General features: G+C 42.9%; 38 protein-coding genes. 21 read left to right on the top strand and 17 right to left on the bottom strand.

Translation table 11 applies throughout. From position 1 onward, the window contains the following. Positions 1-90: 90 nt before the first annotated feature. Positions 91-381 carry a hypothetical protein gene (locus OSCI_RS12615; RefSeq protein ID WP_148288842.1) on the bottom strand — a complete coding sequence of 97 codons (291 nt, stop codon included), beginning with the start codon at positions 379-381 and terminating at the stop codon, positions 91-93. Positions 382-806: 425 nt separating this feature from the next. Between OSCI_RS12615 and OSCI_RS12610 the strand changes: the two genes are divergently transcribed. From OSCI_RS12610 to cas6, 3 genes are read left to right on the top strand one after another with little or no spacing between them, the layout of a single operon-like run. Beyond that, positions 807-2,666, top strand: a complete 1,860-nt coding sequence (locus OSCI_RS12610; RefSeq protein ID WP_007355345.1) for an AAA-like domain-containing protein — start codon at positions 807-809, stop codon at positions 2,664-2,666. A 27-nt stretch (positions 2,667-2,693) separates the two neighbouring features. Beyond that, positions 2,694-3,866: an AAA-like domain-containing protein gene (locus OSCI_RS12605; RefSeq protein WP_007355344.1), complete on the top strand. Its 1,173-nt coding sequence runs from the start codon at positions 2,694-2,696 to the stop codon at positions 3,864-3,866. A gap of 20 nt (positions 3,867-3,886) precedes the next feature. Beyond that, on the top strand, positions 3,887-4,780 hold the full coding sequence (gene cas6 / locus OSCI_RS12600) for a CRISPR-associated endoribonuclease Cas6 (protein ID WP_007355343.1): 894 nt from the start codon (positions 3,887-3,889) through the stop codon (positions 4,778-4,780). On the opposite strand, the gene OSCI_RS12595 is transcribed toward cas6, so the two are convergent. From OSCI_RS12595 to OSCI_RS12585, 3 genes are all read right to left on the bottom strand, one after another. Then, a complete protein-coding gene (locus tag OSCI_RS12595) occupies positions 4,761-5,408 on the bottom strand; it encodes an SH3 domain-containing protein (protein WP_007355342.1) in 648 nt (215 codons plus the stop codon). The genes cas6 and OSCI_RS12595 overlap by 20 nt on opposite strands. A gap of 82 nt (positions 5,409-5,490) precedes the next feature. Continuing rightward, a complete protein-coding gene (locus OSCI_RS12590) occupies positions 5,491-6,351 on the bottom strand; it encodes a DUF4351 domain-containing protein (protein ID WP_007355341.1) in 861 nt (286 codons plus the stop codon). Between the two features lie 99 nt (positions 6,352-6,450). Beyond that, positions 6,451-6,777 carry a hypothetical protein gene (locus OSCI_RS12585; RefSeq protein ID WP_007355340.1) on the bottom strand — a complete coding sequence of 109 codons (327 nt, stop codon included), beginning with the start codon at positions 6,775-6,777 and terminating at the stop codon, positions 6,451-6,453. A 348-nt stretch (positions 6,778-7,125) separates the two neighbouring features. On the opposite strand from OSCI_RS12585, the gene OSCI_RS12580 reads away from it, so the two are divergent. The 4 genes from OSCI_RS12580 to OSCI_RS12565 all read left to right on the top strand — a co-directional run bounded on the left by OSCI_RS12580 (position 7,126) and on the right by OSCI_RS12565 (position 13,896). Then, positions 7,126-8,262: a hybrid sensor histidine kinase/response regulator gene (locus OSCI_RS12580; RefSeq protein WP_007355339.1), complete on the top strand. Its 1,137-nt coding sequence runs from the start codon at positions 7,126-7,128 to the stop codon at positions 8,260-8,262. Positions 8,263-8,566: 304 nt separating this feature from the next. Further along, positions 8,567-11,953, top strand: coding sequence for a PAS domain S-box protein (locus tag OSCI_RS12575; RefSeq protein ID WP_234708745.1), 3,387 nt, complete (start codon positions 8,567-8,569; stop codon positions 11,951-11,953). A 33-nt stretch (positions 11,954-11,986) separates the two neighbouring features. Beyond that, positions 11,987-12,700 (top strand): response regulator, encoded by a 714-nt coding sequence (locus tag OSCI_RS12570; RefSeq protein ID WP_007355337.1) that lies wholly within the window; start codon positions 11,987-11,989, stop codon positions 12,698-12,700. 107 nt (positions 12,701-12,807) lie between these two features. Further along, a complete protein-coding gene (locus OSCI_RS12565; protein ID WP_007355336.1) occupies positions 12,808-13,896 on the top strand; it encodes a hybrid sensor histidine kinase/response regulator in 1,089 nt (362 codons plus the stop codon). Between the two features lie 144 nt (positions 13,897-14,040). On the opposite strand, the gene OSCI_RS12560 is transcribed toward OSCI_RS12565, so the two are convergent. Beyond that, on the bottom strand, positions 14,041-15,228 hold the full coding sequence (locus tag OSCI_RS12560; protein ID WP_007355335.1) for a hypothetical protein: 1,188 nt from the start codon (positions 15,226-15,228) through the stop codon (positions 14,041-14,043). Between the two features lie 10 nt (positions 15,229-15,238). Then, positions 15,239-15,958: a hypothetical protein gene (locus tag OSCI_RS12555; protein ID WP_007355334.1), complete on the bottom strand. Its 720-nt coding sequence runs from the start codon at positions 15,956-15,958 to the stop codon at positions 15,239-15,241. 317 nt (positions 15,959-16,275) lie between these two features. On the opposite strand from OSCI_RS12555, the gene OSCI_RS12550 reads away from it, so the two are divergent. Then, on the top strand, positions 16,276-16,572 hold the full coding sequence (locus tag OSCI_RS12550; protein WP_007355332.1) for a DUF2103 domain-containing protein: 297 nt from the start codon (positions 16,276-16,278) through the stop codon (positions 16,570-16,572). A gap of 103 nt (positions 16,573-16,675) precedes the next feature. On the opposite strand, the gene OSCI_RS12545 is transcribed toward OSCI_RS12550, so the two are convergent. The 6 genes from OSCI_RS12545 to OSCI_RS12520 form a co-directional block, all read right to left on the bottom strand. After that, positions 16,676-17,305, bottom strand: a complete 630-nt coding sequence (locus OSCI_RS12545) for a HEAT repeat domain-containing protein (protein WP_007355331.1) — start codon at positions 17,303-17,305, stop codon at positions 16,676-16,678. 152 nt (positions 17,306-17,457) lie between these two features. Then, a complete protein-coding gene (locus tag OSCI_RS12540; protein ID WP_007355330.1) occupies positions 17,458-18,288 on the bottom strand; it encodes a HEAT repeat domain-containing protein in 831 nt (276 codons plus the stop codon). A 189-nt stretch (positions 18,289-18,477) separates the two neighbouring features. Beyond that, positions 18,478-18,732 (bottom strand): phycobilisome linker polypeptide, encoded by a 255-nt coding sequence (locus OSCI_RS12535; protein WP_007355329.1) that lies wholly within the window; start codon positions 18,730-18,732, stop codon positions 18,478-18,480. Between the two features lie 83 nt (positions 18,733-18,815). Next, a complete protein-coding gene (locus OSCI_RS12530; protein WP_007355328.1) occupies positions 18,816-19,685 on the bottom strand; it encodes a phycobilisome linker polypeptide in 870 nt (289 codons plus the stop codon). A gap of 460 nt (positions 19,686-20,145) precedes the next feature. Then, a complete protein-coding gene (cpcA, locus tag OSCI_RS12525) occupies positions 20,146-20,634 on the bottom strand; it encodes a phycocyanin subunit alpha (RefSeq protein WP_007355327.1) in 489 nt (162 codons plus the stop codon). Positions 20,635-20,736: 102 nt separating this feature from the next. Continuing rightward, positions 20,737-21,258 (bottom strand): phycocyanin subunit beta, encoded by a 522-nt coding sequence (locus OSCI_RS12520; RefSeq protein WP_007355326.1) that lies wholly within the window; start codon positions 21,256-21,258, stop codon positions 20,737-20,739. A gap of 1,641 nt (positions 21,259-22,899) precedes the next feature. On the opposite strand from OSCI_RS12520, the gene OSCI_RS12515 reads away from it, so the two are divergent. From OSCI_RS12515 to OSCI_RS12490, 6 genes are all read left to right on the top strand, one after another. Beyond that, the gene (locus OSCI_RS12515) at positions 22,900-25,722 is read left to right on the top strand and encodes a cation-translocating P-type ATPase (RefSeq protein ID WP_173401169.1); all 2,823 of its coding nucleotides are present in this window, start codon (positions 22,900-22,902) and stop codon (positions 25,720-25,722) included. A 169-nt stretch (positions 25,723-25,891) separates the two neighbouring features. Beyond that, positions 25,892-27,079 (top strand): DNA replication/repair protein RecF, encoded by a 1,188-nt coding sequence (recF, locus tag OSCI_RS12510; RefSeq protein ID WP_007355323.1) that lies wholly within the window; start codon positions 25,892-25,894, stop codon positions 27,077-27,079. Between the two features lie 552 nt (positions 27,080-27,631). Further along, complete coding sequence (gene psb27, locus OSCI_RS12505; RefSeq protein WP_007355321.1) at positions 27,632-28,030, top strand: photosystem II protein Psb27; 399 nt, start codon at positions 27,632-27,634, stop codon at positions 28,028-28,030. Between the two features lie 225 nt (positions 28,031-28,255). Next, a complete protein-coding gene (locus tag OSCI_RS12500) occupies positions 28,256-29,872 on the top strand; it encodes a hypothetical protein (protein WP_007355320.1) in 1,617 nt (538 codons plus the stop codon). A gap of 310 nt (positions 29,873-30,182) precedes the next feature. Further along, on the top strand, positions 30,183-31,031 hold the full coding sequence (locus OSCI_RS12495) for a DUF2382 domain-containing protein (RefSeq protein WP_007355319.1): 849 nt from the start codon (positions 30,183-30,185) through the stop codon (positions 31,029-31,031). Between the two features lie 141 nt (positions 31,032-31,172). Beyond that, entirely contained in the window at positions 31,173-31,757 is a 585-nt protein-coding gene (locus OSCI_RS12490) for a DUF2382 domain-containing protein (RefSeq protein WP_007355318.1), read from the top strand. A 538-nt stretch (positions 31,758-32,295) separates the two neighbouring features. On the opposite strand, the gene OSCI_RS12485 is transcribed toward OSCI_RS12490, so the two are convergent. After that, positions 32,296-32,964: a 2OG-Fe dioxygenase family protein gene (locus OSCI_RS12485; protein WP_007355317.1), complete on the bottom strand. Its 669-nt coding sequence runs from the start codon at positions 32,962-32,964 to the stop codon at positions 32,296-32,298. Between the two features lie 134 nt (positions 32,965-33,098). After that, positions 33,099-33,863 (bottom strand): HpcH/HpaI aldolase family protein, encoded by a 765-nt coding sequence (locus OSCI_RS12480; protein ID WP_007355316.1) that lies wholly within the window; start codon positions 33,861-33,863, stop codon positions 33,099-33,101. A gap of 369 nt (positions 33,864-34,232) precedes the next feature. Between OSCI_RS12480 and OSCI_RS12475 the strand changes: the two genes are divergently transcribed. Then, the gene (locus tag OSCI_RS12475) at positions 34,233-35,249 is read left to right on the top strand and encodes a glycosyltransferase family 2 protein (protein WP_007355315.1); all 1,017 of its coding nucleotides are present in this window, start codon (positions 34,233-34,235) and stop codon (positions 35,247-35,249) included. Here the strand turns inward: OSCI_RS12475 and OSCI_RS29925 are convergent. Then, positions 35,240-35,485, bottom strand: coding sequence for a hypothetical protein (locus tag OSCI_RS29925; protein WP_148288843.1), 246 nt, complete (start codon positions 35,483-35,485; stop codon positions 35,240-35,242). The two genes, OSCI_RS12475 and OSCI_RS29925, sit on opposite strands and share 10 nt — an antisense overlap. Positions 35,486-35,703: 218 nt before the next feature. On the opposite strand from OSCI_RS29925, the gene OSCI_RS12470 reads away from it, so the two are divergent. Continuing rightward, a complete protein-coding gene (locus OSCI_RS12470) occupies positions 35,704-37,299 on the top strand; it encodes a B12-binding domain-containing radical SAM protein (RefSeq protein ID WP_007355314.1) in 1,596 nt (531 codons plus the stop codon). 371 nt (positions 37,300-37,670) lie between these two features. Here OSCI_RS12470 and OSCI_RS12465 read toward each other — a convergent pair whose 3' ends face one another. Beyond that, positions 37,671-37,772, bottom strand: a complete 102-nt coding sequence (locus OSCI_RS12465) for a cytochrome b6-f complex subunit PetL (RefSeq protein ID WP_019487116.1) — start codon at positions 37,770-37,772, stop codon at positions 37,671-37,673. A 91-nt stretch (positions 37,773-37,863) separates the two neighbouring features. Between OSCI_RS12465 and aroB the strand changes: the two genes are divergently transcribed. Then, positions 37,864-38,958: a 3-dehydroquinate synthase gene (gene aroB / locus OSCI_RS12460; protein ID WP_007355312.1), complete on the top strand. Its 1,095-nt coding sequence runs from the start codon at positions 37,864-37,866 to the stop codon at positions 38,956-38,958. A gap of 218 nt (positions 38,959-39,176) precedes the next feature. Here aroB and OSCI_RS12455 read toward each other — a convergent pair whose 3' ends face one another. Beyond that, positions 39,177-39,761 carry a Uma2 family endonuclease gene (locus OSCI_RS12455; protein WP_007355311.1) on the bottom strand — a complete coding sequence of 195 codons (585 nt, stop codon included), beginning with the start codon at positions 39,759-39,761 and terminating at the stop codon, positions 39,177-39,179. Positions 39,762-40,204: 443 nt separating this feature from the next. On the opposite strand from OSCI_RS12455, the gene OSCI_RS12445 reads away from it, so the two are divergent. The 4 genes from OSCI_RS12445 (at position 40,205) to OSCI_RS12430 (ending at position 44,129) form a co-directional block, all read left to right on the top strand. After that, positions 40,205-41,452 (top strand): alpha/beta hydrolase, encoded by a 1,248-nt coding sequence (locus tag OSCI_RS12445; protein WP_007355309.1) that lies wholly within the window; start codon positions 40,205-40,207, stop codon positions 41,450-41,452. 100 nt (positions 41,453-41,552) lie between these two features. Further along, positions 41,553-42,371 carry a signal peptide peptidase SppA gene (gene sppA, locus OSCI_RS12440; RefSeq protein ID WP_007355308.1) on the top strand — a complete coding sequence of 273 codons (819 nt, stop codon included), beginning with the start codon at positions 41,553-41,555 and terminating at the stop codon, positions 42,369-42,371. Positions 42,372-42,446: 75 nt separating this feature from the next. Beyond that, positions 42,447-42,851, top strand: a complete 405-nt coding sequence (gene aroH, locus OSCI_RS12435; RefSeq protein ID WP_007355307.1) for a chorismate mutase — start codon at positions 42,447-42,449, stop codon at positions 42,849-42,851. A 114-nt stretch (positions 42,852-42,965) separates the two neighbouring features. Beyond that, positions 42,966-44,129 (top strand): serpin family protein, encoded by a 1,164-nt coding sequence (locus tag OSCI_RS12430; RefSeq protein ID WP_157135560.1) that lies wholly within the window; start codon positions 42,966-42,968, stop codon positions 44,127-44,129. Positions 44,130-44,283: the final 154 nt, after the last annotated feature.

Raw genomic sequence — 44,283 nt, 5'->3', positions numbered from 1 at the left:
GATTAGCAATTAGCAATTAGCGATTAGCAATTAGCAATTAGCAATTAGCAATTACCAATTAGCAATTAGCAATTACCAATTACCAATTACCTATCTACTTCCACCCGCAGACTCATCTTTTGGTGGATTATCTTGTCTCTGGGCGTAAATATTTCCTGATTTTTCAATTAATCTTGAATCTCGTTGCTTTGATATAATGTCATTACGAGGAACCGATTTAAGAACTGTCGAAGCTTCAGCGACTAAGGGGTGCGCGATGACTACCCTGGCTGAAGGCATCGCAATTGCTAATGCTGCGGTTCCGGTCAAAAATAGAGAATGCACTCTGGAAAAACTTAGCTTCATCTCCATCACCAAGAGAAAGCGGTCTATGTTTTTCAATATTTCACGGCAATCGAGCTCAATGTTTGTCTGTGTAGTTAAAACTCACAAGGTAAGAGGAAAAGATAGCTGCATACACATCTGTGAATCTGCCTACACAAAGACACTACTTTTTTACTTAGGGGGCTAGCTTAAGAGTAAATGGCTAATGGCTAATGGCTAATTGGTAATTGGTAATTGGGATACACAGATTTTACAGATTCCTCTGATTTCACAGACTAAACGATCGTGACTCTAACTAATCCGTGTAATCCGTGTAATCGGTAAAATCCGCGATCGTAACTGGTAATTGGGAGGAAAGTTAAATGATTAATAAGTGAAATTAGTTGCTTTATTGCTGATTTATGGTTGTATTTAACCGTACAAAATTCCCTATAAAACTAAAATATTTAGCAATACACTAGCATTAACTATAGGAAGCAAAGATGAATCAATTAGAGTTCACGAAAGCATTTACAGCTTTGACACCAAGACAGCAAGAAGTGTTGTTAAAAGTTTTAGCTGGTGAAAAAGATGCAGATATTGCTGCTTCGTTACATATCACCAAAGAAACTGTGAGAAAACATATTGAAAATATTTGCGAAGCCTTTGGTTTGAGATATCAACAAGATCATGGCTTATCGCACCGCCCTAATTTAATTGCTCTATTTGCTAAATACAGACCGGAATTATTTAGCCGTTATCCTCAAAATAGCAGAAATAATACTCAAGTTTTGCTCAGCTACTACCGTAGTTTTGAACTAGATTTAGGTTTAATATCGCAGTTAGATGCGGCATTAAAAGCTAATGGGTGTAGAGTCTTTCAAGCTGGCAGTAATCTGCGAATGGCAAAAAACGGCCCACAGCAAATTTACGCAGAATTGAATCAAAGTGATTATTTATTGCTACTTTTATCGCCGCTTTCAGCTTGCAGCGAGATGGTGACAGAAGAGGTAAGGACTGCCAAAACTCTGCAAGGTTCGCGGGAGGGCAAACCTGTAATTATTCCGATTCGGATTAATTGCCCTTTTAGTTTACTAAACCATGATTTACGTGGCTATCTTCAGGGAATTAATGATTATGAGTGGTTGAAACCTGATGATACAGCAAAAATTGTCACGAGAATATTAGAAGTGATATTAGGCAGCAAAAGGCAAGAGGAAAAAGTAGTAGATAGCGGCTTAAATTCGTCTACAAATCAAGAGAAAGGAAGAAATTTAGAAACGCCAACAGCTTTCCCGATAGTTTATGCTTTGACTCCAAATTACCCACCACAACCAATAGCAGAACCGGAGTTACCGAGAGGACAAGTCGAGTTAGCTTCTGCGTTTTATGTGGAAAGACAAGGAATTGAAGATCGTTGTTATGAGGCGATCGCGAAACCAGGTGCATTAATCCGCATCAAAGCGCCTCGCCAGATGGGAAAAACTTCTCTAATGGCGAGAATTCTTCGCCGCGCCGAGTTGCAAGACTTTGCCGTAGTCCCTTTAAGCTTTCAGTTGGCAGATAGTAAAGTTTTTACCGATTTAGAACAGTTTTTGCGGTGGTTTTGTGCAAATGCTGCTTTGCAGCTAGATTTGCCGGATCGCTTAGCTGAATATTGGAATGGGATTTTTGGTGCTAAAGTAGCTTGTAAATCTTATTTTGAAAGATATTTGCTAGCAAATATTACAACTCCTTTAGCTTTAGGTTTAGATGAAGTAGATGTAGTGTTTAGATATCCTGAATTAGCCGCTGATTTTTTGGGATTGTTGCGTGCGTGGCACGAGGAAGCTAAAAATCGGGATATTTGGAAAAAATTGCGTTTAGTTGTCGTACACTCTACAGAGGTTTACGTGCCGATGGATGTCAATCAATCGCCATTTAATGTAGGTTTACCGATTGAGTTGCCGGAATTTAAACCGGAACAAGTGAAAGAATTAGCATTGCGGCATGGGTTGGCTTGGGGTGCAAAAGAAGTTGAGCAATTAATGGCAATGGTGGGAGGACATCCTTATCTGATTAGGTTGGCTTTCTATCACATTTCCCGACAGGAAATAACTTTGTCAGAATTGTTAGCAACAGCACCGACTGATGCGGGACTTTATAGCGATCATTTGCGGCGGCATCTGTGGAATTTAGAACAGCATCCAGACTTAGCAGCCGCTATAAAAAAGGTGGCAGATAGTGCTAGTCCAGTGCAACTAGAGTCAATGCAAGGTTTTAAGTTGCATAGTATGGGATTAGTGGAGTTTCAAGGTAATCAAGTAAGGCCCCGCTGCAATTTGTACCGCAATTATTTTAAGGTGCGTTTAGGAAATGAATAATTAAAAAACTAGAGATAAAAAGTTGACATGAGATATGAAGTCAATTTAGAATATACTTATCAAGTTGGGGGCTGCTTGCCGCTAGATGCACCAACTTATATCACTAGAAAAGCCGATATTGAGTTAATGGAAAGTTTGAAAGCCGGAGAATTTTGTTATGTGTTAAATTCACGCCAAACTGGAAAGTCTTCCTTGCGAGTTAGAACGATGCAAAGGTTGCAAGCTGAAGGTTTTGCCTGTGCAGCAATTGACTTAACGGCAATTGGCAATCGCAATATTGAAGCTCACCAATGGTATGCTGGTTTAGTTTATAGTTTAGCTAATGGTTTTGATATTTTAGATCGGTTTGATGTCAGTCGCTGGTGGTGCGATCGCGAACTACTTTCTCCCGTGCAAAGGTTTAGTCAGTTTCTTGAAGAGGTGCTGTTAAAAGAGGTTGCTCAAAATTTAGTCATTTTTATTGATGAAATTGATAGCATTCTCAGCTTGAACTTCCTTCCTGACGACTTTTTTGCTGCGATCGAAGCTTGCTATAATAGACGTGCAGAGGAGGTAAAATACAGGCGACTTACTTTTACAATCTTGGGTGTGGCAAACAAGAGCGATTTGATAATTGACAAACATCGGACGGCAATTTTTAGTATTGGTAGAGCTATTCATTTAGAGGGTTTTCAGTTGCAGGAATGCCAGCCTTTAGCCGCTGGGTTAGCTGAGAAATTAGAGAATGCTGAGAATGCGATCGCAGAGATATTATCTTGGACGGCAGGACAACCATTTCTAACTCAAAAGCTATGCAAACTATTAATACAAAAACTTCTGAATAATTGTCAATCCCGAATCCTAAATTCTCCAACTGAAGTTTCTGAGTTGGTAAATTATTTAGCCATTAATCAGATCGTAGAAAACTGGCAAGGACAAGATGAGCCAGAGCATTTAAAGACAGTGCGCGATCGCGTACTCAGAAAATCAGATCGACCTAGCCACCTGCTAGAATTATATCAGCAAGTTTTGCAAAACAAACAAATTGTTGTTGATGATAGTTCTGAGCAATTAGAATTGAGACTTTCAGCATTAGTAGTCAAACGTGAAGGAAAGTTGGAGGTTGCTAACCGGATATACAAATCAGTTTTTAACATTAATTGGGTGGAAGAACAATTAGCACTTATGCGCGAGAATGCCCTTCCCATTTTTAATTCTTAATTTTTAATTATTAATTGCTTATGCCCTATAGCTTGGTTTTAAACTTATTGCCATCTTCGCCAATCCCACCCCAATTTTTGACTGGGCGGCATCTTCATGCTTTGTTCTTAAAATTAGTAAGTGCAGTAGATACTGATTTAAGTGCTTATTTGCACGATCAAGCTAATGAAAAAGCTTTCACCCTTAGCCCCTTACAAGTATCTAAAAAAGAAGGGCAAAAAATTAAGATAATAGGGGAAAATAAGAGAATCGATCCTCTAGGTTCTAGGACTTTACAGTGGGAATACAAACAAGTAATTAGCGGAAATACACCGATTTGGTGGCGTATTTCTCTTTTAGATGATAGTTTATTCGCCCGCCTGACTCAACTTTGGTTGCACCTAAATTTCGATCGCCCTTGGCATCTCGGCCCCGCAGATTTACACATTACTAGCATCTTAGCAGTACCGCAACCTGCCCAGCCTTGGGTGAATGCGATTTCCTATACACAATTATACGAGCAAGCTTCAGCAGAAGAACGGCAAATTGCTTTTAGTTTCTGCACTCCGACTAATTTCCGTCAAGGTCAATACGATACACCGATGCCAACTAGAGACACTATTTTTGGTAGCTTGCTAAATCGCTGGAATAAATATAGCAATATTCCTCTAGATCGTACTATTATCGAGCCTATTTTTCCCAGCTTTTTTGACATTCATACTGAAATGTTAGCTGATTCTCGCAGTAAATTTATTGGGTGTGTCGGCGAAGTTAGCTATCGAATTATGGGCGATGTTGAGCCGCTAAAGATTAAACAAATTAATGCCTTAGCAGATTTTGCTCTCTATAGCGGAGTGGGGAGGAAAACACCGATGGGTATGGGAATGGTACGGCGGCTGCAAGAGTTCAGTAATGCTAACGGTTACAGAATGTAAGATTACCGCGACCATCTGGATTTCCATTAGAAATCCACCCTTTCAGCGGGGATTCAATTTCAATCCAGTTAAGATTTTCCACTGTTCTAATGATTACTGGAACGTCTGTAGGTTTGACTATTTCTCCATTCCTGACTCGCCCTACTAGACGAGACTTAGTGGTAGCATCTGAATGAATTGCTAAACCATCTTGCGCTGAGGAATTGACACGGTAACAGGGGTTTTCAGCCAGAGATATTTTCATGGCTATGGCGGTGACAGTAGCTTTAAAACTGCCATTAATCCAACAGCCGTATTCTATCTCTCCTGAACCTATGGTATTAACATCGCGGCTGACTCTATACCAATAAGTCTCTAATTGTCTTTTCTCTGTATGGGGAGTATCAACCTCTCCAAAGCACTGATTTTGCAGTTCCATTCCTAACCCTAAATCCATATTAGATAGCCCAAACTCTAATCCTGCATCTTTGAGGTTTTCCCAAGGTTGCCACAAACTCCAACCTCGTTGAGAGATATTAGTAGGGCCATTTGGATTGTCTGGATTCGCTTTAACAGGTAAGGAGGAAATTATTAAGGTGGCGATAGCTGAAATCGCTAGAGTTGAGGGAAATAAATTGGGTAATTTCATGGTAATTATCTTGTCTAATCCCGTTAGACCTCAAAGGTTAACGGGATGAAAAAATTAGTAGATTGTAAGATTGAGCAATTAGTTAGTTAGTTGAGGATGATTGTATCTGTTGTACCTGTAACCAAGCGGCTAAATCTGCTACATTAGAGAAGTCAAGCAGCGCTTCTCCCAAGTTTTCTAATTGAGGGATTGCTAATCTTTGAATCTGTTCGCTTAGTTGTGGTTCTAACTCCCCAAAACGCCGTGAAATCTGGCGTTGTAGAATTGCTACTTCTCCTCGCTGCATACCTTGTTGTACACCTTGTTGTACACCTTGTTGCAGAATATCTTGATAGGTGACTGATTCTCTCATAATATCCTCTCTGAATAATTGACGAATCAATTTTTTCTCAAACCGTAGACCAGCTAGGACGAAAACACAAGCTGAGATGTTATTCCGTTGCTCTGTTTCTTCAATGATAGCAACTTGCTGAGCAACTTGCTCTAATAAAGTATTAGGGTTGTCGCTTTGAGCTAAAGCAGCCAGGGGTAAAAGTTCTGGTGTAACTAAAAGTGGAGCGGGATTTTGTTCCCACATCCGAATAATTCGATAGCGGTGTGTCGTATAATTATCTTGATATTGATTCTGCAATACTAATTCTGAATTAGTACGTTTGAGGAAAATAACTACCTGTTCAATAGGTAAGCGATATTTCCTTGTTAATATAGCTTTATATTCAAGCATCCGCAAGGGAATTGGCGGATTTGAATAGGGTACTGTTTGAAATTCTAGATGCAGAATTTGGTTATCAGTTTGTAGCAAAACAAGAGCATCTGCCTCAATCGGTTCGGGTATAATTTCGGTTTTAAGTACCCGGATATTTTCCGGTTCTGTATTTAGTAGCCAGCGGACAAATGAGGCTGGAGATTTTTCGGCGAGATATTTACAAGTGTTGTCGTACATGACTCTACAATCGATTTTTACACAACTCAATTCCAAAGATTAGGTTAGTTGTTATCTCTACTGATAACTCCGCTGGCTTTTTGATACTAGAGCAACTTTTTACTCTTCTTTTGGCTTAATTTCGCTGACAATTTCATAAATATCAGTATCAGGAACTTTAGCAAATAAATGATTCATCTGCTTCAATATTTCCTGGTAAGCTTCGCTTTGATTAGATGCCATATCTTCTACGCTATCCCAGAAAATTATGGCAAGTCCTTTGTCTGTCTCCGGCAATTGTAGTAGGTATGCTCCCTTAAAACCATGAGCATAGGTTGATACAGCCTTTTGATAAAGTTGCTTGGCTTCTTCAAACTTACCGGGTTTAAATTCTCCGATGGCGACGTAGGCAAATTGATGCCGCAGAAAATCTAGAAATTCTGACATTAGTTTTACTTTGGGTAAAGGTTGATACACAAAATAGAATTTTACCCTATAACTGTAATTTTAGTAAATGCGGCTGTAAGTATTTATTTAAAAAGAAAAATTATATTGTGAGATGGGCAAGACTCCTGTCTGTCCTGATTTAGAGGTCGGTGGGAGGCTAATTTGTCTATACTGGATCGAGATTGAACAAAGTATGCTAGTATTAGCGCCAACTGTTGAAGCATTAAGGCTAGACAATAGCATAAGTCAGGAATTAGGATTCATAATTGATATATTATCCTGAATAGCTCAGGATTCAGAATTAAAACTCTAACTCCTAAATTATTTTTGAAACTACCAATAATCAATATGGCCTTAGTTAAAATTGTAATTGTTGAAGATGAAAGAATAATTGCTCTTGACCTTAAGAGCAGTTTAAATAAATTCGGGTATGAAGTCTGTGGAATATTTTCTTCGGGAGAAAAGGCCCTAGAAAAAATTGGCGAACTCCAACCGGATTTAGTTTTAATGGATATTCTTTTGAAAGGTAAGATGGATGGCGTGCAAACGGCTGAAAAAATTAGCAGCAAATTTCAGATCCCTATAGTATTTTTAACCGCTCACACCGATGAAACTAATTTGCAGAGAGCGAAAGAAACTTATCTTTTTGGATATATTGTCAAACCTTTTGAGGAAAGAGATTTGTACACAACTGTCGAGATTGCTCTTTATCGGGCGAAAGCGGAATCTGAAATTCGGAAAGCCTTAGAAAAAGAAAAGGAACTAAACGAACTAAAATCCCGATTTGTTTCGATGGTTTCCCATGAATTTCGCACGCCGTTAGCAACGATATTATTTTCGGCTGGTTTGCTGGAAAATTATGGTCAAAAATGGTCAGAAGATAAAAAAATTACTCATTTACAACGCATTCAAACAGCAGTCAAGCAGATGACAGTACTTTTAGAAGATATCTTAATTATCGGCAAATCAGAAGCGGTGAAACAGGAATTTAAACCCGTTACTATAGATTTAAAAAAATTCTGTATTGAAATTATAGAAGAATTGCAACTGGTGGCGAATGAACATGAGATTATATTTGAGTGTAGTGCCGAGAACACTGAGGTAGAAATGGATGAAAAGCTGCTAAGGCAGATTCTCTGTAATTTACTGTCAAATGCTATCAAATATTCCGATCGAGGGAGCCGGATTCATTTCGATCTGACTTTTAGGGAGGCTGAATTTACAACTAATGATTTAGAATTAAATCCTCCTGCAAAAGTTGCTATTTTCCGCATTCAAGACGAGGGAATTGGGATTCCCCTAGAAGATAGACCGCGAATGTTTGAGACATTTTACCGTGCTAAAAATGTGGGTACAATATCAGGGACAGGATTAGGTTTAGCGATTGTTAAAAGGTCTGTAGAGTTGCACGGAGGTCAAATAGAAGTAGGCAGCGAAGTAGGAGTAGGAACAGTTGTAGCAGTTACTTTACCTGTACCAAAATAGAGGTGAGTGGGAGTTGGGGTTGAAAACAGGAGATTACTGTTTATACATCTGTAACTGAAAAACTGGAGCGGCGATCGGTTCTTGACATTGCTATAGCCTTAAGATATACTTTTAACTAAGTATAGGGATGGCTGGTTATGAAGATTATAAATTTAAAATTAAAATTAAAGATGGTGGCAACTCGCCCTGACACTAGCTGATATTATATAAACACAAATTAATTGCATATTATTGCCTGTTAGCAATTGTTAATTGTTAACGAGCAATCACAGTTAACGGTTAAAGTTAACAAATGGGGGATGTTATGGATAGGGTAGAAATGTACAGGACAATTGAAACATTGCAGCAGCGAGTAAAGTTCTTAGAAGCAGAAATTACTCAACTGCTTGACAGTAGGAAGAGGGAACTGGAACAGCAGGTACTAGAACGGACGGTATGGCAACAGCAGGTGAAGCGAGAACGGCTTTTAGCGAGTACGGCCTGGGGGATTCGCCAGTCCTTGAATCTAGAGGAAATTTTGAGCGGGGTAGTCAAGGAAGTACGCAATTTGTTGCAGTGCGATCGCGTGGTTGTTTACCAGTTTGGCTCCAGAATGGACGGTACGATCGTTGCAGAATCCGTCGCTCCCGGTTGGTCTAAAACTCTGGGCAATTATATTCCCGACACCTATTTGCAGGAAAATCAGGCTTTAAAGTACCGCTGGGGACACAAGCAAGCGATCGCAGACATTTCTCAAGCTGGGTTCAAAGATTGTCATCGGGAATTATTAGAACGCTTGCAGATTCGCGCTCAACTCAGCGTTCCCATCTCGATCGAGCGACATTTCCCACTCGCGAGTCAGGAAACTCAAAACTCTACCCCACTGCTGTGGGGTTTGCTATTTGCCAATCAATGTTCTGCGCCGCGTCTGTGGCGAGAGTCAGAATTAGAATTGCTAGACGAACTAGGAGTACAAATCGCGATCGCCATTCAGCAGAATTGCTTGTTTGGTGAGTTGCACGCTGAACTCACAAAACGCCAACAATTAGAAATTGCCCTTACTGAAAGCGAAGAAAGATTTCGCTCCATTGCTAACAGTCTCCCTGTCTTATTATGGATGTCCGATCCCACCGGGGAACGCAATTTTTTCAATCAAACTTGGTTAAACTTCACGGGGCGCACTCTTGAACAAGAAATTAATCACAGTTGGATGCGAGGGTTGCACCCAGAAGATTGCCAGAAATCTGTAGAAACTTACCTTTGTGCTTTCCACCAACGGCAAAGTTTCCAAATAGAATACCGCTTCCGACGCGCTGACGGCAAATATCGCTGGCTGTTGGATAAAGGAGCCCCCAGATTCTCCTCAGATGGCAGTTTTGCCGACTATATTGGCTCCTGTATTGACATCACCGATCGCAAATGGGCGGAGGATGGGCTATACCAAAGCGAACGCCTCTATGCAACGCTAACAGAAGTCTCGCCTGTAGGCTTCTTCCGCACGGATGTTGAGGGGAAAAATTTATATAGCAACGAGCGCAGTTGCGAAATCACTGGCCTCGAACCAGGAGAAAGCGTAGGATATGGTTGGACAAAGAACCTGCATCCAGACGATCGCGATCGCGTTTTAGCTGAATGGCATCAAGCCATTCAAACAGAGGAAATATTTAGCTCCGAATATCGGTTTCTACGCCCGGACGATACTGTAAAATGGGTATTTGGTCAAGCCGTAGCTGAGAGGGAAGACAACGGCACAGTAGTCAGTTATATTGGCACTATTACCGACATTAGCGATCGCAAACAAGCTGAAGCCAAGTTGCAAACAGCCTACCAACAATTAACTTTTCACGTCGAAAACTCCCCTTTAGCCGTCATCGAATGGGACAAACATTTTCGAGTAAAACGCTGGTCAAAGCAAGCAGAAAAAATCTTCGGTTGGCAAGAAGAAGAAGTTTTGGGGCTTCACCCTAACGAGTGGTCAATTGTATTTGTCGATGAGATCGAGAGCGTGAATGAAGTATTAAGCCGCTTGCTGACTGGGATGGAGTCTCGAAATACTAGCTACAACCGCAATTATACCAAAGAAGGTGCAGTGATCTACTGCGAATGGTACAATTCCGTACTCTTTGACAGCGCCGAAAATCTGATATCTATCCAGTCATTAGTTCAAGATGTAAGCGATCGTAAAGGTGCAGAAACAGCCCTACAACATTTAGCCGGAGAGTTAGAAATTAGAGTTCAGGAACGAACGCAGGAATTAGCTACCACCGTGAAACTTTTACAGCAAGAAATTGCCGAGCGCGAGCAAGCCCAAAAAGAATTACTTGTGGTTAAAGAGCGCTTACAATATTTGCTATCCGCTAGCCCGACAGTGATTTATAGTTGCAAGGCAGAAGGCAATTACGCCACAACTTTTATCAGTGACAACATTGCCGTTTTGTTAGGATACAAACCCACAGATTTTATAGAAGAATCTAGTTTCTGGATTAATGGCATTCACCCCGAAGACGTACCGCGTATTTTCAATGAAATGATGTCCAATTTTGGCGGCAGTAAGCACATCCTTGAATACCGCTTTTTAGACGCATTCGGAAATTATGTTTGGTTACAAAATGATTTAACACTGGTACGAGACTCAGCGGGAAATCCCTTAGAAATAGTTGGTTCAATGATCGATATTACTGCTAAAAAACTAGCAGAATCAGCACTTTTAGCAGCTAAGGAACAATTACAAGCCGTGATCGATGCCGTCCCTGGATTTGTGTCTTGGATTGGTGCAGATTTGCGGTTTCTGGGGGTGAATCGGCAATTAGCACTGATGTTTAATCTGTCTCCCGATACGTTTGTTGGCAAGGAAGTCGGATCGATCGATTGTAATTTTAACTGTACAGATTTTATTAGTGATTTTTTTACTGCTTCTGACACCTCAACCAGTCAAGAAATCACCCTCGCACTTGCCAGCGATCGGTTATTACCTCAGAGCCGTACTTATTTAGTAGTTGCTCAGAAATATAACCAGGAACAAGCTGCGATCTTTGTAGGAATTGACATCACCGAACGCAAACAAGGCGAGGAGCAAATCAAAGCTTCACTTAAGGAAAAAGAAGTATTGCTCAAAGAAATTCATCACCGCGTAAAAAACAATCTACAAATCATTTCTAGCTTGCTCAAACTTCAGTCTAAATATATCAAAGATCCAGAATCAATGGTACTCTTTCTGGATAGCTACAACCGGATCAGATCGATGGCTTTGATTCATGAAAATTTGTACAGAACCACAGACTTAGCTAGAATTGATACTGCTGAATACATCCGCAAATTGGTATCGAACTTGTCTAGCTCTTATGGCTGTTCGTCAAGACTAATAGAAGTCAAACTAGAAATTGAAAGCATTTGTTTAGATATTGATACCGCAATTCCTTGTGGTTTAATTATCAACGAACTGGTTTCAAATGCTTTTAAATATGCTTTCCCACAGGGTCAGAAGGGAAAAATATTAGTGAGTTTTAAATTAGAAAATAACACTAACTTTGTTTTAAGAGTCAGCGATAGCGGCGTTGGCTTCCCTGAAAATTTTGACTGGGAGCAAACCGAATCTCTCGGATTGCAGCTAGTTGTGAATTTAACCGAACAATTAGGCGGTAATATAGAATTAGATCGAAGTCGCGGTACAGACTTTCAGGTATACTTTGCCAAGAATACCCGTACTAAATGAGCCGATATAAATTATCAAGGAGCTAGCAACACAGTGAAAAAAATTTTAGTTGTTGAAGATGAAAAATTGATTAGGCTTAACATTTTAGAGTGTTTGGAGAATGCCAATTTTGTGGCATTTGGTGCAGAAAATGGCAGCAAAGGTATTCAATTAGCAGGAATATATCAACCAGATTTGATTATTTGTGATATTATGATGCCCGACATTGACGGCTATTCAGTTCTAACAAAAGTACGCCAAAATATTGTTACTGCTACTACTCCTTTCATTTTTTTATCAGCTAAAAGTGAAAGAGAAGATATGCGTTTGGGTATGGAACTGGGAGCAGATGATTATATTACCAAGCCTTGTACGCCTACAGAACTACTCAGCGCGATCGCAGCCAGATTAGAAAAACATAATGCCTACATTCAACAGTCTGCTAGCGAACGCGATCGCGCTAAATCTTTACAAAAAAGAGTCCAAGAACTCCAGCAAATCAGTGAAACTAGAGAAGAACTACTAAGAAGACTTTCAGAAGACTTACGAGATCCGATGTCTAATATCAATATGGCGGTGGAAATGTTGAAATTAGCCCCTTCTCAGCAAGCTCGCGATCGCTACCTCAAAATTTTGCAGCAAGAGTGCGCTCGCGAATTAACAATCCTCAATCAAATCTCCAACTGGCAAGATTTTTTAACTCCCGAAAATATCCGGCTACTGAATAGATTGAATATTTCTAATAATTCTAATCAGCATAACCCATGATGAAATCATAGTACATTTAGCAGGAATGCTAGCAAACAAACTATTGTCGATCTTCATAGTTTAAGATTTATAAAAACTATTTAAGCAAAGAGAGGAGAATAAAAATAATGCCTAAAATCTTGGTAATAGAAGATGAAGAATTAATCAGAGAAAACATTTTAGAACTGCTGGATGCTGAGGAGTTTGAAGCTCTAGGTGCAGCCAACGGAAAAATTGGTGTAGAGATGGCAGCTCAACAACAACCAGATTTGATTTTGTGCGATGTGATGATGCCAGAACTTGATGGTTATAGCGTTTTAGCTGCTTTGCGATCGCATCCACTTACAGCCACCATTCCCTTCATCTTTCTAACAGCAAGAGCTGAAAAAGCTGACACCCGCAAAGGCATGGAGTTAGGAGCAGATGATTATATTCCCAAACCTTGTACGCCAGCAGAATTGCTAGCTGCGATCGCAACTAGGCTACAAAAGCAAGCCATAATTAACAAACATTCTGAAAAAAGAATGGATGATTTACGTAGAAATATCACTCGTTCTCTGCCTCACGAACTACGAACTCCCCTAAATGGAATTCTGGGTTTTACTGAAGTTCTTATATCCGAATACGACTACCTAGAACCATCAGAAATTAGGGAAATCATACAACGAATTCACTATTCTGGAAAGCGCTTAGAGCGGCTAATAGTAAATTTTTTAATTTATACAGAGCTGGAAATATTAGCAGCTAATCCACAGCGCATCAAGACACTCCGCGACACTCTGGTGAACTCTGCTGAAGCTGTGATTGCAGAACAAGCTTGCCAACAAGCTAAACAGGCACAAAGAGAAGCTGATTTACAACTAAACCTCCAAGATTTCTCCGTACCAATGGCGGCAATATGGCTAAATAAAGCAGTAGAAGAACTTACAGGTAATGCTTTTAAATTTTCGCAGCCAGGTACGCCAGTCAGGATATCAACTGTGGTGGAGAATAATATATTTATATTATCAGCAACTAACAAGGGTCGGGGCATGACCGCCGAGCAGATTGCTCAACTAGGAGGTTATATGCAATTTGAACGTAAAATTTATGAACAGCAAGGTTCTGGTTTAGGATTGAGTATTGTTAAACATATTGCTGAATTGCATGGTGGAAAATTAAAAATAGAAAGTATTCCCAGTAAAGAAACTACAGTTTTCGTTTTTCTTCCTTTGTAGATGTAAAGTTGATTGATTATTATACAAATAAAAAGCTACACTCTAAACTGTGCTAAGTAGTCGGATATAATTAAACTCCGGGTGGGCGCTCGCCGCAAAAAACCTGTAACTCATAGAAGAAGATGGTTGCGGCGAGCGCCCACCTTACAATTTATTGCCAAGGTACTCAACCTTCCAAGATATTTGACGACCTGAACGACCTGAACGAACAAAACGAAATCCTTCGTATTCAAAGCTGACTGAGTTTTTAGTAATGAACGAAGTAGATACACCAAGCAACTGAGCAATTTGGTTAGTTGTTAATTCTGATCGTTGAGATGCTGCTTTTTTCAGAGGCTCTAGATGTTCTGGTGGACGATTAACTTCCAGTAAAGTAGATTGAAATTGACTATCTGAGGAGGATAGGGATTCACAACTGGTACTAGATGAAGCCCGAATTTTAGAGAAGGATTGAGTAAAAGATAAAGCAATTCCAAGATTGGAAACAATCAAATAGGCGATAAAACTTGGGGAGGAAAAAGCAACTCGCCCGTATCTTACGATAGGGATCTCGCGATTATTATTGAAACGTCGGTCTGGTTCACCATCACGGCGAACATATTTCCAAGTTTTCCCAATAACTGTTGCATCACTTGGAAGCGACTCTTGCTCTACATATTCCAAATCTTGCAAGGATACCTGTACTTCATTGTAAGAAATTGCACTATAAACACCATCTTGAAATACAAAAAAGCGATCGGGAAGTAGATACAGTTTAATGCTTCCTGCATCAACACCCCAAACATCAACGTTAGTTTTGAGAAGATTGGGATTTTGCTTCCCAATTTTTGCTCGCTGTCGTATGAGTGCTGAGTTAGAGCCAGCATTTCTCTTCCAATCACCGACGGCGACTTGTGATTTCAATCGCCATGAGCTTTTTGTTGCAGATAGATTGGAAAAAGACGCAATACCGTCATAAAATTTCTTCTCTGAATAGTCATCAGAAAACTCATAAAAAAGTGGCGTTGTCTTGCGTTTAACATCTGCCTTGTAGACTACATAAGTAACAACTGCTAAAATGATAGATAATGGAACGAAAACAAACAGTAGAATTAATGTGGCAATTCCACAGTAGATAGAATAGTACGGACTTTTAACTCTTTTGTTAATTTGATCAATAATTTCTGCTGCTGACCTATCTAAAATTACTTCCTCGTAATCTTCTGAATCTTCATGTGTAGAGCCATAAGCTCTTTCAGGAGCTTGATAAGTCTTCTGTTGATATGTAGTACCTTTTTTACCAACTTTAATTACAGTATCTGGAACCTGCTGCTTTTTTTTAGATGAAGTCATTGTAATATAGTTAGTCCTTATGGGTTGGAATTGATTTATTCAAATGAGTGAAGTAGTGTTGGCTTCCTAGAACAATACCTAACGACAACATTACGATGAATATGAAACCAACAATCATGAACTTGGATTTTGAAAAGTTGTCAGCTTTGCGTGACTTTTCTGTAGACTTAGGTATGAAGTTACTAGGTGATAAAACTTTGTAAAGACGACTTGAAAATAAATGCAATTCATCCTGAGAAGTTAGTTTATAAATTCTATTAGATTCTAAAATTTTTGAATTTTTAACAGCTTCGATCAATTTAGGATCGGGGGAACTTGGACGAAAATTGTCCCACTGATATTCACAGCTCTCATAGAATAATTGAAATTCCGCAACTTTGAAAAATCTAGCTTCGTCTTTGTCGGCAATTACAAGATACTCAGCTTCATTTATACGTCCTTTTTTGAATAATCGATTAATGTAATAAATCGCCTGGGCAATAACCTTTGCTGCAACCTCTATATCGCCAAGTTTGACTGAATACTTGAATTCAAATAGAACCTTATTGACCACTAAATCATGTCTTTCCTGAGTCTTAACTGGTAGAGAAAACTCTCTGATATAAGCAGCCTTAACTTCTTCTTCATTGGTTGCACTCTGTAGAGCCTCAATAAAACTAAACTCCTGAGCTTCTGACCAGAGCTTTCCTTGTTGATTTGTTCGCTTTGCTTGCTCTTCCCACGCCCCCATAAAGAAAATTCCTAGCTGTAAAGCTTTATCAATGGTGACACTATCCTAACTTACCGCACCCATACCCTCAAGTTCAACGTGCCAACTGAGGGTGAAAAAACTTAACTATTAATTTAATTGTGCCGCATACTCAGCAAGCAATCAAGGAATTATCGAAAATTCATTTCCCTTATCCTGTAGTTAGGCCTGATCTTAAAGAGAAGGCTACCGCGCCCTTGGCTGTTCCCCTACAACTCAAAACTCCTTCCCTTTACCATCTTGACTACTCTAGGGCTAGCGTGGACTAGACTGGGTATGTTGATTTTGGTTAAAATATCATGAACTCTTCATCTAAAGGCCGCCTAGTTTGGAACCATTCCACCCACATCCCCGGTTTAATCCCCATCCTAGAGCGCCTCACCTATCTAAACGGCATTCAAACAGTCACTCCAGCCGTCATCGGCCATGTTAGAGGCCATATTCCCCGCTTAACATTAAGAGTATCAGTACCCATTCGCGGCGGATTTAAACTAATCGCCAGACAGGGTAAAACTGTACAAGAGGTATTTATATTAACAACTCTGAGTCAAGGCGACTTAGAAAGTGCGATCGCGCAAGCCTTACTCAAGGGGTGAAAAAGTTAAAAATTTTCAACTAATCCTTCCCACATATCAGTTTTCAATTGATTACGTACTGCTCTTGATTAGCAATCAGCAATTAGCCATTAGCCATTAGCAATTAGCTATTAGCCATTAGCAATTGTTGATTAGCTAACATTGCACGAGCCCGAACTGCCAAAATTTCATCTGTCTTGATTATTTCCTCAAGCCGAGCTAAAACCTCAGCTAACCAATTAGCCTGCACTGTCGCCGCAGCCAAAGCTTGCAATCCTCCCACTGCTGCATAGCGAACCACCCACTCCGGGTCTTGAGACGCTTGTAGCAGGGTTTTGCAAGCTATTAATTGAGCTTCTGCAACCCTTTCTGGTGGCAATTGTTGCCAGCAAATCGTCCCTAAACCCTTAGTGGCGGCGCGACGCACGCTAAGAGCAAAATCATTAATGGCTGCATCTACTAAAACCTCTAAACCGCGTGGATCTCCAACTCCCGCTAAGGCGCGAATTGCCCAAGCTCTAGCACCGTAATTATAGCCGTCAAGCTGTTCTAGTAAGGGCAGTACGGCGGGTTCTCCCACTTGAATTAGACCTTCAACGGCTGCAACTGCGGCACCGGGGTTGTTATAGCCGAGAACTGTAATTAAAGTGGGAATTGCGCTCTCTGAACCAGTTGCAGCTAAAGCTTTAACTGCATTTAATAAGCTATCGGCTGAATCTGCTTTTTCAACTTCACGAATTAGTTCTATTACCATTTATTTATGTTAAGACTTACTTACTCACTACTATTTTCTGTCATTACGACCCAAGGGAACTAATCTAAGGGTAGGAAGCCAGCCCGAAGCAATTGCTACTCTCGATTTTTCGTTGCTGTTACTAAGTCCTGTAAACATTAAGAGAGAGAACTTTAGAGCAAACTATCCATCAGGGTCATTACTTGGACAGATTCATCAGATAAATAGAGGGATGGTGTTTGGTTCAGGTGGTGTTCTAATATTCCTTTAAGAGCAATCAGTTTAAGGCTATTTTCTGCTAAAGTTTCTGCGATCGCCACAGCTCCGGGCAAATAACCGATCGCTCCTAAATCCATTAAAGCCGATCGCCGCAATTGCAAATCACCGCCCTCTAAAGCTTGAACTAGGCGATCGCCATAAACTGCTTGACCTGTTAACTGGTACATTGCTCGCGCAGCAGCGTATTGTACCCGTTCTACAGGATGGTCTAGAAATGGGGCAATTAAGTCTGTTGCCGATCGAGCTTGGAGGGTTCCTAATGCTTCAATCACGGCATCATAAGGCTGTACTAAGTGAGGTTTTCCTGGTACTCGCACCGCAGCGGCCAAACCCCCTTCTAGCAATTTTACCAGTGCCGGAATGACCGTGCGATCGCCTAGCATTTCTAATGCCTGTACCGCCGCTTCCCGCACGTAATAGTCGGAGCATTCTAAACATTTAATCAGCGTCGGTATCGCTTGTTTATCTTCCAGTTTCCCCAATGCCCGCGCTGCATTGCGTTGTAGGGAATAGTCCCCCGCTAGAGTCAGTTCTGACTCTTCTTCCAAAGCGGCAATTAAACCTGCAATTGCCTCTGGTTCCTTAACTCGAAACCGACCAATCCACCAGGCGGCATAATAGCGAAGGCTATAATCTTGGTGGCTCAAATTCGCGATCGCCACATCCACCGTTAAAGACTCGGCCCCACTCATCTCCGGTGGCAAACCTGCTTCTGAATACTCCATAATTCTTTATCTAGCAATCACCAAGAGGGTGAGAAAATTTTTAATTACTAAAACCATTAATTTAGATCGCCTTTTCTTTCAGACTTCTGCTATAAATGGTTAATTGCTAACAACTAATTCCCAAATGCTAATTTACATAACTAGCAATCAGTAATTAGCTATTAGCAATTAGTTATTAGCTATTAGCTATTAGTTCTGCTCGGCTTCGACCGCACCATTTGTCAATGGTTGAATGCTAACAATTGTTCCACCTAAGCGAGCAATCCGTTCCATTTCCTGATTCATCCGGCTGTAAGGCACGACGATTAATGTACTGCCAGAGCGAATCTGATAGTCATTGTGAGCCGTGTTTTCATTTTGGCGCAAGCCAGTCACTTCATAGCGAAAGCAGCGAGTGCTAGACGAGGAAGTGCTTGGTTTTCCAGCTACGTTTTGACTCAACATTGTGCTTTTCACTTCCAACTTTTGAAGATTTATCAACCAAATTGCCAATGCTTAACAGTTAACATTTAACAGTTAACTGTTAACTAAATAGCAGTAACGCTGGCAATTCTGCCACCCAGGCGATGAATTTTCTGCATTTCATTGAGTAGTGCTTCGCCAGGTATGACGAAAGCCCTGCTGCTGCGGCGCACACTGGGATATCCGCCAACACGAATACCTGCCACTTCAAGGCGGTACAAACGACCTTCTTTGCCGTAAGCTGCTGCGCCACCTAAACCAGTGCTAGGAGTAACGTTGGCACTAGAAGGACGATAAGCCCAGCCGTCGTTGCCGCCAGAGGGCCCAATAATCGCACTCACCGTGTTGGAACCAAGTTCTCCAGCTAGGCGAGAGGAGTTACCTTCTAATTGAGCGCGATCGCTATTAGCATAGCCCCGGTATAAGCGGAATATGCGGGTAAACCCAACAGATCTTTGTCCTCGTTGAAAGACAAAGGCTCGGCAGTAAGGCACAATATCTTCACCGAAGTTTTCTTGATACTCTACAGAGTCAATGTAGGAATCAATATCAGCATCGTAACCTTGAGATTGGTACAAATTCAAATGATGGATCACTTCCGACTCATCGTAGGGAGCGCGACCTAGCAAATGTTTGTAGTTAAGTTCAATCAACCGGGTTTGGAAACTGTTGTAGAAAAACTTGGTTTTGTACAGTTCCGATTTCGCCACAGCCCGGACAAATTCCCGTACTGTCAAGCTACCATCAGACAGCAAAGACTCAGCACCGACTAGACGCTCTGATTTCATTACGTAGTCGTTACCCAATAGCTGACGATAAACAGCCTTAATCACAACTTGTGCGTCTTCTTTAGTCCAATTTTGACGCAATTCAAGCTTGGGTGCATCGCTATAAGCTGATGTTCCTAGTCTTGATGCTTGAGCGGTAATAGGCACGTCAAATCCTCCTGTGATTCACAATATCGTTCTTCGATTTGGGATTTTAGATTTTAGATTTTGGATTTATCCCTAATACACAAATAGAGAGATTAAAAATTTCAGAAAAAGCAAACTTTTCCCTTGCTAAAGCTAGGGGCTTGTTCCCAAAAAATCATCCAAAATTAAAAATCTAAAATCTTACAGCCAGTTGTTGGTCGTTAACTTTTAACTGTTGGCGGCAAAACAGTTAATGGGCAACTGATAAAGAACTGTGTCCCTGATTTAGCTAGGGAAATGCTTATGATACTGCCGCATACAGTCAATTTTTTATCGGTTTGCTCTTAATTAACTTCCAACCAGAAAACTTGTTTATTGCTCTTTGCAGCATCTACTGAAAACCGAAGATGCCCGGGAATGTAAACAACCGCTAACCTATTTGCTAACAGCAGCTTACCTTTCCGGGCATCACGAGCGCGATCTAGCTCAGGGCGTTGATTGCGTAGTCGATGTAGGAGTTAGCTTCAGAGGCAGCGTCGCCACTTAAACCGTGATTAGCTTTGATGTACTTGAGGGCTTCAACGTACCAGCTAGGAGACAACTCGAATGTGCGGTTGATTTCGTCGAGTCCTGCAATCAGGTACTCGTCGATGGGGCCGGTACCACCAGCAACCAAGCAGTAAGTGATCTGGCGCAGGTAGTAACCGATGTCGCGGGCGCACTTGGCTTTACCACGAGCATCAGAGGCGTAGTTATTCCCTTGCATTTGAGTGGTGTAGGGGAATTTGTTGTACACTGCTTGAGCTGCACCATCGGTCAAGCGCTGAGCGTTAGCGCTCAAGGATTTGGCGGCTTCTAAGCCAGAGGTGGCTTGGCGGAAGCGACCGAAAGCTACTTGGAGTTCGGTGCTGCTCAGGAAGCGGCCTTGAGAATCGGCGGCTGTCACTGCTTCAGTCAAAGGGGTTTTCATTGTTGAGGTATCTCCCTAGTGTTTTGCTTTGGTGTTCGTAACAAGTTTGTTTTGTGCAGATGCGATCGCTCGCGTCTTACAGAATATGACCGACAGGGCTTTTTAGCCTACAGCAGAGGCAGCACGGTCGAAGTAGCCACCGATTTCAGAAACCAAGGAGCTGCAATCACCACGAGTGATGCCATTGGTATCGTTAACGATCGCGATCGCTGCTTCCTTCATTTTTTGGACACCGGCTGCAACAGAACCACCGGGAACTCCCAGAGCTTGGTAAGTTTCGCGGAGACCATTCAAGCAGCGATCGTCTAAAATGCTGGCATCGCCTGCGAAAGTTGCGTAGGTGACATAACGCAAGATGATTTCCATGTCGCGTAAGCAAGCTGCCATACGACGGTGGGTGTAAGCATTACCGCCAGGAGCGATCAATTGGGGCTGTTCGGCGAACAAAGAACGAGCTGCGTTAGCAACGATGCTGGAAGCGTTGCCGGTAATCCGGTTAACTGCATCAATGCGCTTGTTGCCATCTGCAACCATGCTGCTCAGGGCATCCAATTGACTGTTGGCGAGGAATTCGCCGCGAGCGTCAGCTTGGGAAACCACTTTGGTGAATGCGTCAAAACTCATGAACGAACTCTCCTACTTTTGGACTTAATTACGATACAAAACTGTTCAGTTAAAATCGATTCAGGCTGCTAGAGAGCCTGGAAAGGTTGAATACAGACCCCAGCTACTAGGCTGGCAGGCTTGGTTTCTGTCTTTGCCTCTGCTCTGGCTTTTTCCTGCCTGGCAACGGGCTCTTAAGAAACCTTAGAGAATTTTACACCGTTTATGAGAGGTAACAAACCTTGTCAATCAGTGTTTTTATTAACTGTTCGCCTGTTGTCTTAACCCTTCAGATAATCTTTATACAATGATGTCGAGCGTTTGTTTATTACAAATTATTACGGAATTTAATCTTTTTTCATAGATTAAAAGTGGTAGGACTTAGCTCTAAAATTTACTCCTTTTGATAGATGCGCTTGCAGAGCTTCAACAGTCTAGGAGCTTCAGCTCTACCTTAAGTGGGCAGAGTAGGGATTGGGCAGGAAAGACCTAAAGCGCGATCGCCCTTGGGCGATGCCCCTTACTCCCCGTTTTGTTAAGTAATGTAAACTAAATTAAAATTTAGTATGTAAGAAGCGGTGAAAGGGACTACTACGAAATATTTGAATATTGTCGTAGTGACTTGAGCGGCTCCCGATGTTTTAGTTAGGAAGTTGAGCGGCTACTAGGACTTAAAAATACCATCCGAACCATGACTATAGTCTAGCACCAGATACGCGACCCAAACATTCTGTGACTATTTCCTCCCTTGCATTGCTAAATATTAGTGAAAGCTACTTTCTAAGCTTTCCCTAACCATCCGCTCTCTTGCTCTAGTAATAAGTACCGATGAATGCTACTTTCTAACCAACGAGCGGGAGGTTGTACCCAATCCTAGTTAACTGTTATAGTGGGTATCATTCCGCGATTTATCGTAGTAATTTTCACAAATAATAGCCCGCTCGCCCTAATCATACCAAATAGTTCTGCCCCTAGAATTCTCTCGCAGTTTTAACGACAATCTCTCAAGCAACCAACATTTAGATAGCATTTATATTCATCAAAAGTAGCATTTACAAGGTAAAAAAGCCGATCTCGTACCCATGTGTACGTGAGTGTAAAGGATAACATTCTTGGTAGTGCTGTTTGACAAGTCTCGCTTTTTGTTTTACTGTCACCGCTCGATTTCATACATATAATTACACCTTAACTAATGTTATAAATACAGCGAATCAAGTCGCTATTACCACATATTTCATGAGAAAAAGAGTGAATCAAGTTGCGCCTCGAATATATTTTAATTCTAATGATCCTAGTAGCGATTGGAGTCGTTTTTGCGTACACTAATCACGACCCGAAATTCCAATTTCTTTACTTTAGTTTACAAAAGTGCCACGATTAGGGAAGATTACAAGTCAAAGGTCAAGACTCCCGCCAGTAGTCAAGCTGCGGTGTAAGAGTTAAAATCCTTGGACTCAAAGGATTGACCACAACTACTTGGGTAAAACCCCAAAAAATTGCTAATTTTTATGTAGTGGTGGGTCAAAGTTATTCAGCCGGAGGAAAGTAAGCGGACACACAGAGAGAAATACGCAATTTTTCTTCTCCCTCCTGCTTCCTTTTTTCTCCCACAACAAACCCCACAAGCCCAATGCCTTAAGCCCAATGCCCCATCCTCAAACTATGCCTTCAAATTCTCCGTTAGCTTGGCACAGCCTAGAAATTGACAAAACCCTGCAACAGCTAAGCAGCGACCCCGACACTGGTCTGAGCGCTCAAGAGGTGTCACAACGCTTGCAGCAATACGGCCCGAACGAACTCGAAGAGATAGCAGGGCGTAGCCCTTTGTCGATTTTTATCGACCAGTTCACCAACATTATGCTGTTGATGCTGATGGGCGTGGCTGTAGTTTCGGCTATTTTGGACATCAGAAGTAACAGTTTCCCCAAAGACGCGATCGCGATTTTTGCCATAGTCGTCCTTAACGGTATCTTGGGCTATCTCCAAGAAAGCGGTGCCGAAAAAGCCCTCGCTGCCCTCAAAAACCTAGCTTCTCCCCTAGTGCGAGTAGTGCGCGATCGCAAAATTTCGGAAATTACCGCCAAAGAACTCGTACCGGGAGACATCATGCTGCTGGAAGCCGGGGTAAAAGTAGCAGCCGATGGCCGTCTGATCGAAGCATCCAACTTGCAAGTTAGAGAATCGGCCCTCACAGGGGAAGCTGTACCAGTCACCAAACAAGCTGGGGTAGAACTCAAAGAAGATACATCTTTAGGCGATCGCATCAACTTAATTTTTCAAGGCACAGAAGTAGTCCAAGGCAGGGCAAAGGCGATCGTCACCGGCACCGCAATGGATACGGAACTGGGTAAAATTGCCGCCCTTCTCCAGTCCGTAGAAAGCGAACCAACACCGCTACAACAGCGGATGACTCAGCTAGGAAACGTTCTAGTCTCAGGAGCCCTGGGCTTAGTTGCCATCGTCGTCATTGGCGGAATGCTCAAATTTGATGGCGGCGGGCTGGGGTTCGATACCAGTAGATTTGAAGAACTGCTAGAAGTCTCCCTAAGTATGGCAGTGGCCGTCGTTCCCGAAGGTCTATCAGCCGTAGTCACAGTCACTCTGGCACTAGGAACTAGGCGGATGGTCAAGCGTAACGCCCTAATCCGCAAACTGCCAGCAGTAGAAACTTTAGGTTCCGTCACCACGATTTGTTCCGACAAAACCGGTACCCTGACTCAAAATAAGATGGTAGTTCAGGGAGTCAATACCGCCAGCTACAGGGCGGCCCTGACTGGGGAAGGCTATGCCCCCATCGGCGAGTTCATGGATAGCGCCTCTAACAAAATTGAGAATTTAGAAGAATATCCCGAACTCGAATCTATACTCGTCGCCTGTGCAGTCTGTAATGATGCAGTATTGCAGCAAGAAAAGGGCGAATGGATAATTTTAGGCGACCCCACAGAAGGAGCTCTACTTTCCTTGGCGGGAAAAGCCGGGATTTACAGGGAACAGCAAGCTAGAGTTTTACCTCGCGTGGCAGAGTTCCCCTTCTCCTCGGAACGCAAGCGGATGAGCGTGATTTGCGAAATGCCAGGACATGGAGGGAAATGGGCTGTACCTCTGGAAAATGAGGAAGAGGCAAATTATTTAATGTTTACCAAGGGCTCTCCAGAATTGATTTTGGAGCGCTGTAAATCTATTGTCACGGGCGATCGCGCCGATTTTCTCACTGATGAAGTTCGCACCAGCATCCTAGAGCAAAATAATGACATGGCAAGTCGCGGCCTGCGCGTACTTGGTTTGGCTTATAAATCTTGGGAAAGCTTGCCGTCAGAAGCTTCTGAAGAAACTAGCGAGACAGAGATGGTTTGGCTAGGGCTGGTGTGTATGCTAGACGCACCTCGACCAGAAGTAAGGGACGCAGTGGCAAAGTGTCGCGACGGTGGTATCCGCGCCGTGATGATTACAGGCGATCACCAGTTAACGGCAAAGGCGATCGCGATCGATTTAGGAATTGCCCAAGCAGGCGATCGCGTCCTCACCGGTCAAGAATTAGAAAGGCTCAGTCAAGAAGAACTCAAGGAGTTAGTTAGTAGCGTCAGCGTCTACGCCCGTGTCTCCCCAGAACACAAACTGCGAATAGTTAAAGCCTTGCAAAGTCTAGGCAAATTTGTCGCCATGACAGGGGACGGCGTAAATGACGCTCCCGCCCTCAAGCAAGCAGATATCGGTATTGCAATGGGTATTACCGGCACCGATGTCAGCAAGGAAGCTAGCGATATGGTGCTGATCGATGACAACTTTGCCACCATTGTCGCCGCCGCTGAGGAAGGGCGAGTTGTTTACACCAATATTCGCCGCTTTATTAAGTACATTTTGGGTAGCAACATTGGCGAAGTTTTGACAATTGCAGCCGCTCCTTTAATAGGTTTGGGAGGAGTTCCCCTCTCGCCTTTACAAATTTTGTGGATGAATTTAGTTACAGATGGCGTTCCTGCTTTAGCTTTGGCAGTGGAACCAGCGGAGCCAAATGTAATGAAGCGACCTCCTTTTAGCCCCCGCGAAAGTATTTTTGCCAGAGGGTTAGGTCTATATATGGTTCGCATCGGGATTGTTTTTGCAATTATCACGATCGCGATGATGGCTTGGGCTTATAGCTTTACTCACGCTCCTGAGTATACGGGCGATCGAGACACTTGGAAGACGATGGTGTTTACAACTCTCTGTTTAGCTCAGATGGGACACGCGATCGCGATTCGCTCTAATACTCAACTAACCATTGAGTTAAACCCGATGACTAATCTCTTTGTTTGGGGAGCTGTAATTGTCACTACTATTTTGCAGCTAATGTTGATTTATGTTCCTTTCCTGAGAGACTTCTTCGGCACGCAGATTTTGAGTCCGATGGAACTTGCTATTTGCTTTGGTTTCAGTGCGTTGATGTTTGTTTGGATTGAAATGGAAAAGCTGTTTGTGCGCTTTTACCGTAAATCTCAGCATTAGGATTTGCTGGGTAGAAATACAATAAAGAATTAGTAGTTTGGGTGGAGCATAGCGAAACCCAACTCTAATTAATTAAAAATTAAAAATTAGAATTTAAAAATTAACACCTAATAAATCAATAGCTATCAACCAACAACTATCAACTAACAACTAACAACTAACTATTCTGATGTATTTGAGAAGTATCCACCTCCGACAGTTTCGCAACTACCGAGATCAGAAGGTAATATTTGATGCTCCTAAAACAATTTTGGTTGGCAATAATGCTCAAGGAAAATCTAATTTATTAGAAGCAGTAGAGTTGCTTTCAACTCTCAAAAGCCATAGAGCAACACGCGATCGCGATTTAATCCTTGACGCTAAACCCATAGGGCAAATTGATGCTAGCTTAGAACGGCAAACTGGGATAATTGATTTAACTTTAACCCTTCGCAATCAGGGAAGGCGCACTGTTGGACTCAACGGCGAACCTCTGCGTCGGCATTTAGACTTTTTGAGCGTACTCAATACAGTACAGTTTTCGAGTTTAGACTTAGATTTAGTGCGAGGTAGCCCAGAACATCGGCGGGACTGGATCGATCGCTTAGTCACGCAATTAGAACCTGTCTATGCTCACATTTTACAGCAATATAACCAAATTCTGCGGCAGCGAAATGCTTTTTTGAGGCGAGAGAAAGAGCAAGCGAACAAAGGAGAATTACCAACCACCAATTACCAATCACCAATTACTAATTACCAATCACCAATTACCAATTCCGAATTAGCTTTATGGGATGCACAATTAGCAACTGCGGGAGCTCGTGTTATCCGCAGACGCGATCGCGTTTTAGAGCGGTTAATCCCTTTAGCTCAAAGTTGGCATCGCTCAATTAGTGGTAGTATGGAGGTTTTAGATGTTAAGTACATACCTAATGTAGAAGTAATCCAAGAATTAATTGCTCGCGATCGTCTTGAAGGAGTACGTCAAGCTTTTTTAGATAAAATTAGGGAAAGAGCGATCGCCGAATATTACCAAGGTACTACCTTAGTCGGCCCTCACCGAGATGATATTTCTTTTACTATTAATAATACTCCTGCTCGTCAATACGGTTCCCAAGGTCAGCAGCGCACTCTAGTATTAGCATTAAAATTAGCCGAATTACAACTCATTGAAGAAGTTGTTGGCGAACCTCCCCTATTATTGCTTGACGATGTACTTGCAGAACTAGATCTCAATCGCCAAAATCAACTTTTAGAGACTATTCAAGAGCGATTTCAAACTCTAATTACTACTACCCATTTAGGTGCTTTTGATGCCCAGTGGTTGCAGCAAACCCAAATTTTATCAGTCCAAGCTGGACAAATCACTCAAATTTAAAGTTTATATTTAAGATTGTAGATTGACAGATTAAATATTTAATGGTATGTCCAGATAATTTGATAGTAATTTAGTTCTGCGATCCCCAAATCAAGATAGGATGAAAGTTAAATTTAATTACGGATTTTCCGTTCCATTTCTAATGAGTCTTGTCAGGAACTCAGGGCTCAAGCCACTGAGCTTGTAAGAAGTTGCAAGCTATTCTGACCAGCCTAAGCCTTAAGTGGCTACGTTTTTTGAGTCACGACACCGGCGAATGCGAAGCTAGTTTTCCGCTCTGTCATCTGCAATTAAACAGTTTTAAAGTCACTGAAACAGTGTTGCAGGTTTAACAAGCTCTTAAAACATTGGCGAAGCTAACATCACCCCGCAAGGGAGGCTCGAAAGAGCAAAACATTATGCGTACAGGATTGCGAGGTTTGAGATGGTAATTGTCCCATCGAAAGTACATTACAAAAGTACACCAAGCTAAACAATCCCAAGGCGGTAATGGACAAAAAAGATTCACGGTGGTTAAAACCACCGTGTCGTTTCCCACATACCGAGTTTTTTATGAAGCACTATGTTTCCCGCCTGCTAGCCTTGGTTTTGGTGGTTGTCATCGGCTTAATCGGCTGTTCCAATGTCCCGTCCACTCTGACTGGAGATTATCGCCAAGACACATTAGGATTAGTCAACAGTTTGAGAACAGCGATCGCCTTACCAGACAATTCCCCAGATAAGGCCCCCGCTCAAGCAGATGCGCGTCAAAAAATCAATGATTTTGCCGCTACTTACCGCCGGGATGGAACGCTGACCAAGCTTACATCCTTTACAACAATGCGAACAGCATTGAATTCTTTAGCTGGACATTACAGTTCCTATCCCAACCGTCCTCTGCCGGACAAATTGAAGAAGCGCCTAGAATCCGAATTTCAGCAGGTAGAAGCTGCATTGAAGCGAGGAGCTTGAGCGATCGAGGAAATTTGAAGGATGAAGTTTGGGGCAGAAATTAAGTATTTTCAGGCTTCATCCTTCACATTTAAGGACTTTCACAGGAAAGTCCTAGTCATTTTTACGCCCGTTCTCCAAGGGCGTTTTTTAAGTGTGCGATAATGCTGAAAAGTTTGGCAGGGTGCTGAATAACTATTGAATCCTGTCCTTTTACTCCCTTGCGAGCCATCTTCTGATTGCCTTATGAAATTTGCCTTAACTCGGAACACCACGCCTCAACGCCAGCGGCAGATATTGAGCGCGGTTGCTGCGATTTTAACCAGTAGCCTTTTCCACCCCTTCATCCTCAACAAACCCGCTCAAGCGGAAACTTTAAGCTACTGTAAGTTATCACCAAATGATGTTCAGCAAAAAGAAAATTTACGCCAAGAAGCATTAACAGGAAAGCCAGAAGCTCAGCAAGCCTATTTTTCGATTTTGGCTGAACACGCACGACAAATGACAGAGTGCCGCACTAGAACTTGGCCGCAAACTCAGGCAATTTGGTTGCGTTTATATCCCTGCGATGCGAGGCCCGGGGAAATAGACAGAGTTTTAGATAAAATTGTTAATCAAGGCTATAACCAAGTCTATTTAGAAGCATTTTATGATGGTCAAGTGTTATTACCAGCAGCCGACAATCCCACCGCTTGGCCTTCTGTACTCCGAACTCCTGGCTATGAAAAATTCGATATCTTGGCAAAAGCGATCGCTAAGGGTAAACAGCGGGGTTTAAAGGTTTATGGTTGGCTATTTACGATGAATTTTGGCTATACTTATGCTCAACGTCCTGATAAACAGGAAGCGCTTGCTCGTAACGGCAAAAATCAGACAACTTTAACAGTTAGTCAAGACAATAATAGCTCTGACCAAATAGTAGAAAGTCAGGAAAATTACGCCTTTATTGACCCCTACAGTAGGCAAGCTCGACAAGATTATTCTGTGATGATTAATCAATTGCTGAAGCGCCGACCAAATGGAATGTTATTTGATTATGTTCGCTATATGCGTGGGGTCGGTGGAGCTTCTGTTGCGACTAAGGTTCAAGATTTATGGATTTACGGTCAAGCTTCTCAAGAAGTGCTGTTACAACGCGCTCAAAATCAACAAGGGCGGGATATAATTCAACGCTATTTGGCGCGGGGATTTGTTAATCTTAATGACGTGCAAGCTACTAACAAACTTTATCCGAAAGAGAAAGAACCCCTGTGGCCAGGGCGGATTCCTTTACCTGAGCCAAAGCCGACAATAACTCCGACTTCAGGTAAGTCTAATTCTCCAACTATACCACCCAAAAAACCTGCTCCTGGCAAGCCAGAAGTGCCGCCCCCAAAACTTGTTGACCCTGCAATTTTACAAAATGATTTGTGGACGCTAACTGTTGGTCATGCCGTGCAAGGGATTTTAGAGTTTTTAGGCTTAGCAATTCAACCCGCTCAGAGGATGGGATTACCTGTGGGAGCGGTGTTTTTTCCTGATGGGAATAGAAGGATAAATTCAGGGGGGTTTGATTCGCGATTGCAACCTTGGGATAGTTTCCCGGCTTCAATGGAATTTCACGCGATGTCTTACGGTGCTTGTGGAGATATGAGTTGCATTATTCCGCAGGTGCAGCGGGTAGTGAGTATGGCACCACCAGGAGCTTTAATTATACCTGCGATCGCAGGCGGTTGGGGTCAGCCTGTGAAGAATCGTCCTTCGTTAGAAATTCAAATGCAGGCGATTCGCAATGCTGCGCCGCAAATTAATGCTATCAGTCATTTTTCTTATGGCTGGCAAGAACCACAGGACGATCGAGCTCGGCGTTCTTGTCGGATGTAAGCAACCGCCAAGGCGGTTAGGGGCTAGGGGCTAGGGGCTAGGGGCTAGGGGCTAGGGAAAGAGGGGAAAGAAGGGAAGAGAATTAGAGGAAGTTCTTAATTGCTGCAACAATTGCACCCATCCTATTTCCCCTCTTTCTTTAGCTATAACTAGCTGAGTTTGGTAGAGCAATCTCCTCATCCTTGCCAGAGCCAGAACAACTACTCAAAAGGATTAATAAAGAGTAATTTAACAGTTCAGACTTTAGGAAGATGGAGAATAACTAATAATTTTTTAAGCTTTATATATGTTGATACAAGAGGGAAAAAACATGACACTTTTAAAGCTGGCAGACTTTTATCCTAACTATAAGGAAGAGATTTTTGCAGGGGATGACATTAAAGGTTTTGATGTTTATGGCGGCGACTCTAACGAGAAAATTGGTAGCGTTTACGACGCTCTAGTTGATGAAACTGGTCGCTTTCGTTATTTAGTAATTGATACCGGAATTTGGATTTTTGGCAAGAAAGTATTGCTTCCCATCGGTTCGGCTCGCATCGATTATGGAGCGCGGCGCGTATTTGCTATTGGGATTCGCAATAAAGACCAAGTAGAACAATTACCTCCTTACAATGAGCTAGAATCGCTAGATTACGAACAAGAAGAGCAGATCAGAGGAGTTTATCGCAATCAAGCTGATTACGCTGCTCCCATTTCTAGTGACTACGATCGCAGTACCTACAACTACGATCTAGACCGCCCTCTCTACGATACAAATGAGCAAAATCATCAAACTCTGAAATTGTATGAAGAACGTTTGATTGCGAATAAAAACCGCCAAAAAACAGGTGAAGTTGCAGTTGGCAAGCGAGTAGAAACTGAAACAGCACGCGCTTCGGTGCCTATTGAAAAAGAGCGGGTTGTGATTGAGCGCAGGACACCAGCAGACGCGGGTCGAGAAGTACCTGTCGGCGCTGTTGACTTCCAAGAAGGAGAAGTTGCGCGGATGGAAGTTTACGAAGAAACCGCTGATATTCACAAAGAAGCTTTTGTGCGCGAGCAAGTCAATGTCAGAAAAGAAGTTATCCGGGACACTGTTGAGGGTGAAGAAACATTGCGCCGCCAAGAGCTAGACGTTACAACCAATGGCGAGCCAGTTGTTGACAACAAAATGCGTTAAAAATTTAACCACCAATGGTTAAAGAGATAGCTCAATTGATGTTGAGATATCTAAGCAGTAAAGTCTTTAAAGGCAATGCAGGCAGGGCATTTTCTCAGCTCTGCCTGTAATTTTAACAAAGATTTATGTAGGTAAAAAGCCATGAGCGAAGCGTCTAATAAAGAACTTGAATCTATAAAAAAACAACTCCACAATAACCTTGTAGTAGAGCCGATTATGGCAGAGAATCCTCTGGAAGTTAGCTCAAATATAGTAGACAATCAGGAAGCCATCGATCCTTCCGAAATTGCAGAATTAATGGCGATACCGGAAACAGTGGAGCAAAAGGAAATCACGCTCCTAGAAGAACGTTTAGTTGTTAATCGCGGTAAGCGGAAAGTAGGGGAAGTCATTGTCCGCAAAGAAGTGGAAACACGGATGGTAGAGGTTCCTGTCCGCCGTGAGAAACTGATTATTGAACGAGTGGGGGAAGTACCTGAGCGGCTTGCAGAAATTGATTTAGGTGAAGGCCAGGTTACTGGCATAGAATTGGCAGAAATGGCGGATGCTAACGCTCAGCCTACTGTCAGTGCTGAATTTACTTCGGTACAAAAAGCTAGTAACGTTTTAAGTGCGATCGCCAGCCAGCCACATCACGGATGTGCTAAAGTCCGATTGGAAATTGTTCTGGAAAATAACCAAGTTCAGGAAACTTACCAAAATTGGTTTGACAGCTACGAAAGTTGAAAACAAAATCACTAAAAATTTATTTTAGGGTTGACGAATCCCTGGCATTTGTTGTAAGATTGGTTAGATAAAATTTATACGGTATGTACCAGAAGTAAGAACGAGAAAAGCTGAAGCATTGAAACTCGAACAATGCCGATCGGAATTAGTTAACCAAGCTTACGGATTAACGCCCGAAGAAATAGATTTAATGTGGAAAACAGCACAGCCGCGAATGCCGATTAACAGATAAAAATGTAACTTGTCATTGCGAGCGAAGCGAAGCAATCTTAAGCCTTTGCGATTGCTTCGGGCTTAGTTTGCTTCGTACCTCGCAACACCCTCAGATTAGTTTGCTTCACTACGTTCGCAACTCCTCGCAACTGCGCTGCGCTTGGCTCGCAATGACAGAATAATAAAATTGCTTCACTCGCAATGAGAGAATAAAAATTCTAGCAATCGCCAAGAGAGTGAGAACACTCGCTTATGGTCAAAACCATTGATTCTATTCCTCTCTTCCCCTAGTCCCTAGCCCCTAGCCCCTAGTCCCTACCTATAATTAATTAGTCAGCAAACTTGGGGAAGTTAGCACAAACACATCCCTTGTCCCGACAGCCGCAGATTCGGGTTTAATCGGAGTAGTAAAGTGGAAAAATTCATGGTCATTTACTAACAGCATTTCTCCCGGATTCAGGACTTTCTTAAATACGGGTTTTTCCTTTCTCTCCATGTAAAGATGTGTTTCTCCACCAAGAATATTAGTTCTGTCAACCGAGAAAATGCCAACAAAATCAGTCCCGTCTTGATGGATACCTTCAGGTGCAGGATTGCCAAAATTATTAAGAGAACAAGTAGTTCTAATTTGATGAATTCCGATTTCCGCTTCTGGATGAAGTTTACAGGAATCAGTAAAAGCTAAGACCAGATGTTTAAAGATATCCTGCGCGACCATTTCATCATCTAATTCAGCAAAATCTCTTTTAATATCCCCCACTATGGGATTGTATTCTTTACTTTGGAAAAGGTAGCCGTGAGGTAACTTTATTAATTCATTGCCGTTAACCATGAAGCGCGATAATCTTCGAGAGCGATACTTACCTTTGATGTAAGGATCGATAGGTAAATCATCAAAGAATTGCTTAAAACCTTCTAGCTTAATCGAGTTTACCTTTTTAAAGGTAAACATGAAAGCATAATCCAAATCTGTCGATCCCAGTAAGGTTTTCATAGGATTTTATAATTTTAGCGTTGATCCCTATCTTAAGTTTTCCTTAAGGAGGTGTATATCTCCAGTATAGAGTAGCTTTTTTGTGAATGCAGCTAAGCTCAATACAAAGTTTGCAAAGTTATGGTGAAGATTGCCTAGAAATTCCGCACAGCTTTAACCAATGATTGACAGGCCCGCAGGAAGATTGCCACGTCTACGCCGAGGCCGATGTACTGAACTCCTACATCAATCCACTGCTTGGCAATTTCAGGATTATCGGCAAAAGTGCCAGCAGCAATGCCTGCGTTGCGAATGGTTTTTACTGCTGCTTCCATTAAGTCAATCACGCGGGAGTCGCGGACTTGGCCGGGAATGCCGAGAGATTGGGAAATGTCATAAGGGCCGAGAAAAATTACGTCAAGATTGGGAACCTTAACGATTTCTTTGAGGTTATCGATGCCGCGTTTGCCTTCAATGTGAATCACCACTAGAGATTCTTCATTAAGTTCATCGGTGATACCTGTACCTGCGGCGGTATAAAGTCCGGCCCGCGTGGCGAAGGAAAGACCTCGCCTACCGAGGGGGCTATATTTGGCGTTTTGGACAGCGGTTTCTGCGTCGAGTTTGGTTTCGATTTGCGGAACTTGGACACCTGCGCTACCAATGTCGAGGGCACGTTGAATTTGGGGGCCGTCGTTTTTGCGAACGCGGACAATGGGGGCAATTCCTGCACAGTCTGCTGCGCGGCAGAGGTCTTCAGCAACGAGTGGGTTGATGGGGCCGTGTTCCATGTCAATTATGGCGAAGTCAAATCCTGCATGGCCGCAGATTTCGATGAAGGCGGGATAGGCGCAATTCATAAATGGGCCAAGGACTATTTCGCCTTGTTTGAGTTTGCGTTTGAGGTGGTTTGGACGCATAGAGTTAGGGGCTAGGGGCTAGGGAAGAAGGGACTCTTAATCTAGGGTGACAGGAATTCACAACGTTCTAACTGCTAAGAAGGTGGCTATAGTTTTAAGAATTTTTGAGTATCAACAAGAAAGGAAGAAGACTGTGGCGATGCCATCTAAATTAAAATGCCTTACAGGATAAATATACTCCTGGGTTATTAATTTTATGAAATAATGTCTACAGTGAAATCAACTGGACACTCCTACCTCTAAAGGGACGTTGCTCGTGGTACGGTAAAAATTTGTCACAATGTCATTGCAAAGGTAGTGAAGCGATCGCAAAGACTTGAAGTAGTAAAATTATTTTTCAATCCTGGGATTAAATTTAAGAGGTGCAGTTTGAATTTAGTAGGATTAGTTGTAATTGGACGCAATGAAGGCGATCGCCTCCGTCGCTGTTTGCTATCGGCTCAAGGTAATGTGGCGATCGCAGTCTATGTTGATTCGGGCTCGACAGATGGGAGTGTCGATTTAGCGCGATCGCTATCTGCGGATGTAGTTGAACTCGACTTGTCTGCACCCTTTACCGCTGCGCGTGCTAGGAATGCAGGGTTTGCACATCTGCTACAAGTGTCTCCCCAAGTCGAATTTGTCCAATTTGTTGACGGCGACTGCGAGTTAGTACCAGGATGGATCGATCGCGCCTATCAAGAACTCCTAGCTCAACCAGATGTCGCGATCGCTTGTGGCCGCAGACGCGAACGTTTCCCGGAAGCATCGATTTATAATCAATTGTGCGACATCGAATGGGATACACCCGTTGGCGAAGCTAAAGCCTGCGGTGGTGATGCTTTGATGCGGGTTCAAGCCTTCCAAGCAGTAGGGGGGTTCAATCCTGGTTTAATTGCAGGGGAAGAACCGGAACTCTGTTTGCGATCGCGCCAAAAAGGTTGGAAAATCCTCCGCTTAGACGCAGAAATGACCCTCCACGACGCGCAAATTACCACTTTTCGGCAGTGGTGGAAACGTTCTCAGAGAGCTGGCTACGCCTACGCTGAGGGAGCCTGGTTACACGGAAAGGAGCCCGAACGTCACTGGGTGAAAGAAAGCCGCAGCATTTGGTTTTGGGGGTTGATTTTGCCAGTAATAGCATTGGCTGGGGTCTGGCTAACTCATGGCTGGAGTTTGTTGCTATTGAGCGCTTACCCGTTATTGACCTATCGGATTTATACTTATATGCAGCAGCGTAGTTTAGGAAAAAAGGCAGCGGTCTTGTATGCAATATTTTGCAGTTTAGGGAAATTTCCGCAACTACAGGGTCAGATCCAGTTTCACTTAGGTAGATTATTGCGACGACCCAGCAAGTTAATCGAATACAAAGCAGCAACTTCAGCAGAAGCAGCTATTCAGGAATAGCTAGAATAGTTAGGACTTACGCAGTCAATCGCCCAAAGGCTATTAAAAGGGGGGTTGCAAGTTAGACTAAATCCTTGTAGTGTGGGCGTTACGACTTGAAGATATTTTTTCAAGTCGGATCTGGCGATCGCCGCGCCCACCCTACGGCTAATGGTATAGACTTTCAATGTTAGCGATCGCAAAATTTTGATGTATTTCCCCTGCACTCCACCCCAAAAGACATATACAACCGCCAAGGCCTTTAGGAACTTCTGAATTCATGAAACCCTTGATTCTATCCCCATCTTCCCCTTCGCTCCCTTCTTCCCTTCTTCCCCCTAGCCCTGAGCATCCTAGCCCCTAGTCCCTTCTTCCCCTAGCCCTGAGCATCCTAGCCCCTAGTCCCTTCTTCCCCTAGCCCCTAGCCCCTAGCCCCTAGTCCCTAGTTATAAATCCCAGTGTGAGGAGTTTAATCATGCGAGTTTTACTGGTTTATCCCGAATTTCCCAAAACCTTTTGGTCTTACGAAAAAATCCTAGAACTCGTCAACCGTAAGGTATTGCTACCCCCTCTGGGTTTAGTCACAGTCGCGGCCATCCTTCCCCAAGAATGGGAATTCAAGTTAGTCGATCGCAACATTAGAGCAATAACAGAAGAGGAATGGCAATGGGCCGAACTCGTCATTTGTTCCGCGATGATCGTCCAAAAAGAGGACTTGCTGGCGCAAATTCGCGAAGCTAAGCGGCGTGGTAAATTAGTCGCCTGTGGGGGGCCATACCCGACTTCCCTACCAGAGGAACCCCAAGCAGCAGGGGTAGATTACCTGATTTTAGACGAAGGTGAAATCACTTTACCGATGTTCGTAGAGGCGATCGCGCGTGGCGAAACCAGCGGTATATACCGATCCGGCGGCGAAAAACCCGACGTTACCACCACCCCCGTCCCGCGTTTCGACTTACTGGAACTAAACGCCTACGATTCAATGTCCATCCAGTTTTCGCGGGGTTGCCCCTTCCAGTGCGAATTCTGCGATATTATCGTACTCTACGGTCGCAAACCGCGCACGAAAGAGCCAGAACAATTAATAGCAGAATTAGAATTTCTCTATCAATTGGGTTGGCGGCGTGGCGTTTTCATGGTAGATGACAATTTTATCGGCAATAAACGTAATGTCAAACTGCTGTTAAAAGAGTTAAAAGTTTGGCAACAAGAACGTCAATATCCCTTTGTTTTCAACACCGAAGCATCCATTGACTTAGCTCAAGACCAAGAACTAATGGACTTGATGGTAGAGTGTAACTTTAATGCTGTATTTGTGGGAGTTGAAACCCCGGACGAAGAAAGCTTGCAAATGACTAAGAAATTCCAAAATACTCGGAATTCTTTAGTGGAATCAATGGAGGCAATTACTAAATCTGGCTTGCGCGTAATGGCTGGATTTATTATTGGTTTCGACGGCGAAAAACCGGGGGCCGGTTCGCGAATTGTGCGCTTTGCAGAAGCAGCGGCAATTCCCAGCACAACTTTTGGAATGTTACAGGCTTTGCCTCATACGGCTTTGTGGCACAGGCTAGAAAAAGAAGGACGGTTGCGCGGTAAAGCTGGTAACTTGAATCAGACAACTTTAATGAATTTTATTCCCACGCGACCTTTAGAAGATATTGCGCGGGAATATGTCGAGGCATTTTGTGATGTTTACGATCCTAAGAAGTATTTGGATCGCACTTATCGCCACTTCTTAATGCTAGGTGCGCCGAAGGTGAAAAAGCCGTTTAAAATGCCTGATTTAATTGACTTACGAGCTCTTGGTATCGTCATTTGGCGACAAGGAATTAAGCGTAATACTCGCTGGATGTTCTGGCATCATTTATTCAGCATTATTAAACGCAATCCGGCTGTGTGGGAGCATTATTTAACAGTTTGCGCTCATAACGAACACTTCTTAGAATACCGCCAAATTGTGCGGGATGAAATTGAGGCTCAATTGGTTGAGTATCTGGCTAATGAAAAGCAACAGGTACAGCAGCAAACAGTTGCACCTGTTGAGGAAAAAGAACGCGCGATCGCGTAATATCGCGTAAGAAAGAAAGTGGCGGTTAGAAACCGCATCTACACAGACAAAACCCGCCTACGCGGGTTGCATTTCTATAGTCCGCGCAGGCGGACTTCGTTTATGTAGCCGCGAATTCTATTCGCCAAGAAAGAAAGGTGGCGGTTAGAAACCGCGTCTACACAGACAAAACCCGCCTGCGCGGGTTGCATTTCTACAGTCCGCGCAGGCGGGCTTCGTTTGTGTAGCCGCGAATTCTATTCGCCAAGAAAGGTGGCGGTTAGAAACCGCGTCTACACAGACAAAACCCGCCTACGCGGGTTGCATTTCTATAATCCGCGCAGGCGGACTTCGTTTGTGTAGCCGCGAATTCTATTCGCCTGGAGTATTTATTAAATCAGCTTAACTGCACGCAAACCAAACAAAAGTACGGTGGCAACACCCAGCATACCGCCGAACATCACAAAATAAGCTATTGCTCCACTGATAGTCATTTACATTGCTCCATAAAATCAATAACAACTATTGAAACATGGTGTGCGCTACAATACACCCCAAAGGGGATATTAAGATTTAGGTTTTACCATGCAGTCAGTTATTCGTGTTGATTTAGGGTCGCAATCTTACGATATTGCGATCGCATCTGGCGGTTTAGACGAACTCGGCACGCAGATAGGAGCTCTAAATTTAGGCAAAAAAGTCTTAGTCGTCTCTAACCAGATGATATTTCGCCACTATGGGGAAAAGGCGATCGCATCTTTACAAAAAGCAGGCTTTGAAGTCGCCAGTCATATCCTCCCCGTAGGCGAACAATATAAAACTTTAACGGGTCTGCAAAGAATTTACAATTCAGCCTTGGAACATCGCCTCGAACGTTCCTCAACTATTATCGCTTTAGGAGGCGGCGTTGTTGGCGATATGGCGGGTTTTGCGGCCGCAACTTGGCTGCGTGGTATTAATGTGGTGCAAGTGCCAACATCTCTGCTAGCAATGGTTGATGCTTCCATTGGTGGCAAAACAGGCGTTAATCATCCCCAAGGTAAAAATTTAATTGGTGCTTTTCATCAACCGCGATTAGTATTAATCGATCCAGAGGTTTTGAAGACTTTGCCACCGCGAGAATTGCGTGCAGGTATGGCGGAAGTTATTAAGTATGGCGTAATTTGGGATGCAGATTTATTTACACAATTGGAAAAGTGCAAGCGATTAGATCAAATGCGTTATTTTCCCGCCGATTTGTTACCAGAAATTTTAAGTAAGTCTTGCCAAGCTAAGGCTGATGTGGTAAGTAAAGATGAAAAAGAATCGGGATTGAGAGCGATTTTAAATTACGGTCATACTATTGGTCATGCCATAGAAAGTGTAACTGGTTATAAGGTAGTAAATCACGGTGAGGGGGTAGCGATTGGGATGGTAGCGGCGAGTGGATTGGCGGTAGAGTTGGGGATGTGGGATAGTGAGTGCGATCGCCGACAATTGGCTTTGATTCAAAAGGCAGGTTTGCCTGTAAAGTTGCCACCAGGTTTAGATATTGAGGAAATTTTAGAGACTTTGCAAACTGATAAGAAGGTGCAAGATAGCAAAGTAAGGTTTATTTTGCCGACCCAGATTGGTGTGGTGACAATTACGGATCGGGTAACTGCTGATATAATTCGGTTAGTGTTGGGAAGAATGGGGTAGCGATCGCGGATTTAGACAAATTACAAGGATTATACGCGGATATATCCCGACGATTGCAACGGATTATACGCGGATATATCCCGGCGATTGAAACGGATTACACGCGGATATATCCCGGCGATTGAAACGGATTATACGCGGATATATCCCGGCGATTGAAATCGCGCCTACACAAACAAAGTCCGCCTACGCGGACTAATAGGCGTAGCGGACTCAGTTTAATCTGTAATTGGAGTTTTAACCTCTTCCTCATCAAATACGGGGGGCCAAAGGTCAGAGATCGAGAGTTCCCAACCTGGCAACAAATCTGGTAATGTGAGGATATCGTTATTGCCAAAACTCTGAATCGATCCATCGGGGCGATAGACTTCCACCCATTCGCGATCGGGATCGACCAAAATGCCAATTTCTGCACCCTGTTCTAGATACATTTGTAACTTTGCTTGAAGTTTGGGAATGCGATCGCTTTGGGACTTAATTTCGACGACGAGATTCGGTACAACTTCAGCAAAATATCGGACACTGCGGGGTAATCGCTGACGGGAAACAAAGGCGACATCGGGGGCTGTGAGGTCGGAATTGGGTAAAATAAATCCACCGCTAGAGTCAAATACTCGTCCAAGCTGTCGCGATTCTACCCACAACATCAGTCGGACAATTAAGCGAACTCCAACTTCGCTAGCAACAATATCTGATGGCCCCATAATGATAATTTCTCCATCATGTAGCTCTATTTGATAGTCTTTACCATTGGCTTCGAGTTGTGCTTGGATTTCACAGACATCAGCAATGGTCATAGGCATGATGGTATTCCTCAACTGACCGGCCTATGTTCATTGTATAGCAGAAAGCAGAAGTGCTTTAATTATCTACAAGAGTAGAAGAAAAATAAAATCAGGACTTATCTGATGTTCAGCAAATTACTTACAATCTGTCATTGCGAGCGAAGCGAAGCAATCGCAGAGGCCTTGCGATTGCTTCGCTTCGCTCGCAATGACAAGTGCTTCGCTCGCAATGACAAGTATTTAACCGCACATGATATTACGCATCCAACCAAAGAAACCGGGTTTTTTGACGAAAATACTTCGCCTTCACCCACAGATTCTCTCAAAAACCCGGTTTCTCGGACTCCCTGCGTAAGTCATAAAAATATAAAGCAATAGTTTCAGCAATTAAGAACGTCGTAACTATCTTGGCGATTACTATAATTTAAGCTGGTTGAAAATCAGACATTGGGAAAAAATCTGTGCGACCTAAAAATAACCGCAAAAAGCTAGTCTTATTCACAACATTTCTAGTCTCCCTCTTCATCCCTCTGTTTTTGAGTGCAGTTGGATTATTTCTTAGCCTTTGGACGATCGTACCAGCACCGACACTATTTCTATTTCCTTTAGCAGTGGGAGCACCAGAAATCAGTCCTTGGCTGGTGGCTGTGAATGCGATCGCTCTCTTACTAACCATCTTCAGACTACAGCAAGGCTGGCTCTACAACACTTCCCTAGTCTGTAGCTCGATTGCCCTAATCCTCAGTCTACTCCCCCTGCTTCAGTTCCCAGCAGCTAATTCGCGCATAGCGGCTGAAATAAAGTCTGTTCTAGGGGTGGATTATTTAGCAGCCATTCCTCAAGTTGAACAGGCACAACTACGCCCTAAACCCTTTATCTTAACAGATGCCTTCCGGGGAATTCCCCTGCGGGAAGTTCGCACTTCTGACGGCGTTGTATTTGCCAACCCCGACGGGGTACAACTGAAACTAAATCTTTATAGACCGATGCAAACTGGTAAATATCCCGCGATCGTTATCCTCTACGGAGGAGCTTGGCAAAGAGGCAGTCCCAATAGCGATCGCGAATTTAGTCGCTACATGGCCGCCCAAGGTTATTGTGTAGTAGCAATAGATTACCGCCACGCTCCTAAATATCGCTTTCCAGCTCAATTAGAAGACGTAGAAACAGCTTTATCTTATATCCAAACCCACGCCAATGAGTGGGAAATTGATATTAACAGAATTGCTTTAATGGGAAGGTCAGCAGGTGCCCATTTAGCATTACTTTATGCTTATAATTCCCCTACAGTTCCTATTCGAGCAGTAGTGAATTATTACGGCCCAATTAACCTACTCCGAGGATATTATGACCCACCTTTTCCCGATCCATTAAATGTCCGAGCCATTCTGCGTGCTTTTCTGGGAGGAACTCCCGACGAACTCACAGAGCTTTACCGTCAAGCTTCTCCTATCAATTATGTTAAACCCAACCTTCCCCCTTCTCTCCTGGTTTATGCAGGTCGCGACCATATAGTTGAAGCCAAGTTTGGACGCTTTCTCTACAAACAATTACAATCCACTGGCAATCGTGCAATTATGCTCGAAATTCCTTGGGCAGAACACGCCTTTGATGCCGTTTTTAATGGTGTGAGCAATCAACTGGCTTTGTATTACACAGAACGCTTTTTAGCTCATACTCTGAAGTCTTCTAATTACCAACCAAAATAGAGAAATAGGTAACGCCGCCCTCTGGGTGGCGATCGGCTCGCACAAATCCATAGGAATAAGGCAAACTAGAGATTAGCTACAAAAAGTTCTATGATTGCCCATGATTTGGCCATTTAAGCCTCGCTATCGCAAACAAATCGCTCGGATTGAAATCAACGGCGCGATCGCCCAAGAAGCCCGCAAGCGTGTCCTAGAAGCTCTCAAAACCGTTGAAGAGCGCAAGTTTCCCGCCTTGCTGCTGCGGATCGACTCTCCCGGCGGTACAGTCGGAGATTCCCAAGAAATCTACAGCGCCCTCAAGCGCCTGCAAGACCAAGTTAAAATTGTTGCCAGCTTTGGCAATATTTCGGCTTCTGGGGGTGTCTACATTGGCATGGGTGCCCCCCACATCGTCACCAATCCGGGTACGATTACGGGCAGCATTGGCGTGATTATCCGAGGAAATAACATTGAAGGGCTGTTAGAAAAGGTTGGCGTTTCGTTTAAAACGATTAAATCTGGCCCTTACAAAGATATTTTGGCTTTTGACAGAGAACTGACTGAGCCGGAGAAGGAAATTCTGCAAGACTTGATCGATAACACTTATCAGCAGTTCGTGCAAACGGTTGCAGAAGCCCGAAATATCCCGATTGAAACGGTTAAAACTTTTGCCGACGGTCGCATTTTTAGCGGACAGCAAGCTTTAGAACTGGGTGTGGTTGACCGTTTGGGAACTGAGGATGATGCCCGTCGCTGGGCGGCTGAATTAGCAGGTCTTGACCCTGAAAAAACGGAGTGTTGCACTCTGGAAAAACCTAAACCATTTTTAACTCGTGCATTAGGCAGTAGTCTGGATACATCGGGGCTGTCTTCTGCTGGGAATTGGCTAGAATTTGAGCTGTCTGTAAGTGGTCTACCACTTTGGCTTTATCGACCATAATTGTTAACAGTTAGCGGTTAACGGTTAGCGGTTAACGGTTAACGGTTAACTGTTGGTTGAAGGATACTTATAACAATGGAGGATGTTTGCGTGGAGTGGCGAGTAAGGGCGATTCGCGGGGCAACTACTGCCTCAGAAAATTCGGTGGAAGCAATTGCAGATGCGGTGAGGGAACTGTTAGATGAACTAGAAGGGCTTAATGACCTCGACCCGGAAATGATTATTAGTGCTACTTTTTCTGTCACTCGCGATTTGGATGCTATCTTTCCGGCTGCGATCGCGCGCGATCGTCCCCGCTGGGCTAATGTTCCTCTTTTAGATGTTCAGCAAATGCACGTTGAGGGTAGTTTGCAACGCTGTATCCGATTTTTAATTCACATTAATTTGCCAGAAAACCACACTCAAATTTATCATCCTTATTTGCGAGGAGCTAAGAATTTGCGGCCGGATTGGAATTTAGCTAGTGTTAGTTACTCTTAAAGTGTTTGAGGAAAAGCTTGTTGCACCTTCTAGGGTAAGATGAATCTCTATTCAAAAAATTGTCTGTTTTAAAACCAGTCTCGACAACTCCTGCATACCCTCTATACCGAACAGGTGAAATTGCCTTTGGCTGCAATTGGGAAAAATTCCATTGACTCCAGGCTAATTACAGCTAATACTCGGTTTAGTTTTAAGCTATTTTCCCAAATTCTCAAGCAAGACAGCACTAAAAATATCTTTGTATCACCAACTAGCATATCAATAGCACTAGCGATGACTTATAATGGTGCTAGTGGTGAAACTCAGCAAGCAATGGCTAAAGCATTGGAGTTGCAGGGATTGGATTTAAACTCCCTCAACCAAGCTAATGCAGATTTAATTACAGCATTGATTCAGGCAGATCCAACAGTAAATATCTCGCTAGTAAATTCACTTTGGGCAAAACAGGGAGTTCCCTTTAAGCCAGAATTTATCCAGAAAACTCAAACATTTTACAGTGCTGAGGCAAATAACTTAGATTTTACCAATCCAAAATCCCCAGATACTATCAACAACTGGGTTAAGCACCATACCTGCGGTAAAATCAGTCAAATTATTAAGGAAATTCCAGCGGGTTCAGAACTGTTTCTAATTAATGCCGTTTACTTTAAAGGAGATTGGACTGACAAGTTTGATAAAGGAGATACAAAAAACAAGCCTTTTACTTTGGTAGATGGTTCTACAAAGCAATACTCGCTGATGTCTCGAACAGGGTGGTATGATTATTACGAAACCCCTGAGTTCCAAGCAATTAGTATTCCCTACGGCAATGGAAGGTTTAGCTTGTATGTATTTCTCCCTCAGAAAACTTCTAATCTTTCCCAATTCTACCAAACTCTAACTCCTGAAAACTGGGAAAAATCGATGCAGAAATTCACCAAACAAAAAGTAACTATCGAACTACCTCGATTTAAACTCGAATATGAAATTAAACTCAACGGCATACTAAAAAGCTTAGGGATGGGAGTTGCTTTTGATGAAAAACAAGCTGATTTTTCTGGTATGCGTCCAATCCCGCCTAATCTCTACATCAGTGAAGTTAAACATAAAACCTTTGTCGAGTTAAAAGAGGAGGGTACAGAAGCAGCAGCAATAACTTCCATACAGATGTCAGCATCTCCTATTCCATTGCCACACAAACCCTTTGAAATGATTGTCGATAGCCCCTTTTTCTCTGCAATTCATGACAACCAAACTGAAACTATTTTGTTTATGGGTTCAATTGTTGAACCTAATTAAAGAAAGCAATTGGTAGGGAAATTAGCCGTAATTATGCTATTCCCAACCTGCCAACGAGATTTTTCTACCTAAGAGGCATCGGAGGAACGATTGGCTTTATTCGGTTTATACCAATTAAAAAAAATCTTGTTATAACCTTGGCGTTGCTTTTATC

The organism is Kamptonema sp. PCC 6506 (genome assembly GCF_000180455.1).
Lineage (GTDB): Bacteria > Cyanobacteriota > Cyanobacteriia > Cyanobacteriales > Microcoleaceae > Kamptonema > Kamptonema formosum.
Note: the sequence above shows the minus strand (reverse complement) of the source record. Positions and strands in the feature narration are given on the sequence as shown.

Excerpts from the sequence above, each read along its gene's own strand:
- OSCI_RS12610 (WP_007355345.1), top strand. The coding sequence starts at position 807 with ATGAATCAATTAGAGTTCACGAAAGCATTTACAGCTTTGACACCAAGA.
- OSCI_RS12605 (WP_007355344.1), top strand. The coding sequence starts at position 2,694 with ATGAGATATGAAGTCAATTTAGAATATACTTATCAAGTTGGGGGCTGC.
- cas6 (WP_007355343.1), top strand. The coding sequence starts at position 3,887 with ATGCCCTATAGCTTGGTTTTAAACTTATTGCCATCTTCGCCAATCCCA.
- OSCI_RS12595 (WP_007355342.1), bottom strand. The coding sequence starts at position 5,408 with ATGAAATTACCCAATTTATTTCCCTCAACTCTAGCGATTTCAGCTATC.
- OSCI_RS12590 (WP_007355341.1), bottom strand. The coding sequence starts at position 6,351 with ATGTACGACAACACTTGTAAATATCTCGCCGAAAAATCTCCAGCCTCA.
- OSCI_RS12585 (WP_007355340.1), bottom strand. The coding sequence starts at position 6,777 with ATGTCAGAATTTCTAGATTTTCTGCGGCATCAATTTGCCTACGTCGCC.
- OSCI_RS12580 (WP_007355339.1), top strand. The coding sequence starts at position 7,126 with ATGGCCTTAGTTAAAATTGTAATTGTTGAAGATGAAAGAATAATTGCT.
- OSCI_RS12575 (WP_234708745.1), top strand. The coding sequence starts at position 8,567 with ATGGATAGGGTAGAAATGTACAGGACAATTGAAACATTGCAGCAGCGA.
- OSCI_RS12565 (WP_007355336.1), top strand. The coding sequence starts at position 12,808 with ATGCCTAAAATCTTGGTAATAGAAGATGAAGAATTAATCAGAGAAAAC.
- OSCI_RS12560 (WP_007355335.1), bottom strand. The coding sequence starts at position 15,228 with ATGACTTCATCTAAAAAAAAGCAGCAGGTTCCAGATACTGTAATTAAA.
- OSCI_RS12555 (WP_007355334.1), bottom strand. The coding sequence starts at position 15,958 with ATGGGGGCGTGGGAAGAGCAAGCAAAGCGAACAAATCAACAAGGAAAG.
- OSCI_RS12550 (WP_007355332.1), top strand. The coding sequence starts at position 16,276 with ATGAACTCTTCATCTAAAGGCCGCCTAGTTTGGAACCATTCCACCCAC.
- OSCI_RS12545 (WP_007355331.1), bottom strand. The coding sequence starts at position 17,305 with ATGGTAATAGAACTAATTCGTGAAGTTGAAAAAGCAGATTCAGCCGAT.
- OSCI_RS12540 (WP_007355330.1), bottom strand. The coding sequence starts at position 18,288 with ATGGAGTATTCAGAAGCAGGTTTGCCACCGGAGATGAGTGGGGCCGAG.
- OSCI_RS12535 (WP_007355329.1), bottom strand. The coding sequence starts at position 18,732 with ATGTTGAGTCAAAACGTAGCTGGAAAACCAAGCACTTCCTCGTCTAGC.
- cpcA (WP_007355327.1), bottom strand. The coding sequence starts at position 20,634 with ATGAAAACCCCTTTGACTGAAGCAGTGACAGCCGCCGATTCTCAAGGC.
- OSCI_RS12520 (WP_007355326.1), bottom strand. The coding sequence starts at position 21,258 with ATGAGTTTTGACGCATTCACCAAAGTGGTTTCCCAAGCTGACGCTCGC.
- OSCI_RS12515 (WP_173401169.1), top strand. The coding sequence starts at position 22,900 with ATGCCTTCAAATTCTCCGTTAGCTTGGCACAGCCTAGAAATTGACAAA.
- recF (WP_007355323.1), top strand. The coding sequence starts at position 25,892 with ATGTATTTGAGAAGTATCCACCTCCGACAGTTTCGCAACTACCGAGAT.
- psb27 (WP_007355321.1), top strand. The coding sequence starts at position 27,632 with ATGAAGCACTATGTTTCCCGCCTGCTAGCCTTGGTTTTGGTGGTTGTC.
- OSCI_RS12500 (WP_007355320.1), top strand. The coding sequence starts at position 28,256 with ATGAAATTTGCCTTAACTCGGAACACCACGCCTCAACGCCAGCGGCAG.
- OSCI_RS12495 (WP_007355319.1), top strand. The coding sequence starts at position 30,183 with ATGACACTTTTAAAGCTGGCAGACTTTTATCCTAACTATAAGGAAGAG.
- OSCI_RS12490 (WP_007355318.1), top strand. The coding sequence starts at position 31,173 with ATGAGCGAAGCGTCTAATAAAGAACTTGAATCTATAAAAAAACAACTC.
- OSCI_RS12485 (WP_007355317.1), bottom strand. The coding sequence starts at position 32,964 with ATGAAAACCTTACTGGGATCGACAGATTTGGATTATGCTTTCATGTTT.
- OSCI_RS12480 (WP_007355316.1), bottom strand. The coding sequence starts at position 33,863 with ATGCGTCCAAACCACCTCAAACGCAAACTCAAACAAGGCGAAATAGTC.
- OSCI_RS12470 (WP_007355314.1), top strand. The coding sequence starts at position 35,704 with ATGCGAGTTTTACTGGTTTATCCCGAATTTCCCAAAACCTTTTGGTCT.
- OSCI_RS12465 (WP_019487116.1), bottom strand. The coding sequence starts at position 37,772 with ATGACTATCAGTGGAGCAATAGCTTATTTTGTGATGTTCGGCGGTATG.
- aroB (WP_007355312.1), top strand. The coding sequence starts at position 37,864 with ATGCAGTCAGTTATTCGTGTTGATTTAGGGTCGCAATCTTACGATATT.
- OSCI_RS12455 (WP_007355311.1), bottom strand. The coding sequence starts at position 39,761 with ATGCCTATGACCATTGCTGATGTCTGTGAAATCCAAGCACAACTCGAA.
- sppA (WP_007355308.1), top strand. The coding sequence starts at position 41,553 with ATGATTTGGCCATTTAAGCCTCGCTATCGCAAACAAATCGCTCGGATT.
- aroH (WP_007355307.1), top strand. The coding sequence starts at position 42,447 with ATGGAGGATGTTTGCGTGGAGTGGCGAGTAAGGGCGATTCGCGGGGCA.